Source organism: Amycolatopsis sp. NPDC024027, assembly GCF_040638975.1.
In the GTDB taxonomy this organism is placed as follows: Bacteria; Actinomycetota; Actinomycetes; order Mycobacteriales; family Pseudonocardiaceae; genus Amycolatopsis.
In genome coordinates this window covers 1-56,481 of the sequence record NZ_JBEZYY010000011.1, presented here as the reverse complement: position 1 = coordinate 56,481, position 56,481 = coordinate 1, and the positions used below count along the sequence as shown (strand labels likewise).

Sequence of the window (56,481 nt, the reverse complement as noted above, 5' to 3'; positions counted from 1 at the left end):
GCGCCTCCGAAGGCCTGCGCACGGTGCTCGTCGAGAAGAAGGCCACCGGCGGCCAGGCCGGCACCAGCTCGCGCATCGAGAACTACCTCGGCTTCCCCGACGGTGTCTCGGGCGCGCAGCTGACCGACCGCGCGCGGCGCCAGGCCCAGAAGTTCGGCGCCGAGGTGCTGACCGCCCGCGACGTCGTCGGCCTGGAGGCCCGCGGTTCGCAGCGGGTGATCACCTTCGGCGACGGCAGCGAGATCGCCGCGCACTCGGTGATCCTCGCCAGCGGCGTCAACTACCGCGCCCTGGAGGCCGGCGGCATCGAGGAGCTCACCGGCCGCGGCGTCTACTACGGCTCGGCCGCGACCGAAGCACCCGAGTGCAAGGGCGAGCACGTCTACATCGTCGGCGGCGCCAACTCCGCCGGGCAGGCCGCGGTGTTCTTCTCCCGGCACGCCAGCGACGTCACGATCCTGGTGCGCGGTGCGTCGCTGGAGTCCTCGATGTCGCACTACCTGATCGAGCAGATCGCCGGGATCGAAAACATCCACGTCCGCACGCACACCACCGTCAAGGAGGTGCACGGCGACGGCCACCTCGAGCGGCTCACGCTGTGCGAGAACGGCGTCACCGAGACGGTCGAGTCCGGGCACCTGTTCATCTTCATCGGCGCCGCCCCGCGCACCGACTGGCTCGGCGACGCCATCCACCGCGACGAGCACGGCTTCGTGTGCACCGGGCCGGACCTCCTGAGCGCCGGGCAGCGGCCGGCCGGCTGGTCGCTCGACCGTGATCCGCACTACCTCGAGTCGTCCATCCCGGGCGTGTTCGTGGCCGGTGACGTGCGGTCGCAGTCGGTCAAGCGGGTGGCCTCCGCGGTCGGCGAGGGCGCGATGGCCGTGACGCTGGTACACCGGTACCTGGAGGAACAATGAGCGCACTGCCGCGGGAAGAGCTTCGCGGGCTCTTCCTTTTCGAACACCTTTCCGAGGCGCAGCTCGACTGGGTCGCCGCCAACGCCGTGCTCGAGGAGTACGAGGGCGACTCGACGATCATCAGCGAGGGCGGCGAGGCGACCTGCTTCTACGTCCTGCTCGGCGGCGCCATCCGGATGACGCGCCTGGTCAGCGGCACCGAGGTGGAGACCAACCGATCCGACCAGCGCGGCGCCTACTTCGGCGCAACGCAGTTCTTCGTGCACCAGGACACCGATCACAACTACGGCGCGACGGTGCGCGCGTTGTCCGACGTCACGCTGCTCGCGCTGCCGTCGAAAGAGTTCTCCGTCGAGTTCCGCAGGTGGTTCCCGATGGCGACGCACCTGCTGGAGGGCATGTACCTCGGCTGGCGCAACAGCGACACGGTGATCGGCTCCCGCCGGCGTCTGCTGGCGCTGGGCGAGCTCTCGGCCGGTCTGACGCACGAGCTGAACAACCCGGCCGCGGCCGCCGTCCGGGCGACGTCCGCCCTGCGTGAACGTGTCGCCGGGATGCGGCACAAGCTCGCCTTCCTGGCCAAGAAGGACATCGACCCGGAGCTGCTCTACCAGCTCATCGACGTCCAGGAACGCCTGGTCAAGCAGGTTGTGCAGGCCGAGAAGCTGACCGCGATGCAGCAGGCCGACCGCGAGGACGAGATCGGCGACTGGTTCGACGAACGCGGCATCGACGGCGGCTGGGACCTCGCCGACATCTACGTCCGCGCCGGGCTGACCACGGTCGACCTGGACAACGTCCTCGAGCAGGTCGGCGACACCTTCATCGAAGGCGCCGTCCGCTGGCTCGCCTACGCGCTCGAGACCGAGATGCTGATGGGTGAGATCGAGGACTCCACGACCCGGATCTCCGCGCTGGTCGGCAAGGCCAAGCAGTACTCGCAGATGGACCGGGCGCCGCACCAGTGGGTCGACGTCCACGACGGCCTCGACTCCACGCTCGTGATGCTGTCGGGCAAGATCGGCGGCGGCATCCGCGTCGTCAAGGAGTACGACCGCGGCCTGCCGAAGATCCCGGCGTACCCGGCCGAGCTGAACCAGGTCTGGACGAACATCATCGACAACGCCCTGGGCGCGATGAAGGGCGAGGGCACGTTGACGCTGCGGACGTGGCGCGTCGACGACCAGATCCGCGTCGAGGTCGGCGACACCGGCCCGGGCATCCCGGCGGACATCAAGCCGCGGATCTTCGAGCCGTTCTTCACGACCAAGCCGGTCGGCGAGGGCACCGGGCTGGGCCTGGACATCTCGTGGAAGATCGTCGTCGAACGGCACCAGGGCGACCTGCGCGTCGAATCCGAGCCGGGGAACACCCGGTTCGAGGTCTGCCTGCCGACGGTCGAGCAGGCCTCGCTCTGATGGCTTCCGTCCCGACGGTCACGACCGAACTCGGGGCGCTGGTCGGGCTGGCGGGTGACGGCGTCCGCGTCTGGCGCGGGATCCCGTACGCCCGCCCGCCGGTCGGCGAGCTGCGGTGGAAGGCGCCGCGGCCGCCGTCGCTGTCCGGTGGCGTGCACGTGGCGACCGAGTACGGGCCGCACGCGATGCAGTCGCCGGACCCGATGAACCCGGCCGCCGTGTGCGACGAGGACTGCCTGTACCTCAACGTCTGCACCCCCGAGGGGCCCGCGCCCGACGGCGGCCGGCCGGTGCTGTTCTGGCTGCACGGCGGCGGCTACCGCGTCGGCCACGGCGAGCACCTGGGCGACGGCGAGGAGTTCGCGCGCGCCGGGATCGTCGTGGTCACAATCAACTACCGGCTCGGCTCGCTCGGCTTCCTGCACCTCGCCGGGATCTTCGGCGAGTCCGAAGTGGACGCCGGTGTCTGCGGTTTCCTCGACCAGGTCGAGGCCTTGAAGTGGGTGCGCCGCAACATCTCCGCGTTCGGCGGGGATCCCGCGCGGATCACCGTCTACGGCGTTTCGGCGGGCGCGAAGAGCGTCGGGAACCTGCTGGGCAGCCCGCTGGGTGCCGGGTTGTTCGCGCAGGCCATCAGCAGTTCCGGCGGCGCGGACCACGTGGCGACGCCGGAGGCCGGGACGGCGCTGGCGCGGCGGCTGCTGGACGAGGTGGGCTGCCAGGACATCGCCGCTTTGCGGGCGCTCCCGGCCAAGGAGTTCGTCGAAGCACAGGAACGGATCCTGAGCGGGTTCCAGGCGCTGTGGCTGTGGCGCCCGACGCTGCACCCGCGCGTGCTGCCCGAGGTGCCGATCGGGCCGATCCGGCGGGGGAGCGCGGCGGGGGTTCCGCTGCTGGTCGGCTGCAACAGCAACGAAGGCAGCACGTACGCGATGATGCTCGGCGACGACGTCGCCACCGCTCCGGCTTCCGGTGTGCTCACGAGCATCCTCGGCGACGAAGGTGCGTCACAGCTTCTCGAGACGTACCTTCGGCGCGTTCCCGACCTCAAGGCCGCCCGGATCGCCGCGATGGGCGACGAGCGGTACGGCATCCCGACGCAGCGGCTCGCCGACGCTCAGTCCGCGCACGCTCCCGTTTACCGCTACCGGATCGACATCGCCGCGCCCGGGGTGCCCGAGCAGCTCGACGGCGGCCACGGCACCGAGACCACGATGGCGTGGAAGGTCCCGCTTCCCTTGGCCGCGCAGGGGACCGCCGTGAATCCGGCGCGCGAGCGGGCGGCCCTGCTCATCCACCGCGCCTGGGTGCGGTTCATCCGGGACGGCGTCGCCGACGCGGACGGCCCCGAATGGCCGCCCTACGGCCCCGAACTCCGGCCGGTGCTGGTTTTCCGGGAAGACACCGATCTGGTGCTCGATCCACGGTCCGACGAGCGAAAAGCCTGGGGCGACACGGAATAGGCGTCCGGGACCTGGTTCCCGGTGACCTGAGACCGTTCCTTCACCCGCCGTTCACTTCGAACCGGCTCGCTCCCGCGTCCAATGAGCGAAAGCCCGTCGAGGGGAGTGGATCGGTGAAACGCCGGGTGTCGATCGGACTGGCCGTGGTGCTGGTGCTGGCCGTCGTGGGGGTGATCATCTGGGGCCGCGGCGGCGACAGCGCGGCAGGCTCCACGACGACGGTCCGCGGGGTGATCGGTTCGGAGAAGCAGGCCTTCTTCACCGACCAGCGCGTCGTCGGCGCCTTCGCCCGCCACGGCTTGAAGGTCGAAGTGGACACCGCGGGATCGCGGCAGATCGCGACCACCGTCGACCTCGGGAAGTACGCGTTCGCGTTCCCGTCGTCGTCGCCCGCGGCGCAGAAGATCCAGCGCGACCGCAAGGTGACCACCGTGTACACGCCGTTCCAGTCGCCGATGGCCGTCGCCTCGTTCGAGCCGATCGTTTCCTTGCTGCGGGCCGGTGGGGTCGTGCACAAGGGAGCCGGCGACTACGACGTCCTCGACATCGCGAAGTACCTCGACCTGGCGAAGGCCGGCACGCGCTGGGACCAGCTGCCGGGCAACACCGCCTACCCGGCGCGCAAGAACGTCCTGGTCACCACGACCGACCCGCGCGAGTCGAACTCCGCGGCGATGTACCTGTCGATCGTTTCCTTCGTGGCCAACGGGAACGCCGTCGTCAGCACGCCCGACCAGGAGGCGAAGGTGCTGCCTTCGGTGGCGAAGCTGTTCCTCGTCCAGGGGTACACGCAGAACAGCACCGAAGGGCCGTTCGAGGACTACCTCTCGGCCGGCATGGGCAAGACGCCGCTGGCGCTGATCTACGAGTCGCAGTTCGTCGGCCGCGTGCTGAGCGGCGACGGCTCGATCCGGCCGGACATGCGGATGCTCTACACCGCGCCGACGGTGTACTCGAAGCACACGCTGGTGCCGCTGACCGGTGACGGCGACAAGGTCGGGCAGCTCCTCGCGACCGACCCCGAACTGGGCAAGCTCGCCGCGACCTTCGGCTTCCGCACGACCGACCCGAAGCTGTTCGCCGAGGTCGCCGCGCCGGCCCACCCGCCGGCCGATCTCGTGGACGCCGTCGAGCCGCCGTCGTTCGAAACCCTGGAACGGCTGCTCGACGCCGTCGGGAAGCAGTACTGACATGGACTTCGCGCTCACCCCGCCCGAGCCGGTCACCGCGATTCCTTCCGAGCGCGCCGCCGGGTTGATCACCCTCAGCGAGGACACGCGGTCGGAAGTCGCCGTTCGCGCTTCGGAGTTCGCGTCCCGGCTCGAAGCCCTCGACGTCCGGTCGCCGGAGTTCACCGACCTCCTCGACGAGCTGCTGACCGTCGGCGAGGCCGACATGCGCGCGGCGGCCGGGGTCGCCGGAACGATGCTCGACCGGTCCTTGCGCAGCGCGGCGTCGCCCCAGGACGGGGTGACGACGAGCCTCGCGAGCCTGCGCCGGACGGTCGCCGAGCTGGACCCGGCGAAGCTGCCGCTCACCGGCCGGAAACTGCTGGGGATGTTCCCGGCCGCAGCCGGCGCGAAGCGGGCGCTGGACCGCTACCGCGCGGCGAACGAGCCGGTCAACGCCCTGGTCGTCGACCTGCGCGGCCGCCAGGACGTCCTGCGCCGCGACAACGCCTCGATCAAGGGCGAGCGCGAGCGGCTGTGGAAGGTCATGGGGAAGCTCGCCGAGGCGGCCGCTCTCGCCGAAGCCGTCGACGGCGCGATCGAGGCACAGGCCGGCGTCTTCGACCTGACGGATCCCGCGCGCGCGAACGCGTTGCGCGCGGACGTGCTGTACCCGATCCGGCAACGGCACCAGGACCTGCTGACCCAGCTCGCCGTCAGCGCGCAGGGCTACCTCGCGCTGGACCTGGTGCGCAAGAACAACGACGAGCTGATCCGCGGTGTCGAACGGGCGGTGTCGACGACCGTTGCCGCCCTGCGCGTCGCGTTGCTGGTCAGCGGGGCGCTGGCGAGCCAGCGGGACGTCCTCGACGAGGTCGCGGCCCTGCGGGCGACCACCGACGGGCTGATCCGCGCGAACACCGAGCTGCTGGACCTGCAGTCCGCGGAGATCCGCCGGGCGAGCAGCGACCCGGCCGTCGCGACCGAGACGATCCGGCAGTCCTTCGACCGGATCTACGCCTCGATCGACGCGATCGACGGGTTCCGCGCCGACGCCGTCGCCGCGATGGCCACGACCGTCGAGTCGCTGTCCGGCGAGATCCGCCGCGCCGAAGATCACCTGCGGCGTTCGCACGAGGGGGAAGCATGATCAGGAAGGTGCTGGTGCTCTTTTTGGGCGCCGCGTTGCTGGCGGGGTGTTCCGACTCTTCGTCCGCGCCGCTGGGGGGGGCCCGAGCCGGGGACCTTGCGGATCCTCGCGGGCAGCGAGCTGGCGGACATGCAGCCGGTGCTCGACGAAGCCGCGCAAGCCACCGGCGTGAAGGTGAAGTTCACCTTCACCGGGACCTTGGAAGGCGCCGAAGCGCTGGCGAACGGCAGCGTCGACGGCAAGTACGACGCCGTGTGGTTCTCGTCGAACCGGTATCCCGCCGGCATTCCCGAAGCGGCGAAACGGCTCGGGAACCAGGTCAAGATCATGAGCTCGCCGGTGGTGCTGGGCCTGGCCACGCCGGTGGTGCAGCGGCTGGGCTGGGCCGGCAAGCCGGTCAGCTGGGGCGAGATCGCCGCGCAGGCCGGGAAGAAGGCGTTCAGCTACGGGATGACGGACCCGTCGGCGTCGAACTCCGGGTTCTCGGCGCTGGTCGGGGTCGCGTCGGCGCTGGCGGGCGCGGGCAACGCGATCGACGCCCGGCAGATCGCTTCGGTCACCCCGCAGCTGACGCAGTTCTTCAGCGCCCAAACGCTTTCGGCGGGCTCTTCGGGCTGGTTGTCGGACGCGTACGTCCGGCGCGCGACCGGGCCGGACCCGGTCGACGGGCTGATCAACTACGAGTCCGTGCTGCTGTCCGCGAACGCGTCCGGGAAGCTGCCCCAGCCGCTCACCCTGGTCTACCCGAGCGACGGAGTCGTCACCGCCGACTACCCGCTCACCCTGCTGGCCGACGCCGGTTCCGACGCACGCTCGGCCCACCAGCGGCTCGCGGACCACCTGCGGACGCCCGCGGTGCAGAAGCGGATCATGGAGACCACCCAGCGGCGGCCGGTCGTGGCCGGGGTCGCGCTGGGGACGCAGTTCGCGCAGCGCGACCTCGTCGAGCTGCCGTTCCCGGCGACGCAGCAGGCGGTGGACGCGTTGCTGTCGGCCTACTTCGACAAGCTCCGGCGTCCCTCGCGGACGCTGTACGTGCTCGACACGTCCGGGTCGATGGCGGGCGAGCGGATCGACTCCCTGCGGTCCGCGCTGGTGGGGCTGACCGGCGCGGACACCTCCTTGACCGGCCGGTTCCGGCGGTTCCGGAGCCGGGAGGAGGTGACGATGCTGCCGTTCAACACCGGGCCGGGGGCGCCGCGGACGTTCACCGTGCCGGAGGAGAACCCCGCGGCCGAGCTGGCGAACATCAAGACGTTCGCCGAAGGACTGGTCTCCCGGGGCGGAACGGCGATCTACGACAGCCTTTCCCGGGCGTACCAGGTGCTCGAGCCGCTGACCGCCGCGGATCCGGACCGGTTCACCTCCATCGTGCTGATGACCGACGGCGAGAACGCGAACGGCTCGTCGTTGCCGGACTTCCTGACGTCGCTGGCGTCGCTGCCGCCCGCGGTCAAACAGGTTCCGGTGTTCACGGTCCTGTTCGGCGAAGGCAGCAGCGACGAGCTGACCCAGGTCGCGACGCGGACCGGCGGCAAGGTGTTCGACGCGCGCAACGTCCAGCTGTCCCGGGTGTTCCAGGAGATTCGCGGGTACCAATGATGCTGCGTTGTCTGGGGTCGACCAAGAACCTCGCCGGCTGCGTCGGCGGCCTGCTCGGTGTCGGGCTGTACCTGACCGGGGTGGTCGGGTGGTTCTGGCCGTTCGTCGTGGTCGCGCTCTACACCGCCGGGGCCTTACTGGCGCCGGGGGAGAGGGTGCGGCTGGTGCCTGATGCGTCCGCCGGGTTGCGAGAGTCGCTGGACGCGCTCGCGGCCACGGTTTCCGCGCAGGCGTCCCGGCTGCCGGCGTCCTCTGTGGACACTGTGCACCGGATCGCCGAGGTGCTGCGCGACCTGCTTTCCCGGCCTGAGCGGCTCTCGGGTGATCCTGAGCTGCAGCACGCCGTCGTCCGGCTCGCGGGCACGGATTTGCCGCTGTCGCTGGAAACCTACCTCAACCTCCCGCGGTGGTTCGCGGCGCGGCGCACCGGCGCGGGCTCGGAATTGGTGACCCAGCTGGGTTTGCTGGAGGCGGAAGCGCACCGGGTGGCCGAGCGGTTCTACGCGACGGAGGTCGACCGGCAGGCCGATCACACGCGGTACCTGCGGGATCGGGAAACCTGAACCCCTGTGGGTGATGATGTTCGAACGCGCGTTCGAGTAGCGTGGTCGATGTCTCACCGGGAAGGGGAAATCATGAACGCGCACCGAGGTTCGGCAGAGTCAGTGTCATCGCGGCGGTGGTCAGCCAGCTCAGCAGGTCCGGCAGGGGAATGCGGGAAAGGCGTTCCGGCCATTCCTCCGCCACTGTGTGCAGCACGAGCTCGTCGTGCCGCGGCTCCACCTTCGTCAGTTTCAAGCCGGGCGGGAGTTCGGGCAAGGGAAGCACGATGGGCTGGAAGCGGCGTGGCGGCTTCAGCTGTCGCTGTCCGATGTGGAGGGTCTGCGGCACGAGCAGCACGCCGTCGTCCGCCACCTGCGGGCGGAGGGTCAGGTGTCCCCAGTGTGGCCGCTTGGCCCAGTGGATCCGCAGCAGGCCGCCGTCGGCCGGAGTGGCGACGATCCCGGGGCGGGCTTTCGCCACCCGGTCCCGCAGCACGTCGGCGGAGACGGCGATCGCCAGCTGCACCCGCGCGGGTTTGGCGGCCGGCGTGGGCAGCGAGCGGAGGCGGACGTCTTCGGCGAGCACGGTGACGCGGCGGAGCGGGATGCTTCCGGCCGCGCCACCGTCGCCGGCTTGGGCGTCTTCGGTGTCTTCGGCGTCCGGTTCCGGCCAATCGACGTCCTCGGCGACGATCCGGACGTCGCCGAGGCGTCCGGTGGCCAGCCGGAGGCTGTCGGCCGGGTAATCGAGCTCGGCAAGGGTTAGGCCGACTTCGCGGCCATCCACCTTCGCGGTCAGCCGGCGGCCGACGAGCTGTTCGGTGACGGTGCGCGCCAAGGCGGCCGGCGTGACCGGGACGTTCGGGAGCAGTGAACGCCCGGCCGCGGCCAGCCCGGGCCACGGCGACCAGCCGTCGAACCACCTGCCGTCGCTCATCCGTCCAGTGTCGCCCACGGACACGGACGGCGGCGACGGCGGGTGGTTCCCGGGTGGTCCAGCGGATCGCCTCCGGTCACCGGCCCGCGAAGCGGGCGATGATGCCGGTGATGACGAGCCAGAACACCGCGGCAAGGCCGAAGTCCAGGATCACGGCCAGGCTGGGGCTGTCGACCGGGAACAGACCGGGCCAGAACAACGCGAGAGGCACCGCCAGTGACTTGATGAACTGGAAGAAGGCATTGCCGGCGTTCGCACCGGCGAGCACCATGATCATGTAGAGAACTTCGATCCCCGCGAAGATCGCGCCGATCGCCGTGATGACCCGCACGGCCGTGTTCCGTCTGGTGGTGGTTCGCCAAGGAGACATGTCGCGAAAATTCCCTGATCAGGGGACCGATCAAACGCTCCAAGGCCCAGATTGCGCCGTTTGGCCGCTTCTGTTGCTCTCCGTCAGCGCTTCGGCGCAGGTGGTGAGGGGTTCGAGCCCGGTCTCGGCCCGCTTGTCCTTTTCGGTGTCCGGCTCAGGGAGCGGTGGTCACCAGTCTCGCTCAGCACGGAACGCTGCCGGCCGTGCTGAACCAGCCGGCCACGATCGGGCACCGCCGGTCGCGGCCCCCGCAAGCCCAGGCAGCACATGGCCTACCTGGTGGCGTGGCGATGCGGCGTGCTTGCCGCAGAAGCGGCGTCCGGTCGGAGCGCCCTGATCGAGCTGGCCCTTTTCTGCGCCGATTTGCCAGTGAGGCCACTCGCCTCAGCAACCGCATCAAGGAGAGCTGCTCACCGGCATTCATCCGCTCCGGAGTGGGCTATCGGGCCGCGGATCAGCCACCTCACTGTGCTGGAGGTCGTCTCGCGCTGCGGCGGCCGCACCGGAGTCCTGGCCGGCCGTGTCGTCGGCCCCTACCCGCGCCGCCCCGCCGCCTCGCCGAGCAGCCGGGCGACGGCCCAGTCCTGCACAGCGAGCCCGACGGACTTGAACACCGTCCGCCCGCCGACCGTCGGCGGCGTACGCAGGGCCGGACCCAGCTCGATCAGCTCACCACGGTCGAGGAGCCCGCTCTCCACCGCGTGGATCACCTCGCCCGCCTCCTCGAGGGCGGCGTCGATCTGATCCACCACCACGCACCCAGCGGTGGCGAGCAACTCGGCGGGAAGCTCCCGCATGGACGGCAGGTACGACCCGATCGCGTTGACGTGAACGCGTTCCGGCAAGTCGTCGACACCGAAGAGAGGAGTACGAGACGAAGTAGCGCAACAGACGATCTCCGCGTCGGACACCGCGTCCGGGGCACTCGAAGCCACCCGCACCGCCACCTCCGGGAACTCGGCGCACAACCGGTCCGCGAACGCCTGCGCACGCAACCGGTCACGGCCGAACACCGCCACGCGACGCACCGGCCGCACCGCCGCCACGGCACGCACCTGGTCGGCGGCCTGGGCACCGGTGCCGAGCAACGCCAGCCGGCTCGCCGAAGGCGGGGCGAGCAGGTCCGTGGCGACGCCGGAAACCGCGCCGGTGCGCAGGGTGGTGATCTCGACAGCGTCGGCGACCACCTGGCCGTCGGCGGTGTTCCACACCAGCGTGCCCAGGATCATCGGCGTCCGGCCGGGGACCAGGTTGAGGGTCTTCACGACCGTCGTCGACGTCGGGGTGTGGCAGGCGGTCATCACGAGCGTCGTGGCTCCGGCGAAGGACAGCCGTTGCGGCACCACGAAACGGCCGGCGGCGAGGTCGAGGAACGCCTCGCGGACCGCTTCGACGGCGGCCGGCATCGGCACGGCCCTCCGGACGTCGTCGGCGTCGAGCATGCGTGGCCCCTCCGGCATCGGGTCTGCCGCTAGCCTGGCGGCATGTCCGAGGCCACGCAAGATCCCGTCGAGGAGCAGCGGTTCTTCCGCGACGACTGGTACGGGGAGGAGATCACCGGGCGGCACTACGTGCGGTGCGAGTTCCACGAGGCCGACTTCTCCGAGGCGGTCACGCGGAACTCGGTGTTCACCGACTGCGTGTTCGGCAACGTGCGCTTCAACGCGTCGCGGCACACGGACTCGGCGTTCACCGGCTGCGCCTTCAAGCGGTGCAACTTCTTCGACGCCGAATTCACCGGGTGCAAGCTCGTCGGCGCCACGTTCACCGAGTGCGAGCTGCGGCCGTTGCGGGTCACCGGCGGGGACTGGTCGTTCGCCGGCTTGGCGGGCGCCGACCTGCGGACAGTCACCTTCCAGGGGGTCCGGATGCGGGAAGCCGACCTCACCGGGGCGGACTGCGCCGGCGCGGTGTTCGCCGACGTCGACCTGTCCGGGGCGATGCTGCACGCCGTCAAGCTGCCGAAAGCCGAGCTGCGGGGCAGTGACCTCTCGGCGCTCGATCCGCTGAACGCCGAGCTGGCCGGGGCGATCGTGTCACCCGAACAGGCTGCGGTGCTCGTCACGTCGCTGGGTCTGCGCGTCCGGGCGTAGGCTCGGCGCGATCGGGAAGGGAGAGCCGCATGGGTGTCGTGACACCGGGGTTCCAGGGCCGTGCGCGCAGCGGCAACCCGCGGCTGCCGCCCGGGCAGTACCTGGCCGAGGACTTCCCCGTGCTGTCGGCGGGCCCGACCCCGCGCGTGCCCACCGAAACGTGGGAGTTCACCGTCACCACCGAGACGGGGGAGAAGCACACCTGGAACTGGGCCGAGCTGATGGCCCTGCCCAGCGAGAAGCCCACAGTGGACATCCACTGCGTCACCCAGTGGTCCAAATTGGACACGCGCTGGCGCGGGGTCTCGATCGACACGCTGGTCGGCGGGCTCGACACCGAAGCCGACTACGTGATGGTGCACGCCTACGGCGGGTACACGACGAACCTGCCGCTGGCCGACCTGCTCGACGGCCAGGCCTGGATCGCCTACGAGTACGGCGGCAAGCCGCTGACCCCCGAGCACGGCGGCCCGGCGCGGCTGCTCGTGCCGCACCTGTACCTCTGGAAGTCCGCGAAGTGGGTGCGCGGGCTGGAGCTGAAGACCCGGGACGAGCCGGGCTTCTGGGAGAACGTCGGCTACCACGACTACGGGGATCCATGGCGCGAACAGCGGTATCAGGGCGACTAGCCTGGCGGGTCGCCCGCCTGGCCGGCTTCCGCGACGAAACACCGACGGCGCGCACGCTCGTCTTCGACCTGCCCGGCTGGCCGGGTCACCTGGCGGGCCAGCACGTCGACGTCCGGCTCACGGCCGCGGACGGCTATCGCGCGCAGCGCAGCTATTCCCTTGCCGCGCCGGCGGACGGCGACCGCGTGGAGCTGACGGTGCAGCGCGTCGCCGGCGGCGAGGTGTCCGAGCACCTCACCGGCCCGTACGCGATCGGCGACCCGATCGAGATCCGCGGCCCGGTCGGCGGCTGGTTCGCCTGGCGCCCGACCGACCCGGCCCCGGTGCTGCTGATCGCGGGCGGCTCGGGCATCGTCCCGCTGATGGCGATGGTCCGGGCCCGCCGCGCGGCGGGTGTCCGCACGCCGTTCAAGCTGATCTACTCGCTGCGCACCCCGGCCGAGCTGTACTACGCGGACGAGCTGCGCACGCCGGTGGCGGGCGTGGACGTGACGTACGTGTTCACCCGCGAGCTGCCCGAAGGCCGCTCCGGCATCCCCCGCCGCATCGACGTGGCGACGATCAACACGGCGGGCTGGCCGGCCGAGTTCGGCGCGTCGTGCTTCGTCTGCGGCCCGACGGGCTTCGTGGAAACGGTGGCGGACATCCTGGTCGCCCTCGGCCACGACCCGCACCGCATCCGCACCGAACGCTTCGGCCCCAGCCGCGATTGACCCGCCGAGCCCGGCCCGCCGAGCCCGACCCGCCGAGCCCGACCCGCCGAGCCCGACCCGCCGAGCCCGACCCGCCGCGCCGCCGATTCGCCCAACAGGCATCCGATGATTAGGTGATCGCGTGCCCCGCTGAGCGGGAAATTGTCGACATCGCGCTCAAGAGATCCTATGTTTCGTCCATGCTGACCAAGTGGGGCTCGACGCGGCGCCGCACCGTGGTGACCGTCCTCCTGAGTGCGGGCGCACTGCTCGCCACGACCGGGCCGGTGGCCGCGGCCGGTCCCGATGCCGCCGGCCGGGACGTCTACGTCTCGCCCGGCGGGTCCGATCAGGCCTCCGGGACCGCCGGCCAGCCCGTCCGGACCCTCGACCGGGCCCGCGACCTCGTGCGGCAACGCGCCCCGCACCTCACCCGGGACCTCACCGTCCACCTCGCGCCCGGCGTTTTCCGGCTGGCCGCACCCCTGCGGCTCGACGCGCGGGACTCCGGCGGCAACGGGCACCGGGTCATCTGGCAGGGCAGCGGCGACACCGAGCTGAACGGCGGCGTGCGAGTCACCGGCTGGCGGCCCGTGCCGGGCCGTCCGGGCCTGTTCGCCGCGCCCGCGCCCGCCGGGCTGGACAACACCCGCCAGCTCTACGTCGACGGCGTCCGCGAGCAACGCGCCCGCGGCCCCCTGCCGGTGACCGTCAAGGCCACCGCCACCGGCTACACCGCCGGCGCGGACACCCTCGCCCACTGGCGCAACCCGAAGGACGTCGAGTTCGTGTACACCTCGGGTGAGGCGCTCTGGAACGTCCAGCGCGACGGCCTCGGCCAGTGGACCGAACCGCGCTGTCCCCTCGCCGCCGCCGAGGGCACGACGATCACCATGGCCAACCCGTGCTGGGACAACTCGACGAAACGCGTGCTGTTCCCGGACATCCCCGGCCGCAGCGTCAACATGGTCGGCCCGGCCGACCTCACCAACGGGCGGCACCCCACTTACGCCGAAAACGCCTTCGAACTGCTCGACACGCCGGGCGAGTGGTACCTCGACCGGTCCACCCACGTCGTCTACTACCTGCCGAGGCCCGGCCAGGACCTGCGTCGCGCGGACGTCGAAATGCCGGTGCTGGAGAAGCTCCTCGACGCGAAAGGCACCGCCGCCGCGCCGATCCACGACATCGCCTTCCGCGGCTTGCGCTACTCCTACGCGACCTGGCTGACGCCTTCGTCGCCCGAAGGGTTCTCGGAAATCCAGGCGGGGTACACGATCACGGGTGCCGACGGCTGGGCCGTCCAGGGTCTCTGCCAGTTCGTGGCCGGCGGTACCTGCCCGTACGCCTCGTGGACGCGGGAACCCGCCAACGTCTCCGTCTCGCACGGCCGGCGCGTCGAATTCGCCGACAGCGTGTTCGCCCACCTCGGCGGGGCCGGGCTGGACCTCATCGACGGCACCAAGGAATCCCAGGTGCGCGGCGACGTCTTCACCGACATCTCCGGCAACGGCGTGCAGGTCGGCGGCGTCGACAAACCGGTCACCGACACCGACGCCGACGTCGTGCGGGACGTCCAGGTCACCGACAACCACCTCTACGGCCTGCCGCGCGAATTCCACGGCGGCGTGCCGATCGTCAACGGCTACACCGTGCGGAACACCATCTCCCACAACCAGATCGACCACGTCGGCTACTCGGCGATCTCCGTCGGCTGGGGCGGCTGGCCGGACAAGATCAAGCGGGCCGCGACGCCGAACCTGTCGCACGACAACGTCGTTTCGGACAACCTGATCTTCGACTACATGCAGATGCTCGACGACGGCGGTGGCGTCTACACCCAGGGCATCACCGGCACCTCCCTCGACGACGGCGAGAAGGTCACCGGCAACGTCATCCACGGCCAGTGGGGGCTCGGCAAGGCCGTCTACACCGACAACGGCAACACCTACGAGACCGTCCGCGGCAACGTCCTCTACGGCACGGCGTACTTCAACGTCGGCACGGTGCACGTCGACTACCGCGACGACCTCGGCAACAACGACCCGACGCTGATCGAGGGCAACTACTGGGAGCAGGGCGACCGCGACAAGGTCGACAAGGGCGCGATCACCCGCGGCAACCAGATCCTCGCCCGCCCGGCGGACGCCCCGCCCGCGATCGTCGCGAACGCGGGCCTGGAACCGGCCTACCGCGGCTTGCTTTCCCGTCCGGTCGGCGGGCGCGCCCCGGCCGAAGCACCGTCACGGGTCGGCACGTTCGCCGTCGCGGGCAAGCTGTACGCGACCTGGAACCCGACGTTCGCTTTCAACAACGCACCGGTCACGGACTACGTGGTGACGGCCTCGGGCGGCGGCCGCACGCACTCGGCAACGGTGACGGCGGCCGACTTCGCGAAGCGCGCGTACGCCGAAGTGCCGGGGTTGACGGACGGGACGCCGTACACGGTGACAGTCGCGGCGCGCAACGCGTTCGGCACGAGCGAGCCGTCGCTGCCGTCGGCTCCGGTCACCCCCGGCTTGAACCCCGTTGCGCTGCCGGACATCCCGACGAGCGCACGGGCATTGCCGAGCGCAACGGCGGCCTCGATCCGCTGGAACCCCCCGGCCGCGGCGGGCGACACCCCGGTCCTGGGCTACGTGATCACGGTGTCCGACGGCCGCACGATCCGGGTCCAGGGCCGCGACGCCCTGGTCACCCAGCCGACGGTCAAGGGCATGACCAGGGTGGTGGACGGCCTGCACCCGGCAACGGCCTACACGTTCACGGTCGCGGCGGTCACGGCAACGGGAACGGGCCCGGCAGCCACATTCACCGCCACGACGGCGGCTGCCTGAGCCGTCGGGCCTCGTTGTCCACAGTCCGGCCATGATGTGGACAACGAGGCCCGGTCACCGTCTTTCCCGGCTTTTCGTCGCACCCCGCCGATAGACTGGACCAGGGACGTCCCCCCGGAGAGGGTGGGGGCTGCGGAGAAGTCCGGCCGGCTCGCTACTTCACCCGCCACGGCGCGCACCGGGACGGCTCGGATGGCACACCATCGAAGTCCTGCCCGACCCAGCAGATCTCGGCCGCGGCACAGATTTCCGGATCACTCGCGATCGCACTACCGGCACCGCATCCTGGGACATGGCCGCTCTCGGCAACCACGCCATCAGCGCCCTACACCGCCGGCCGCACCAGCATCGCCCAAGGACTCTACCGCTTGGCCCGCGACGCCACCCGTCCCTCCGCGGAATCACCCATCCAGCACAACCGACTTCGCCGGAACCCTGCCGGCAAAACAGGGGCTGCGCTGGAGCCGGCTATGTCGCGTCCGGGCGGGAGAGCAGTTCCCGCAGCGTCGCCAGTAGTACCCGCTGGTCCGCCGCCCGAGTTTAGGCGGATGCGGGCCATGTGGTGTTTCACCGTCTTGCCCGAGACGAACAGCCTGCCTGCTTGTACGCCAGCCCTTCCACGACTCGCGCTCGCTCAGCGCCGCCAAGTCCGCCCCCGCTCCCGCCGCCGGTTCCGACGAGGTCCGGGTGGGTGCTGACCGGCGCCGGGTGGGTGCTGACCACCGTCGTCGTCGCCGGGCTCGCCGACTCCCTCGACCGCGGCTATGTCGCGTCCGGGCGGGAGAGCAGCTCCCGCAGCGTCGCCAGTAGCTCCCGCCGGTCCGCCGCCCCCAGCTTCCCGCGGATGCGGGCCATGTGGTGCTCCACCGTCTTGCCCGAGATGAACAGCTTGCTGCCCGCCTGCTTGTACGTCAGCCCCTCCACCACCAAGCGGGCCACCTCCAGCTCGCGCTCGCTCAGCGCCGCCAGGCCCGCCCCCGCCGCCGGTTCCGACGAGGTCCCCGGTTCGCGGCGGGCCGCCGTTCCCTGGAACTGGCGGGCCGCCTCCAACAGCTGGACCATCGCCTTGCGGTCGGACGTGCGGATCGCCGCCTGGCCCGCCAGGCGGGCCGCGTCCCAGCGGAGGCCCAGGTCGTGCAGCTCGGCCGCCGCCGCGGTGATGGCGTCCGGGGCGAACGTTCCGCCCAAGACCGCCAGCCAGCCCTGGGCCGCCGTGGCCAGGGCGCGGGGGTGGCGGCCGCAGTGGGCGTGGGTGGTCAACGTCGCCAGGTGGGCCTTGACCGCGTCCGCGTCCTCCAGCGTGATTGCCGCGTGCAGCTCGTGCCAGACCAGGGAAACCGTCCACAGTGGAGGCTCGCCGAGCCGGGCCAGCAGGCCGTGGGCGCGTTCGAACTGGCCGGAAAGCTTGGCGAACGCGCCGGTGCGGGCCGCGGCGATCGCCAGCTCGCCCAGCGGCAGCAACGTGAACAGGTCCGTCTGCTGCCGCATCGATGCCTGGTACGCCCGGTTCCAGGACCGCTGCAGCCCGACGAGGTCACTGGCGCGCCGGGCCAGGCCGAGCTCCAGCGTCGCGAAGAACAGCTCGTCCCGCGCCTCCAGGGGCCGGCCCGCGACGGCGTCACGGTGTTCCGCGGCCGTCGCGAGGTCGCCCGCCGTCATCGCGACCCAGCCCAGCAGCAACCGGTGCCGCACGGCCAGGAGGTCGCCGCCGGCCCCGCCGGCCAGCGCCCGGCTCAGCACCGACTCCGCCAGCGCCAGCTCGCCCGTGTGCAGGGCGACGAGCGCGGCCAGCGCGGCCGGGCTGTCCGGCAGCAGCATGCCGCCCAGGGCCGGCTCCAGCATCGTGGCCGCGCCGAGCAGGGTCGACAACGTCTCCGTCGCGCAGCCGGACACCGAATCCACGATGCCGCGGGCCATCCGGGTGGCCGCGCCGGCGAACAGCGTCGGCGCGACGCCCGGGGCGGGGGAGTCGAGCAGGCGCCGGGCCCCTTCGATGTCCCCGGTCCCGACCAGGGCCGTCGCCGAGAACGCGTCGGCGCGCCCCGCCCAGTGGTACAGCTCGGCGCTGCGGGCCAGTTCGCCGCGGTGGGCCAGCACGGTCGCCGCGATCTCCGCGCCCGCCGCGCGGGTTTCCGCGTCGGCGGCGCCGAGCATCCCGTCGCCGAGCCGCAGTGCGGTGTCGAGGTCGCCGGACAACGCGGCCGCGCGCGCCCAGCCCGCCGTGACGGCGGGAGAGCGGTCGCCCGCTTCGGCGGCGGCTTCGAACAGCTGCGTCGCCAGCCGGGCGTCGGACGGCAGTGCCTCGCCCGCCGCCGCGGCGAACGCGGCCGCCGCGGACGCACCGGAACTGCCCGTACCGAGCAGGGACAAGGCCAGGTCGAGCACCGGGAGGCCGTTCGCCAGCTGCAGTTCGACCAGCCGCTGCACCGTCGTCAGCCGGCGCGCGGGCGGCCCGAAGTCGCGGACGGCGGCCGCGGCCAGTGGCAGCAGCGTGTCGTCCGGGGCGAGCAGGCCGGTCGCGCGGGCGCCCTCGACGATGGCGGGCAGCTGATCGGGACGGCGGTCGAGCAGGGCGCACAACAGGTCGAGGTTGCGCCCGGCGCCGGCTTCGGCCGCGATCAGGTAGCGGAGCACGTCGTCGTCGAGCTCGTCGAGTTCGGGCCGGAACTCCTCCAGCCGCCCGAGCAGTGCGCGTTCGGCCAGCCGCGGCACCCCGCCGCTGCGGGCGTGCAGCTCGGCCGCGGCCGACGGGTCGGCGGGCGAACCCGTCACCGCGGACATCAGCCGTGCCACGTCTTCGACACCGAGCGGGCCGAGCTGCAGCAGCGTCCAGCCGGACGCCACCGCGGCCGGCCGGTGCGCCACGACGATCGGGCCGTCCGCGCCGGCGAGCAGGTCCTCGAGCTGGTCGTGGCCGAGCCGGTCGGCGTCGTCGACCAGTACGGCGTCGACGCCGGCCGCCCGGTAGCGGCGGTCGAGCGCGGCGAGCAGCACGCTCTTGCCGTAGCCGCCCGGGGCGACGACGGCGAGCCGCAGCGGGGCGGCCGGCTCGGCGGTGACGCGGTCGAGCAGCTGCCGCGCCGCCGGGTGCACGGGAACCGTGTGCGGCGGGGGGACCTGCGTGAGCAGATTGTTCAACAGTGACCTTCACCGGAGGGGACGCAGTGGGTGGGGGTGGGAGTACCGGCGGGGCCGGCGGTGGCTTCGCGGGCGGTGACGGTGATCACGACGGCCGAAACGGCCGCGGCGAGCAGCAGGACCGCGGCGGCGAGCGGGCGCCGCCGGCGGAACAGGTTCATCGGGCCGGTGCGCTCGGGCAGTTCGAACGGCGTGATCTCGATCGGCGGCCGGGGCGGCCGCTCGCCGAGCTCACCGAGCGTGTCCACCTTGGGGAGCAACGTGGTCTCGACGGCGGGGGGTTCCTGCGGGGTCCCCCGGCGGTCGGCGCGCAGCGTCGCGAGGGCGGCCGCGCCGAGCGCGGCGGTCGCCGGCGGAACCGGTCCCGCGAACACCGGGCACGGCGGCCGGGCCGGCAGCGCGTGCGGCGGGACGTCGCCGCAGAACACCACGCCGGCCAATCCCTTGGGGGAGGTCGAGGCCGCTCCGGCAAGCGCGAACAGCGTGCTCAACGCGGCCGCCGGGGCCACGCCTTCCGCACCTTGGCCGAGCTGCCAGCCAGTCGCGCCGCTCGCCGTCGCCAGCGTCACGTTCACGCCGTCGGTGCTGTATTCGCAGACCCCGGCCACCTGGGCGCCGGGACCGGGGAGGGGCAGGTGCGCGCCGAGCGCGGCGATCGAGCCGGGGACCAGCGTCACCGCGGTGAACCCGGCGTCGGCCAAGGCTCGGCGCAGCACGTCACGGCGGTAGCCGCCCCAGTCGCCGGGGTGGGTCAGCACCAGGTGCTGCGCGGGGCCGCCGTACAGGTTCGCGGCGTGCTCGGCGATCCCTTCGACGAGCACGGTCGTGAGCGTCTCGGGCGGGAACGGCTCGCCTTCGACGAGCATCGGCACGTCGTCGCCGATCCGCCGGTGGAAGCCGGTGAGCAGCCGGGACGGGACCTGGGCGCCCGCCTCGGCGGCGGCGTCGCCGGTGAGCAGGTAGCCCTCGTCGTCGAGGAACAGCGCGGACGCCGCGGCGGGGAACCTCGTCCCCAGCCACAGGGGTTCGGGCTCCCCCCACCCGGGGCCCTGCCGGTGGCAGGTCGCGGCGTGGGTCCGGCCCTGGGCCACATCGATGCCGAGGACGTAGGGCAACGGCGCTTTCCTCCTCACCTCGCGGCGGCCGATCGGGGGCAGGCAATCCCCCTAGGGTCCGGGGCATCCTCACCCAAACGGGTTAGTCAGGCAAGGGTCTGGAGGGATTTAACCCAACTGAGCGCGTCTCGGATGACCCCCTAACTCCCTAACGATGACATATCGATCCCCTATCGGCTGACCGAGCCGCGACTCGGAGTGATCCCCGATGTGCGCTGGGGGACGGTCTCCCTACCTTGATGACGGAGCACCGGTCCCTGCGGCCCGTGCCGTCCCCCGAACCACCGGATCTGGAGAAACCCATGGACTCCGTGCAGACCCTGCACGATTTCGCCCTGAACCTGCTCAACGACCCGACCGCGCTGGCGGCCTTCGGGACGGACCCGCAGGGCGTCCTCGCCGCCGCCGGTCTCGGCGACGTGAGCGCCGCCGACGTGCACGAGGTCATCCCGCTGGTGCTCGACTACGTGCCGGTCGACAGCCTCCCGGCCGTGGGCGGCCTCCCCGTCGTCGGCGGCCTGTCGCCGGTCGGCACCGACGCCACCGGTATCCAGGGCGCGATCGACCAGCTCACCGCCCTCACCGCGGGCCTCGGCCTGCCGGCCACCCCGGCCCTGCCGGTCGTGGGCGACCTCGGTGTCGGGGAGCTCCCGGTCGTGGGCGAGCTGCCCGTCGTCCCGGGTGTCGGCTCGCTCCCGGGCGTGAACGACATCACCAACGCCGCCAACGTGACCGCGCTGGCCGGCAACGTGACCAGCGTCATCGTCGGTGGCGACCTGGCCGACGGCCTGGACTCGCAGGCGCTGGCCAACCTGACCGCCCTCCCGGCGCACCTGACCGACGCCAACACCGTCGCGCCGCTGGCCACGCTGGCCGAGCAGCCGGTCGTCGGTGGCGTGGGCACCGTCCACACGATCGGCAGCGAGGTGCTCGGCACCGCGTCGACCCCGGTCAACGAGGCCGTCTCGCACGTCGGCGACGTCAGCGGTGACCTGACCCACACCGTCAACTCGGTCGTGGGCAACGTCGGCGACTTCTCCGGCATCCTCAAGGGCGCCGGCGACCTCGACGTCAAGCACGTCACCGGCCAGGTCACCGGTGCCGTCCACGGCCTCGGTGACGTCACCAACACCGTCACCTCGGCCACCGGCATCAACGTCGACCACAACGTCGTCGGCCAGGTCGGCGAGCTCGCCAGCGGCAACGGCACGGCCGTCCACGACGTGGTGTCCGACGTCGCCGACGTCAGCCACAACGCCCTGGGCAACCTGCACCTGGGCGACATCGCCTCCGGCAACGACATCCACCTCGGGCACTGATCCCCGAACCGGTCACCGGTGCCCGTCCCGCGGTCTGGGTGCAGCCGCGGGACGGGCACCCGGTGTGCGTACGGGGAGTGAACCGGGGACACTCGACCATCGTGACCGCACCGGCTTGGCTCGAAGTGCTCAACGAGACGCTGGACGCGTGCCGCACGCACGGCCGCGCCGATCTCGCCGAGCGCCTGCGCAGACGCCGGGACGCCCCCACCGGGCAGACCCGGCTCGGCGTGCTCGGCTTTCCCAAACAGGGCAAGGGTTACCTGCTCAACGCCGTGCTGAACGCGCCGGTGTGCGCGGTCGGCGACGCCGCGACCCCCGCCGTCCCCACGGAAATCGCCTACGCCCCCGAACCCGCCGCGACCCTGGTCGGCCGGTCCCGCGAACGGATCCCCGTCGCGGTCGAACGGCTCACCGGCGAGCTCGGCGCCCGGCCCGCCGGCACGCTCAGCCGCGTCGAGGTCGGCGTGCCGCGCGAACTCCTCTCGGCCGGTCTCGTGCTGGTCGACACCCCGCCGGTCGGCGACCCGCGGTCACCGCGCACGGCCGCGGCGCTGGACTTCCTCGCCGAAGCCGACGCGGTGATCCTCGTTTCCGACGCGACCGCCCCGCTGAGCGCCGCCGAACTCGCGCTCGCGCGGCACGTGCGCACCTGGTGCCCGCACGTCGTGCTGGCGCTGACGAAGATCGACGCGTGCCCCGGGTGGCGGGCGGTCGCCGAACGCGACCGCGCCATGCTCGGCGAGGCCGGGGTCGACGCGCTCGTCCTGCCCGTTTCGGCCGTCGTGCGCCAAGCGGCCGCGAAGGCCGGCGACGCGGAACTCAACGCCCGCTCGGGTTTCCCGGAGCTGCTGGCCTGGATCGCCGAGCAGGCCGCGCGCCCGCACGAGCAGTCCCGCGCGCTGCTGGCTGCCGTCGGTGTCCGCGCCGCCGCCGCCGAACTGGTGGAGTCGCTGCGCGACCGCATCGACGCCGTGGGGCAGGACGCCGGGCTCGGCCAGGCCGCGCTGCTGCAGCGGGCCCAGCGCCGCGCCGACGACCTGCGCCGGCAGAACACCCGGTGGCAGAACCTGCTCTCCGACGAAATCACCGACCTGCTCTCCGACGCCGAGTACGACCTGCGCGAGCGGACCCGCAAGATCGTCACCACCATCGACCGGACCTTCGACGAGGGCGATCCGGCGAAGGTGTGGGACGAATTCGCGCCCTGGCTGGACAACGCGCTGGCCGAAGCCGTCGACGTCAACTACACGTGGCTGGCCGACCGGGCGGAGTGGATCGCCCAGGCGGTCGCGGCGTGCTTCGGCGCCCAGTACGACCGCGCGCTGCCGGACCTGCGGCTCGACGGCTCCGGCGTGGAGTACCTCGACGACGTCGGGCGGCCGAAGATCGAGAAGTTCAAGATCGGCCAGCAGGCCTTCACCGGCCTGCGCGGGTCGTACGGCGGGGTGCTGATGTTCGGCCTGGTCACCAGCCTCGCCGGGCTGCCGCTGATCAACCCGGTCTCGATCGGGGCCGGCGCGGCGTTCGCCGCCAAGACGATCAAGGACGAAGGCGGGATGCGGCTGCAGCGGCGGCAAGCCGTGGCCAAGCAGGCGGCGCAGCGGCACGTCGACGACGTCTTCCTGCGGTTCAGCAAGGAATGCCGGGACGCCATCCGCGTCGTCCAGCGGCGGCTGCGCGACCACTTCACCGGCCTGGCCGAAGAACTCGCCGACGAGCTGACGCACGAGCGGGAGACGATCCTGGCCGGCACCGCCGAGCGCGAGCGGCGGACCGGCCACATCCGCCGGGAAATCGACCGGCTCGCCGCGCTGCACCAGCGCGCGGGCGAACTCGGCACGATCGCCGGACGGCAGCAGCGGCGGGAGCTTTCGGCGTGACCCAGGACGTCCGCGACCTGCTGCACGCCGCGGCCGGGCTCTACCGGGACGACCCGCGGGCTTCGGCGCTGCTGCACGACTGTCTCAACCGGCTGGAGCAGCCGCTGCGCGTCGCGTTCACCGGGGCGCCTTCGTCGGGGAAGACGACGCTCGCCGCCGCGCTGGGCGAGTGGCCGACGCGCGCGCTGCGCGACCTCGTGCTGCTGGACGACCCCGGCCCGGCCGACGACGTCCCGGACGCGACGGTCCGGCTGGTCCGCCACCTCGAACCGGACGAGCTCGCGGCGGCGCACGCGCCGGGTGGCTCGGTGTTCGCCCGGCAGAGCGCGGTGAACTCGGTGCTGGTGCTGTCGCGGGCCGACGAGGTCGGCGCGGGCCGGATCGACGCGCTGCTCACCGCGAAGCAGCTGGCGCGCCGCGCGTGGCGGGAAGACCCGCTGTGCACGGGGTTCCTGGGCGTGATCGCCGTCGCCGGGCAGCTCGCCTACGGCGGCCGGTCATTGCGCGACGACGAGTTCGACCTGCTGGCGGCCTTCGCCGCGGTGCCGCGCGAAGAGCTGGAACGGCACGTGCTGTCGGTGGATTCGTTCACCGATCCGGCGTTCCCCGGCCCGATCCCGGTCGAGACGCGGCGGTCCCTGGTGGTGCGGTTCGGGATGTTCGGCGTCCGGCTGGCGCTCACGCTGATCCGCACCGGCTGCGACGACCGCGTCAAGCTCTCGGCGGAACTGGTGCGCCGCAGTGGGTTGGGCGAGCTGCGGGACACCCTGGCCGGGTGTTTCGTGGCGCGGGCCGAGGCACTGCGGGCGCGGACGGCGATCATCCGGCTGGAGGCGCTGCTGGCGGCGCAGCCCCGTCCGGGCGGGGATCGCCTGGTGTCCCGGGTGGAGCGCTTCGCCGCGGCCGCGCACGACTTCCGCGAGCTGCGCCTGATCGCCGACATCCGCGGCGGCCGGACGGCGCTGTCCGGGGAACCCGCGGAGGAAGCGGTCCGGTTGCTGGGCGCCCAGGGCACGGCCCCCGCGGACCGCCTCGGGCTGGAGCCGGACGCCGATCCGAACGAGATCTACGACGCCGGGCTGGATGCGCTGCGGCGCTGGCGGCACGAGGCCGAACGTCCGGACCGCCCGCATGCCGAGCGGACCGCGGCGCACGTGGTGGTGCGCTCCGCCGAGGGGCTGCTCGCGCTGTTCGCCTAGAGCCTGTTTCGATGTGCTGACCAGCGAGCTTCTGGTCGGTGTTGTGGGTGCGGCGTGTCTTGGAGGAGATAGACGAGGTCTCCGGTAGACCGATCAACGACCAAGCTGATCAAGAACACCGGAGACCTCGTGCCGAGCCTAGCGGCGACGGGGCGAGCCGATCTGACCGACGCGCAGTGGGCGATCCTGGAACCGCTGCTGCCCGTCGGCAAGAAGCCCGGCGCCGCCCGCCACTGTGGAGTAAACGCCAGCTCCTGGACGGCATCCGCTGGCGGGTTCGTGTCGGTTCGCCGTGGCGTGACGTCGCACCCGTGTATGGCTGCGGCAAACCGTCTATGGCTTGTTCCGGCGCTGGCAGCGCGCCGGTGTGTGGGCGCTGATCCTGGCGGCGTTGCAGACCCGGGCCGACGCCGCCGGGCTGATCACCTGGGAGGTGAGCGTGGATTCCACGATCAACCGGGCGCACCAGCACGCCGCAGGCGCCCGCATCGAGGGCGACCTGCAGAAAGAACCGCCTGGCGGTACCGGCGAGCCCGAACCGGCCGACCACGCGCTGGGCCGGTCGCGGGGCGGCTGGACGACCAAGCTGCATTTGGCCACCGAGCAAGGCCAGAAACCACTGTCGATGCTGGTGACCGCCGGTCAACCTGGTGATTCGCCGCAGTTCGAGGCGGTGCTGGCCAGGGCCTGGGTCGCCCGGATTGGTGGTGGGCGAGCCCGGACCCGGCCGGACCGTGTCCTGGCGGACAAGGCCTACAGTTCCCGCGCCAACCGGGCTTATCTGCGGCGGCGTGGGATCGCGTGCACGATTCCCCAGCCCTCTGATCAGGTCTGGCATCGCCGCAACCGCGGCCGGGCCGGTGGCCGGCCACCGGCATTCGACCCAGAGATCTACAAGCAACGGCACGCGGTGGTGTGCGGCATCAACCGGCTCAAACGCAACCGAGGCGTCGCCACGCGCTTCGACAAACTCGCGGTTCGCTACGAGGCAACCGTGCACATCGCGGCGATCAACGAGTGGCTACGGCATTGAAACAGGCTCTAGAGGACGGCGGTCACCTCGACCTCGACCAGGTGCTCCGGGACGTCCAGGGCCGCGACGCCGATGAGGGTGGCGGGCGGCTTGGCCGTGGTCCCGATCTTGGCGCTGCCGCGGGCGATGCCGTCGAGCAGGGCGGGCATCTTCTCGGGCTTCCAGTCGACGGCGTAGACGGTCAGTTTCGCCACGTCGTCGAACGATCCGCCGGCCGCGGCCAGCGCGGCGGCGACGTTGACGTAGGCCTGCTCGACCTGGTCGGCGAGGTCGGGGCCGGTCTCCCAGGCGACCTGCCCGGCGACGAAGACGAGCTTCGTCCCCTCGGCGACGGCGACCTGGTGGTAGACGTCGATCTCGGGCAGTTCGGGGGGATTCACCATGGTGACGGTCATCTTTTCCTCCGTGCTCTCTTGTGGTTACTCAGGAACCATAGGAGAGTGTGCAAGGATGCGGAAGAAGGCACTTTTCGGTGACGGGGGAACCAGATGGTGACCAAGCAGGACACGGACCTTTCCCGCGCGGATTCCCTGGCGCGCGAGATCTTCTCGGACGTCGCCAACAAGTGGGCGTTCCTGATCATCGAGACCCTCGGTGAGCGCACGCTGCGGTTCAGTGAGCTGCGCAACGAGGTCGAGGGCATCAGCCACAAGATGCTGACGCAGAACCTGCGCATGCTGGAGCGCAACGGGCTGATCGTGCGCGAGGTGTACCCCACCGTCCCGCCGCGCGTCGAGTACACCCTGACCGAGCCCGGCCAGGGCCTGCGCGCGACGGTCGACAGCATGTGCGGCTGGACCCAGCGGTTCATCGAGGACATCGAATCCGCCCGGCGCAGCTTCGACGGCTGACGGCGTCACGAAAACACCGACCGGCGGGCCGGTTCGCGACCGGTTGTCCGGTGTTGACGGCCGCCGGGCCGCGGCGCACCATAGAGCGGTCTATGGTCCAGTGCCGGCCCGAAGGGGACTCCCATGTCCGAAGACGTCCGCCCGCGGGTCCGGTTGTTCGGCGAGCTCCTGGCGCACTGGGCGCGGGAACGTCCGGGGGACACCGCGTTGATCTTCGCGGACCGGTCGTGGACCTGGGCGGAGTTCGACGAGCGGGTCCGGCGGCTGTCCGGGGCCCTCGCCGCGGCCGGGATCGCGCACGGCGACCGGGTGGCGTTCGTCGACAAGAACCACCCCGCCTGCCTGGAGACCACCTTCGCCGCGGCCGGGCTCGGGGCCGCCAATGCCGTCGTCAACTGGCGGCTTTCCGGCGACGAACTGGCCTACGTGCTCAAGGACGCGGGTGCGAAGGTGGTCTTCGTCGGCGCCGAACTGCGGCCCGCGCTCGAGGCGATCCGCGACCGGCTGCCCGCCCTGGAGCGCGTGATCGTCGTAGGCGGGGACGCCGACGAGTACGAGGCCTTCCTGACCTCCGCCGAGCCGCACGCCGGGCCCGGTGCCGGCCCCGTCGACACCGACGACGGCGTGCTGGTCATGTACACCAGTGGCACCACCGGCTTCCCGAAGGGCGCGGTGCTGACCCACCGCAGCGTCCTCGCGCACGGCCTCGCCGCCGGGACCGCGTTCCCGATCGGCCCGGGTGAGGTCAACCTGGTCGCGATGCCGCTGTTCCACGTCGGCGGCAGCTGTTACGCGGTTTCGGGGTTCCTCTACGGCGAGCCGTCCTACCTGACGCGCGAGCCGGACGCGGCATCGCTGTTCGCCGCGCTGCGGGCCGGGATCACGCACGCCTTCCTGGTGCCCGCCGTCGTGGCCGGGATCGCGCAGGCCGGCGAGGCCGCGCTCCAGGCGTTCTCCCGGCTGAAGTACCTCTGCTACGGCGCTTCGCCGATGCCGCTCCCGCTGCTGCGCACGGTGCTCGCCGCCTGGCCGGACGTCAAGTTCGCCCAGGTCTACGGCATGACCGAGCTGTCCGGCGCGGTCACCGCCCTGGACCCGGACGCGCACCGGGACGCCACCCGTCCGGAGCGGCTGGCCTCGGCGGGCACCGCACTGTCCGGAGTGGACATCCGGATCGTCGACCCGGTCACGGCGGAGGACGCCGATGTCGGCGAGGTGTGGGTGCGCACCGAGCAGCGGATGGCGGGCTACCTCGGCAAGCCCGAGGCCACCGCCGAGACCATTGTGGACGGCTGGGTCCGCACCGGCGACGTCGGGCGCCTCGACGACGGCGGGTTCCTGTTCCTCGAGGACCGCGTCAAGGACATGATCATCACCGGCGGCGAGAACGTCTACTCGCCCGAAGTGGAGCGCGTCGTGGCGGAATTCCCCGGCGTCGCCGAGGTGGCCGTGATCGGCGTGCCGGACGAGAAGTGGGGCGAGCAGGTCAAGGCCGTCGTCGCCGGCGACCAGCTCGACGCCGAGAAGATCGTGGAGTTCTGCCGCGAGCGGCTGGCCCACTACAAGTGCCCGCGCAGCGTCGACGTCGTGGAGGCGTTGCCGCGCAACGCCACCGGCAAGATCCTCAAGCGTTCGCTGCGCGAGCCCTACTGGCGGGACCGGGACCGGAACGTGTGATGCCGCCGGTCACGCGCCGCGGGTACTTCGAGGCCGCGCTGGAGGTGCTGGCGGAGCACGGGTTCGCCGAGCTGAACGTCGGCGTGCTGTGCCGCGGCCTCGGCGTCACGAGCGGGTCGTTCTACCACCACTTCGGCGGCTGGCCGGGGTTCGTGGCGCAGCTGCTGGAGCACTGGGAGAACCGCCAGGTGCGCATCCTGCGCGAGGGCGGCTTCGGCACCGGCGGCCCGGCGGCCGACTTCGCCGCGCTGATGGACCTCACCCTCGGGCTGCCCCACGAGGCGGAAGCCGCGATCCGCGCGTGGGCGAAGAACGACGAAACCGTGCGCGCGGCGCAGAAGCGCGTCGACGACGCCCGGCTGCGCACGGTCGGCAAGGCGGTCGAGGGCATCGTCGGCGACCGGAGACTGGCCCGCACGCTGACGTCGCTCGGGATGGCGCTGCTGGTGGGGCACCAGCAGCTGGCGTCGGCGGGGGAGCACGGCGAGCTGACCGAGCTGCTCGCGGAGTACACGCGGCTGGTGTACTCCCGCGCGGGTTAGGCGTTGCCGGGACCGGGCTTCGACGGCTCTGCCGCGAAGGTGGTTGGAGCCGCCCCCGGCATGGTGCGGCCACAGCGCAGCTGCGCGTCGGCTGGTTCGGGCCGGAAGGTGGTTTGCCGAGCCTGCGATGATTTCCCAGGTCTCTTCGCCTTGTGTGAGCGGCAGGGGTCAGTAGCCGACGAACTTTTTCTTGATCCAGGCCCCGGCGCGGACACGCAGGTCCTTCGGGGCCAGGCTCGGGTCCCTGGCCTTGGTCGCCATCCAGAACTGCTTGGCGCGCTCGGCGGTCTTGTAGACGTCGCGCACGTAGGCGCGGAACGCCCGGATCCGGTCAGCCGGGTCGGTCGAGTCGGCCTTGGCGCCCAGGTACTTCACGCGAGTGCTCTTGAGCAACTGCCCCAGGCCGAACGCGCTGGACGTCGGGGCCCCGGTGCGGGTCGTCCATGTCGTCGCGCTGCACCGAGGCGACCAGCCGGGCGACCGCCGCGTTGCCCGCTGCGGTCTGGAGGGTGTGCAGAGGGTGTTCACGCTTGCTCCCGTGGACCGGCTCGGGCTCGTGGCCGTCGACCGACGGGGTGGTCGTGCGTGTGGCACGGTTCATCATCCCAGTCGCGCACGAGCGACTGAATGGGGGAATGTCCGTTCGGGCGAACACAAGTGCTGTGCTCGCCGGCCTTTCCGTCAGCCGGCCAAGGGGGTCCCCATCGGATCCTGCCCGGTCGACCTTCGTGGTCAACGCACTAGGCGTTGCCGAGCACCCGGGTCACGGTGATCTCGATGACGACCCGCTGCGGGTTCGGCTTGGGTTGCCGGTAGCGGGCGGCGTACCGGTTTTCCGCGTCCCGCACCGATTCCGGGTCGTCGCGCAGCACCGCTCGTCCCTCCAAAGTGGACCAACGCGGGCCGTCGAGCTGGCAGACCGCGACCGGGATGCCGTCCGTGCCCGCGGCGCGCACCAGCCGGGCCTTGACCGAGGGGGCGAAGGTGATCACGCGGGCGAGGCCGGCGTCGAAGTCGACGGTCACGCCGACCGCGACGACGTGCGGAGTGCCGTCCGGGCGGACCGTGGTCAGCGTGGCCAGGTGGCGCTCGGTCCAGAACGCGCGGAAGTCCGGCCCGCGGCCGTCGAGGTCGATCTTCATGACGTCCACGCTAGTCCGTCCGGGTGGGCGGGGCGCCGAGGGACCCACTCACGGTGATAGTAAGGAAAGTTTCCTAACCCTCTTGACCTGGTCTTGAAGCTTCTGTCAGGCTTCGATCGCCTTCGCCGCAGCCAACGATGTCCCTACGGAGGAGCCATGAAGAGAGTCATCCGGGCGGCGGTGGTTTCGGCCGCGCTCACCGCCGGGCTGGTGAGCGTGCCGGCGGCTGCGTCCGCGGCCGGCACGCCGTACGTGCCGGGAACGCTGCGCCCGTCCGTCTCGCAGGCCACGCAGGATGCCGCGCTCCAGAAGTACTACGACTTCTGGAAGAAGAACTTCCTGACGACCAAGTGCGGCACCGGCACCTACGCCGTGCTGTCCAAGGACGCCGACCACTCCTTCGTCGCCGAGGGCGAGGGGTACGGCATGACGATCTCGGCGATGATGGCGGACAAGGACCCGCAGGCGCGCTCGATCGTCGACGGGATCCTGAAGTTCGTGAAGGCGCACCCGTCGGTCAACAACAAGGACCTGCACGCGGCCGAGCAGGATTCGAACTGCAAGAGCGTCAACGGCAGCGACTCCGCCACCGACGGCGACCTCGAAATCGCCTACGGTCTGTTGATCGCGGACAAGAAATGGGGCAGCGGCGGCTCGGTCGACTACAAGGCCGAAGCCGTCCGGATTATCAACGCGATCAAAGAAGAGCGAGGTCAACGGCGCCACGAAGTTCACCCTGCTCGGCGACTGGGGCAACGACGCGGAGTACAAGAACAGTTCCCGCTCGTCGGACTGGATGCCGGGCCACCTGCGCGCGTTCGCCACGGCGACCGGTGACAGCTTCTGGACTTCGGTCCGCACTCGCTCGGAGACGGCGGTGAGCCAGCTGCAGTCGTCGTACGCGCCGAACACCGGGCTGCTGCCGGACTTCGTGGTGAACACGAACTCGACGCCGAAGCCGGCGCCGTCGAACTTCCTCGAGGGACCGTACGACGGCAAGTACAGCTGGAACGCCTGCCGCGACCCGTGGCGCCTCGGCGCGGACGCGATCACGGCGTCCGGGAGCGCGGCGGTGGCGCAGGTCCGCAAGATGAACACGTGGATCAAGTCGGCCACGGGTGGTGACCCGGCGAAGATCCAGAGCGGCTATTCGCTGTCGGGTTCGAAGACGGAAAACGGCCGGCACCCGTGCTTCACGGCGCCGTTCGCGGTGGCCGCGATGACGGACCCGGGCAGCCAGGCCTGGCTGGACAAGCTGTGGACGGCGGTCTCGTCGTGGTCCCCGGACTCGACGGACTACTACGGGACGGGCATCACGATCCAGGTCCTGCTCATCCTGAGCGGCAACTACGTGGCCGCGTAGGTCTCCGGTCGTCCCGCGCCCGGTTGTTTCGGGGGCGGGACGACCGGCTCGTGGGTGAGACTGGCGGCATGACCGGTCACCCGCGCAGTGTCGACGAGCTGACCAGCCCGGTGCGCGGATTCGCCGGATTTGACCGGCACCGAGTGGTGCTTGAGCCGCGCGGAGTGGCTCAGAAACTGTCGGTCCCTTGCGTTATCGTGGAAATCGGGGCTGCTCAGTTCGAGTACGGTCGGCCGCGCTCAGCTCGGTTCGCGGACCGGCAGCCCGGCGGCCCGGTAGATCTCGTCGATCACGGTCATCGTCTCGACCGCGTCGGCCGCCGAGGTCTTCACCGGTGCGTCTTCGAGGACTGCCGCCGCGAACGCCTCCAGCTGGTATGCATACGTCGACTTCCGCGGGAACTTTTCCGTGCGGCGCGACTCACCGATGCGGACCGTCAGGCGGTGGTAAGCCTGCGGCATCAGCGGGTTGATCACCGACAGCGACCCCCGCGAACCCACGACCTTCGCGCTGATCTTCAGCACTGAGGACGACCACATCGAACACTCCACCCGCCCGGTGTGCCCGGACGGGTACGCCAGCTCCGCCGTCATCGCCCGGTCCACCCGAGGTGACCGCAGCTTCGCCGAGGCCGAAACCACCGACGGCGTCTCGCCACCGAAGACGCGCGCCATGTGGACGGCGTAGCAGCCCGCGTCCATCGTGGCCCCGCCGGCCAGGCCGTAGTCGTAGCGGATGTCCGAGAACTTCGGCAGCGGGAAGCACAACGCCGTCTCGACGCGCTGCAGAGAGCCCAGTTCGCCCGACGCCACGATCTCCTCCACCCGCAGTGCCAGCGGGTGGTAGCGGTAGTGGAACGCCTCCATCACGACGCGGTCCGAAGCGGCTGCCGCCTCAGCGATCTCCCGGGCTTCCGCCGCGTTGGCGGTGAACGGCTTCTCGCACAAGACGTGCTTCCCGGCCGCCAAGGCGGCGAGTGTCCAGCGTCCGTGGAGGCCGTTCGGCAGCGGGTTGTAGACGGCGTCGATGTCCGGATCCGCCAGCAACTCGTCGTACCCGGCGAAGATCCGGGGGATGCCGTGCCTGGTCGCAAACGCTTGCGCGCGGTCGCGTGACCGGGCTGCCACCGCGGTGACCGACACCGGTGAAACCGAAGACGCGGGCTTGATCAGGGCCGCCGGGGCGATGCGAGCCGCCCCCAGGATGCCGATCCGCAGGCTCATGGGCGCGAAGTTAGCACCGAACCGGATTTCAACAGGTGGTTGACCTCTTCAACAGCGAGTTGTAGCGTTCCGGCCAGTCGAACAGTGGAGGTCCGCTATGTCCCGTTCTCGTGCCGTGCAGGCGGTGTTGCTCGCGAGTGTCGCCGTGCTGGTGACGGCTTGTGGTGGCGGTCCGGACGGTGCGGGCGGGACGTCGCAGGCCGCCGGTGCGCCCGCGTCCGGCATCCCGGACACCGCCGCGATCGTCCAGGGCGTGCAGAAGGACGCCCAGCTCAACGCGGGTTTGCCGGACACCGTCAAGCAGGCCGGCCTGCACCTGGCCTCGAACCTGCAGTCCGCGCCCAACAACTTCTACGCCGCCGACGGCAAGACCCCGATCGGCTACGAGGTCGACCTCGCCAAGGCGATCGCCGCCAAGCTCGGCGTCGCCGTCACCCACCAGGACATGGCGTTCGGCTCGCTGATCACCAGCCTCCAGTCCGGCCGCATCGACCTGACCATGGCCGGCATGAACGACACCAAGGCCCGCCAGGCCCAGATCGACTTCGTCGACTACTTCACCTCGGGCATCACGATCATGATCCGCAAGGGCAACCCGGACGGCATCACCGGCCCGGACAACCTCTGCGGCAAGAACGTCGCGGTCGTGCAGGGCACCAGCCACCAGAAGTTCGCCGAGGCGCAGAGCGCCAAGTGCACGCAGGCCGGCAAGCCCGCGGTCACCGTCACCGCGACCGACAGCGACAACCAGAACCAGAACCAGCTGCGCACCGGCCGCGTCGCCGCGATCCTCAACGACCTCCCGAGCGCCGTCTACATCTCGCGCACCGCGGGCGACGGCAAGTTCTTCGAGGTCGTCCCGGGCGAGCCCATCGAAGGCGGGCCGTACGGCATCGGCGTCAACAAGCAGAACACGCCGCTGCGGGACGCCGTGCAGAAGGCGCTGCAGGCCCTGATCGCCGACGGCACCTACGGCAAGATCCTGCAGGCCTGGGGCGTCGAGCAGGGCGCGATCAAGGAGGCCGCGGTCAATGGCGGCTCCTGAACCGCTGCCGATCGTCCGGTTGCGCCACTGGGGCCGGTGGGTCGCCGCCGCGATCATCCTCGCGCTGCTCGTGCTGCTGGGCATCGCGCTGGGCAACGCGCAGATCGCGTGGAACCAGGTCCCGGACTTCGTCTTCTACAAGGTGATGGCGACCGGCCTCCTCAACACCGTCGTGCTGGCCGTGCTGTCCCAGGCCGTCGCGATCGTGCTCGGCATCGTCATCGCGCTGCTGCGCCGCAGCGCCAACCCGGTCGCCCGGTGGTTCGCCGCCGGGTACATCTGGATCTTCCGCGGCCTGCCCGTGCTGCTGCAGATCCTCCTTTGGTACAACCTGGCGCTGGTCTTCCCGGTCATCGACATCCCGTTCCTCGTCCACGAGCAGACGAACGTGCTGATCAGCGCGTTCAGCGCCGCGTTCCTCGGCCTGGCGCTGAACGAGAGCGCGTACATGGCCGAGATCGTCCGCGCCGGGCTGAACAGCGTCGACAGCGGACAGACCGAGGCGGCCAAGTCGATCGGTATGACACCGGCCGCGACCCTGCGCCGGGTCGTGCTGCCGCAGGCCATGCGCGTGATCATCCCGCCCACCGGCAACGACTTCATCAACATGCTCAAGGGCACGTCGATGGCGTCGGTGATCGGCGTGACCGAGCTGATCCACGCGGCCAACAACATCTCGTCCAACAACCTGCTGGTGATGGAGACGCTGCTGGCCGCGGCCGTCTGGTACATGGTCGTGGTGACCGTCGCCGGCGTCGGCCAGCACTACCTGGAACGCGCGTTCGGGCAGGCCGATCGCGGGCCGCTCGCCCGGGCCGGCAAGGCGTTGCGCGGCGTGCCGCTGGTGAGGAGTGCCCGTGTCTGAGCCACTGCTGCGCGCCGTCGGGGTCCGGAAGTCCTACGGCCACACCGAAGTCCTCGGCGGCATCGACCTGGAAGTCCACAAGGGACAGGTCGTCTGCCTGCTGGGCCCGTCCGGCGCCGGGAAGAGCACGTTCCTGCGCTGCATCAACCACCTCGAGACCATCGACGCCGGCCAGATCTGGGTCGACGGCGAGCCCATCGGCTTCCGCCAGCGTGGCGGCAAGCTGTACGAACTGCGCGAACGCGACGTCGCCCGGCAGCGCCGTGACATCGGTATGGTGTTCCAGCGGTTCAACCTCTTCGCGCACCGGACGGCACTGGAGAACGTCGTCGAGGGCCCGATCCGGGTGCTGGGCGTGAAACCGGACGAGGCCCGCAAGGAGGGGCTGGCGCTGCTCGACCGAGTCGGCCTCGCCCACCGCGCGAACGCGTACCCGGCGCAGCTGTCCGGCGGGCAGCAGCAGCGCGTCGCGATCGCCCGGTCGCTGGCGATGAAACCGAAGCTGATGCTGTTCGACGAGCCGACGTCGGCGCTGGACCCGGAGCTGGTCGGCGAGGTCCTCGAGGTGATGAGTACGTTGGCGGGGGAGGGGATGACGATGGTCGTCGTGACGCACGAGATGAGCTTCGCCGCGGAGGCCGCCGACGAGGTGGTGTTCCTGGCCGACGGCGCCGTCGTCGAGACCGGGCCGCCTTCGGAGGTCCTGAGCGCGCCGAAGCACGACCGCACGCGGCAATTCCTGGCGAGGATCCTCGCGTGAGGAGGATTTCGCCCCGGTACCTGCTCCAGTTCGACGAGCCCGCCGGCTACCTCGACTTCGCCCGCTTCGGCCCGCCGTCGCACGCGGTGCTCGACACCACGGCCGCCCTGCTCGACCAGGCCACCACGGCCGGGCCGTCCACAGTGGACGAGCTGATGCGGCAGGAGGTGCGGGCCAAGGCCGCCGCCGCGCGGCTGTCCGGCTCGGACACCGACCACGCGGTCCTGCTGCCGAACACCAGCCTCGGGCTGTTCCAGGCCGCGTTCCACAGCACCGGCGAGGTGCTCGTGTCGGCCGCGGAGTTCCCGGCCAACACGTATCCGTGGGCGCGTGCCGAACAGGCGGGCCGCCTGACGCTGCGGCGCCTGACCGGCGGGTACGTGACGCCCGAGCGCGTCGCCGAGGCGTTGACGCCGGAGATCACGACGGTCAGCGTCAGCGCGGTCGACTTCCGCACCGGCTTCCGCGCCGACCTCGCCGGCCTGCGCGACGTCGTCGGCGACCGCCTCCTGGTCGTCGACGGCATCCAGGGCTTCGGCGTGATCGAGGCGCCGTGGGAGGTCGCCGACGTCCTGGTCGTCGGCGGCCAGAAGTGGCTGCGCGCGGGCTGGGGGACCGGCTTCGCGGTGTTGTCCGACCGCGCGCTGGAGCGGATGGACCCGGTGCTGTCGGGCTGGACCGGAGCGCGCGATCCGGGCCTGTTCGACGACGAGATCCACCCGCCGGACGGTACCGCCCAGTCGTGGTCGATCTCCAACCTCAGCCCGATCACCTCCGGCGCGTTCGCCGAGGCCCTCGAGCTGGTCGAAGAGGCCGGCGTCGGCCCCATCGCGGCGCGGATCGCCGAGCGGCTGGGGGAGTTCGAAGAGGTGCTCGCCTCCTGCGGCGCCGAGGTCGTGTCGGCCGTGGACCGGCGCGCGGGCATCCTCGCGTTCACCCTGCCCGGCCACCCCGCCGAGCAGGTCGGGGCCGCGCTGGCCAACGCCGGGATCGCGGCGACCGTGCGTCCCGAGCACGTCCGGCTCTCGCCGCACGCCTCGACCCCGGCGGCGGCCGCGGACCTGCTCCGGGAAGCGCTGGAGACCCTGACGCGGCCTCGCGAACCGATGGTCGTCCCGGCCCCGGGCGCGACGACGCACGAGGTGCTCACCGCCCTGGTGCCGGCCATTCCGGGGCTCGCGGCGATGCTCGGGCCGGGCAACGAAGTCCTGCTTCACGACCTGAGCCGGCTGCCGGATTCGATCATCGCCATCGCCGGCGACCTCACCGGCCGCAACGTCGGCGGCCCGATGACCGACCTGCTGCTCGGCCTGGTCCGCCGCGGCACCACCCAGGACCTGACGAACTACCGCACGCACGGCCCGGACGGCCGGCCGATCCGCTCCTCGACGCTGTTTCTGCGCGACGCCGACGGGGTCGCGGTCGGCTGCCTGTGCGTCAACAGCGTCGAGGAGGCCGCGTCCCCCGGCGGCAACGGCGAGCCGGAGACTTTCCCACCGGACGTCGACAGCCTGCAGCGGTTCCTCGTGGACCGGGCGGTGACCAAGGCGGGGATCCCGGTGGACCTCATGAAGAAGCGGCACAAGGCGGCCGTGGTGCGGGAGCTCGACGAAGCCGGTTATTTCCTCATCAAGGACGCGGTCGACCACCTGGCCGGGCGCCTCGACGTCACCCGGTACACGATCTACAACTACCTCAACGAGATCCGGGCCTGACGCTGCCCGATCGGACCTTGCCACCTGCGCTTTCCGGGCGGACCATGGCCCGCATGACCGAATCGGACACGCGGGCCCTGGTTCGGCTCGAAGCGGACGGCGAGGCGGACGCCGAGGAGTTCGACCTGCTGGCCCGCCGGCTGCGTGCCGAGCTGGACGAACTGGACGTCGACGTGCTGACGGTCCCGGGCGAGCTCCCACCGGGCGCGAAGGGCGCCGACCCGGTGACGATCGGCTCGCTGATGGTGGCGTTCAGCGCGGCCGGCGGCGTGTTCCCCGGGCTCGTCGAGACGCTGCGCGAGTGGCTGGGCCGCCAGGCGGGCCGCCACAAGATCAAGGTGACGATCGACGGCGACACGGTCGAGCTGGAGCGGGCGACGACGGCCGAGCGCCAGCAGCTGATCGACGCCTTCGTCCGCCGCCATGGCTAGCCGCCACGCGCTGCTGATCGCGACCGAGACGTACGCCGACCCGGCCCTGCGGCGGCTGACCGCACCCGGCGGCGACGCGCGGGAGCTGGCGGCGGTGCTGAGCGACCCGGCGATCGCGGGGTTCGAGGTGACGACCCTGGTCGACCAGCCCCACCACGTGGTGGGCGAGGCGATCGGCGAGTTCTACCGCGGCCGGCGCCGCGACGAGCTGACCTTGCTGTACTTCACCGGCCACGGCGTCAAGGACGACGACGGCAGCCTGTACCTGGCGATGGCCAACACCCGCCGGGACAGCCTGATGTTCACGGCGCTGGCGGCGGAGCTGGTCGACCGGGCGATGGCGGGGTGCCCGTCCCGGCAGAAGGTGCTGGTGCTGGACTGCTGTTACAGCGGCGCGTTTCCGGCGGGAAAGCTGGCGAAGGCGAGCACGGACGTGCACACGCTGGAGCGGTTCCAGGGCCGCGGCCGCGCGGTGCTCACGGCGTCGGACGCGACGCAGTACTCCTTCGAAGGCGACGCGGTGGTGGGGTCGGCGGCCCGCTCGGTGTTCACCCGCCACCTGGTGGCGGGCCTGCGCGACGGAAGCGCGGACCTGGACGGCGACGGCGACGTGACGGTGGACGAGCTGTACAGCTACGTCCACGAGCGCGTGGTGGCGGAGATGCCGAGGCAGCGGCCGAAGCACCAGTCCGATGTGGAGGGACGCATCGTGCTGGCGCGCAATCCGCGGTGGGCGCTGCCGGAGTACGTGAAGCACGGCTTGGCGAGCCCGATCGCTTCGGACCGGATGAACGCGCTGGAGGGGTTGAAGCGGCTGAACCGGGTGGGCAACGACGTCGTGCGTGCGCGGACGACGGACGAGATCCGGCGGCTGGTGGAGGACGACAGCCGCACGGTCTCGGCCGCGGCGCGGGAATGGGTGGCCGAGGGCGAAGGGCCGGTCGAGCCGGTCGCGGCCGAGCCGGCGACGGAGGAGGTCGCCCCGCCGAAGCCGGCGGCTCCGGCGGGGTCGGGAACCGCGGGACTGGCTGCTCCGGCGGGGGCGGGAACCGCGGGACTGGCTGCTCCGGCGGGGGCGGGAACCGCGGGACCGGCTGCGCCGGCCCGGCCGGGAACCGGTCGATCACCGTCGGCGATCCCGGCCGGGCAGCGGCCGGCCCAGCCGAAATCCGCACGCCCCGCCGGACCATTGCCGGCGACTCCGCTGAACGAATCCGAGCGGGCGCTGCGCCGCCGGAACGCCGCGTTCTACTTCGGCTCGGCCGCGTTGACCCTCGCCTTGGTGGCCGGGGTGGTCGCGGCGGGCGTCCCGGCCTGGCTGGCTACCATGCTCGTCGTGGTCTTCGCGGTCTTCGTCGGAATGGGGTTGGCCGGCCTGCGCGGTCAGTCCAAGTAGGACTCCACGGCATCCGCGGCGAAGGAAACCCCGCCATGGCCACGGATCTCCGCCTTCAACTCCGCCAGCCGCGAAGCCACCGAAGCCACCGAAGCCGACGAAGACACCTCCTCGACCGCCTCGCGCAGCGATGAAGCCGTCACCGAATCGGCGGGCAGATGCCGCCCCACCCCGAGTGCCGCCAGCTGGGCGGCGTTGCCGAACTGGTCCGCCGCCTGCGGAATCGCCACCGTCGGGACGCCGAACCACAGCGCTTCCGTCGCCCCGCCCATCCCGGCGTGCGTGATGAACGCCGACGCCGCTTCGAGCACCGCCAGTTGCGGGACGCTCTCGTGCACCTCCACCGAGGACGGCAGCGGCCCGATTGAAGCGGGCGGGACGTGCTTCCCCAGCGAGATCACGACGTGCCAATCCGAAGCGAACGCCGAAACGCACGCCTGGTACACCGGAAGCTGGTCGTTGAACGCCGTCCCGAACGACACCAGCAGTACCCGCCGGCCCGACGCCGGCGGCGTCCACGACCGGTCGGCCAGCCGCGCCGGATCCAGGCAGGGCCCGACGAACCGGACGTGCGGACCCACCCGGTCGGCTTCAGGCTGCATCGCGCGCGGGATCAGCGACAGGACCCGCGCCGGGTGCCCCAGCCACGCCCAGGGATCGGCCTGAACGCCGTGGGACGCAAGCCACCGCGACAACGTGGCCGCGTAGTCCACACCGGACGGTGACGTCTTGATCGGCTCCATCACCGAAGCCATGTCCTCGTCGTAGCCCTCCCACGCCACCAGCGTGGGCGACAGCTGGACGGCGGGCACGCCGTAGCGCGCTCCCAGCAGTGGCGCACCCAGCCCGCCGATGTCGTACAGCACCAGGTCCGGCCGGTCGGTGTCGAACCGGGCCGTCAGCAGCGGGTGGACGGCGATGGCTTCGTCGAGGAAGACGCGCATCGCGTCGGCCGGGTCGTCCGGCCACACCGCCGCCTCGCCGAGCGGGAAGGTCGTCGGGTGCTCGACGACCTCGGCGCCCGTCGGCGCGACCAGCGGAGCCAGTGGCGCGCCGACGACGTAGGACACCCGGTGCCCGCGGCGGACCAGCTCACTGATCAGGCCCAGCGACGGGTAGATGTGGCTCGGCGCGGTGCAGCCGACCATGACGATGTGTTTGCGCAGCATGGTGCTCCTTCAAGACGAAGAAAGAACAGACGGCGCGCAGGTGAAGGGACCCTCCCGGTCGGCGGGGAGTCCGGCGGTCACGCCGTCTCAGGCGAGGCGGAGCCGGATGAAGAAGATCATGAAACCGACCGTACGGGATTCCGGATCGACCGCGCCACCCGATTTCCACCTTTCGTAGGGCATTCGCGGTCATGCCGTCCCCGCGGGCCCCGGCCGGGACTAGGGTTCTCCCGCCCGAAGACGCAGGGGAAAGGGAGAAAACAGTGAGACGTGCCGTAATCGCCGCGGTGGCCGCCGCCGCGGCGGCGTCCGCGCTCGTGGCCGCCCCGGCCGCGACCGCCGCGCCCGCCGCCCCGGCGGCGATCGCCTGGGGACCGTGCACCGATCCCACGCTGGTCGCCGCCGGCGCCGAATGCGGGTACCTCGGCGTGCCGCTCGACTACCGCAAGCCGGCCGGGGAGCAGGTCCAGCTCGCCGTCAGCCGCGTCAAGCACAAGGCGCCCGACGCGCAGTACCAGGGCGTCATGCTGACGAACCCCGGTGGCCCCGGCGGTTCCGGCCTGCTGCTGGCCACCCGCGGCCCGCGCGTGCCCAACCACGCCGGTGACGCCTACGACTGGATCGGCTTCGACCCGCGCGGCGTCGGCGCCAGCAAGCCCGCGCTGAGCTGCGACCCGAACTACATGGACTACAACCGGCCGCAGTACGTGCCGTTCACCCCACAGCTGGAGCGGACCTGGCTCGACCGGTCCAAGGGGTACGCCGAAGCCTGCGCGAAGAACAACTCGCGCGCGTTGCTGGAGAACATGAAGACGACCGACACGGTCAAGGACATGGACTCCATCCGCCAGGCGCTCGGCCAGAAGCAGCTGAACTTCTACGGCTACTCCTACGGCACCTACCTCGGCCAGGTGTACGGCTCGCTGTACCCGCAGAACGTCCGCCGGATGGTGCTCGATTCGACGGTCGACCCGCGCGAAGTCTGGTACGGCGCCAACCTCAACCAGGACGTCGCCTTCGACAAGAACATCCTCATCTGGTTCGGCTGGGTCGCCCAGCACGACGACGTCTACCACCTCGGCAAGACCCAGGCCGCCGTGCAGCGGGTCGTCAACGAGCAGCTGCTCAAGACGTCCTTCAACCCGGCCGGCGGCGTGATCGGGCCGGACGAGATCATCGACGTCATCCAGCAGGCCGGCTACTACCAGCTGCGCTGGACGCTGCTGGGCGACGCGCTGTCCCGGTTCGTCAACAAGGGTGACTGGCAGAACTGGAAGACGCTCTTCGAGGCCTTCGGCGGCCGCGGCGACGACAACGGCTACGCGGTGTACCTCGCCGTGCAGTGCACCGACGTCCAGTGGCCGCAGAGCTGGAACCAGTGGAAGCGCGACAACTGGCAGACCTTCGCCAAGGCGCCGTACTTCACCTGGCAGAACGCGTGGTTCAACGCGCCCTGCCTGTACTGGCCGGCGAAGGCCGGGAAGCCGGCCAAGGTCGACGGCCGGGGCGTCCAGAGCGTCCTGATGATCGACGAGACGCTCGACGCGGCGACGCCGTTCGAGGGCAGCCTCGAGGTCCGCAGCCGGTTCCCGGGTGCTTCGCTGATCTCGGAGCCGGGCGGTACCAGCCACGCGATCACCCCGCGCGGCAACGCCTGCGTCGACAACAAGATCGCGGACTACCTGGCGACGGGCGCGCTCCCGGCCCGCAAGCCGGGCCGCACGGCCGACGTCGAGTGCGCGCCGCTGCCGCAGCCGACGCCGCCGGCGCCGACGGCCGCCAAGGCCGACGTCGCGGCGACGCAGGGCATGGTGGCCGGGCGATTTGCCGGCTGACCTGCGTAAACCCTGAGAAGCGGGGTGCTGGGCACACTGCCCGGCACCCCGCTTCTTTATGGGCTCCGCGTGCTTTCCGACGCCGGGGGCTTTGAGTCCGCGTGGACTTTGTGTTACAAAGTGCGTATCAACTCTGCGATTCAAAGTCCAGGAAAGGAGGACGCCATGACTGGGGGACCGGCGTTCGCACTGCACGGCCTCACCAAGCGGTTCGGGCAGGTCACGGCGGTCGGCGGGGTGTCCGTCGAGGTCGCGCGCGGCGAGGTCGTCGCGCTGCTCGGGCCGAACGGCGCGGGCAAGTCGACCACCGTCGACATGCTGCTCGGCCTGACCAAGCCGGACGCGGGGGAGGTCACCGTCGCCGGTGGCAGCCCGCGCGAAGCCGTCGACCGGGGGCTCGTCGGCGCGATGATGCAGAACGGCGCGCTGCTGCCGGACGCCACGGTCGGCGAGATCGTGGGCCTGATCGTCTCGACGCACGAGAAGCCGCTGCCCGCCGAAGAGGTGATCGCCCGGGCGGGCCTCGAAAAGCTCGTCAAACGCCGCTGCGGCAAGCTGTCCGGCGGCGAACGGCAGCGCGTCCGGTTCGCGCTCGCGCTGGCCGGCGACCCGCAGCTGCTCGTGCTCGACGAGCCGACCGCGGCGATGGACGTCGACGGCAGGCGTGCGTTCTGGGCGGCCATCCGCGAGTTCGCCGCCGGCGGCCGGACCGTGCTGTTCGCGACCCACTACCTCGCCGAGGCCGAGGACTACGCCGACCGGGTCGTTCTGATGCGCCACGGCGTCGTCGTCGCCGACGGCCCGGTCGCCGAGGTCCGGGCCGCGGTGTCCGGCCGGGTGCTCAAGGCCGCCGTCCCGGGCGCCACCGAGGCCGAACTGGCGCACCTGCCGGGCGTCACCGGCGTCCAGCTGCGCGGCGGCCGCGCCGAGCTGGCCTGCGCCGACTCCGACACCGCGATCCGCGCCCTGCTCGCGGCGCACCCGGCCGCGTCCGACATCGAAATCACCGCGCTCGGCCTCGAAGAGGCCTTCCTGGCGCTGACCGCCGAGGAGGTCGCCGCGTGAACACGACATACCTGAGCCTGGAGATCAAGCGGATCGTCCGCAGCCCGCAGTTCACCATCTTCACCATCGGCATGCCGGTCGCGATGTACCTGCTCTTCGGGGCGATCTTCGGCGACTACGTCCTCGACAGCGGCTTGCACTCGAGCACCCAGACGATGATCGGCATGGCCGCGTACGGCGCCAGCGGCGGTGCGTTGTTCACCGGCACCCGGGTTGCGCAGGAACGCACGGACGGCTGGCAGCGCCAGCTCCGCCTGACGCCGATGCGCGGCCCCGGCTACCTGGCCGTCAAGGTCGCTTCGGCGATGGCAGTCGCCCTCCCGGTGCTGCTGGCGATCTTCTTCGTCGGCTTCCTGCGCGGCGAGCCGCTCACCATGGCCGAGTGGGGCAGGCAGCTGGTCTTCCTGTGGGCCGCCACCCTCCCGTTCGCCGTCCTGGGCCTGGCGATCGGCCTGTTCGGGAAGGGCGACACGGTCGGCGCGGTCACCGGCGCCCTGATGATGCCGCTCGGCATGCTCGGCGGCCTGTGGATCCCGCTGGAGATCCTGCCCGGCTGGATGGCGACGGTGGCGCACTTCGTGCCCACCTACTGGCTGCGCCGGGTCGGCATCGACCCGTTGACGCACGCTTCCGGGACGTGGGTCGCGGTGCTCGTGCTGGCGGGCTGGCTGGTCGTGCCCGCACTGGTCGTGGTGCGCCGGTTCCGGCTGGACACGGCCCGGCTCTGATTGCGTGTTAGCTTCCGTGCAGCGTTGAGGGGTCTGCACGGGAGGAGGGCGAACCAGGTGGAAGACGAGCCGATGTCGGCCGAGGAGTCGCTGAACCTGATCGCCCAGCAGCACCGGCGGACGCGCCGGGAACTGGGCGGGGGCCCGGCGCGGATGCTCGCGGCCTGGGCCCTCGCCTGGATCGTCGGCTGGGGCTTCACGTACGTCACGACGCTGCCCGGCGTGGGGGTGCCGGGCTGGGTCGCCGGCGGTCTCGTCGTCCCGCTGCTGTTCCTCGGCGCCGTCGCCTACACGACGTTCACCAGCATCCGCACCGGCCGCGGGATCCGCGGGCCGTCCCGCACGGTCGGGGCGATGTACGGCTACGGCTGGGCGCTCGGCTCGATCGGGCTGATGGTCGTCGACATCCGGATCACGAGTTTCCAGGCGCTGTCCACGGACCAGGTCTCGCTGCTGTGGACCGGCACGTGGCTGCTGCTGACCGGCGTGATGTACCTGGCGGGCGGCATGGTGTGGCAGGACAAGCTCATGTACGGCCTCGGCGCGTGGATGATCGTGTCGGCCGCGCTGAGCGTGCTGGTCGGGTACCCGGCGAACTTCCTCGTGCTCACCGTCTGCGGGGGCGGCGGGTTCCTGCTCGGCGCGATCGTCTACTTCGTCCGCGAGAAGACCGGCCGATGAGCGAACTGCCGCAGCTCGACCCGGTCATCCACGCCCAGGCGCGGCTGCGGGTCACGGTCGCGCTGGCCGGGCTGCGCTCGGGCGACCAGATCACCTTCCCGCGGCTGCAGCAGCTCCTGGACATGACGGCGGGCAACCTCTCGACGCACCTGCGCAAGCTCGAGGACGCCGAGTACGTCGAGATCACCAAGGCCTACGAGCACCGCACGCCGGTCACCCTGGTCCGGCTGACCGCGGCCGGCCGGGCGGCGTTCGAGAGCTACACCAAGGCGCTGCACCAGCTGCTGGACGCCACCGGCGGGGACTGACGTGGGCCGCTGGGTGATCCACCTCGACCTGGACGCCTTCTACGCGTCGGCCGAGCAGCTCACCCGCCCGACGCTGGCCGGGCGCCCGGTGCTCGTCGGCGGGCTCGGGCCCCGCGGCGTCGTCGCCGGCGCGAGCTACGAATCGCGGGCGTTCGGCATCAAGTCGGCGATGCCGATGGCCCAGGCGCGGCGGCTGCTGCCGGCGAACGGCGTGATCGTGCCGCCGCGGTTCCGCGTCTACGAGCGGCTCAGCCAGGAGGTCTTCGCCGTCGTCACCGAGGTGGCGCCGGTGCTGGAGAAGATCTCTCTCGACGAAGCCTTCGCCGAACCGCCGTCGCTGCTCGGCGCGTCCTTCGACGCGGTGACGGAGTTCTGCGCCGCGCTGCGGGCCCGCATCCGGGCGGAAACCGGCCTGGTGGCGTCGATCGGCGCGGGCAACGGCAAGCAGATCGCGAAGATCGCCTCCGACGAGGCCAAACCGGACGGGCTGCTGGTGGTGCCGCAGGGGACCGAACGGGAGTTCCTCGCCCCGCTGCCGGTGCGCGCGCTGTGGGGCATCGGCCCGGTCGCCGAGGGCAAGCTGCGGTTCATCGGCGTCCAGACGCTCGGGCAGCTGGCGGCACTGTCCGAACAGGACGCCGTGGCCACGCTCGGCGGCGTGGTCGGCCGCGACCTGCGGCGGCTCGCGACCGGCGCCGACGACCGCCCGGTGGCCGGCCGCGCCGAGACCAAGCAGGTCAGCGCCGAGACGACGTTCGACACCGACATCAAGGACTTGCCGACGTTGCGGGCGGAGGTCCGCCGGATCGCGGTGGGCGCGCACCAGCGGCTGGTCAAGGCCGGCCGGGTGGCCCGGACGGTGGTGATCAAGCTGCGGCACACGGACATGCACACGGTGACCCGTTCGGAGACGATCTCCGCGCCCACGGACGACCTGGCCGAGCTGGCGGGGACGGCGGAGCGGCTCCTGATCGACCCGGCGGAATTCGGCGGCATCCGGCTGGCGGGCGTCGCCTACAGCGGCCTGTCGGTGCCCCACCAGGACGCGTTGTTCACCCTGGCCGCGCCCTCGGCGCCGTCGACGGTGGTGTCCACCGCCCCGGCGACGGCCGCCGCACCGCCGTCGGAGTGGCGCCAGGGCGACGATGTGGTCCACGAGGAGTTCGGCACGGGCTGGGTCCAGGGCGCGGGCCACGGCCGGGTGACGGTCCGCTTCGAGCACCGGTCATCGGGACCCGGCACCGCGCGGACCTTCCTCCAGTCCGACCCGGCCCTGACCCGCGGCGACCCCGGCGACTGCCTACGCTGAAGTGCCACATTATTGGGGCGTTTGGCCCTAGGCAGCTGAGCAGCCTTGCAGCTTCGCCACTTGCTGGCCCGCCAGCAGGAACGCACCCACACCGTAGGCCGCGGTGTCGGTCGCGTGAGCTGTCGCCGGGCGGTCGCCGACCGGCTGGACGTAACCCACCTTGCCGTCGGCCTGCAGGGACTTTGTCGACAGCGCCGTCCACGCCTTATCGACCACCGGGCGGAAGCGGGCCGCGTCGAGGACGCCCGCGTTGACGCCCCAGCCGATGCCGAACGTGAAGAATGCCGTGCCGCTGGACTCCGGGCCGCCGTGGTCCCACGGGTTCAGCAGGTCCGAGTTCCAGAAGCCGTCACGCCGCTGGACCAAAGCCAGCGTGGCCGCCATCTTCTTGAACACGCGCAGGTATTCCGGCCGCCGCGGGTCGTCCGTCGGCAGCACCTGGAGCACCTTCGTCAACGCCGCCAGGGCCCAGCCGTTGCCGCGCGACCAGAACACGCCCGACCCCTTGAACCGCGCGTCGCGGTACCACAAGCCGGTGAACTCGTTGAACAGCTTGTGCTCGGTGTACGAGAAGAGCGTTTGCATCGTGTCCAAATAGGACGGATCGTGGTCGATCAGGCTCATCCGGGCGAACGACGGCATCGCCATGTTCAGCGCGTCGACGTAGTTCCAGTAATCGCGGTGGCCCGCCTGCACGGAAGCCACCTCGGCCTTGATCCGGGTGCGGATCGAGTCGAGCGGGATCTCCGGGTGGAAGTACGTGTACAGGTCCAGGTACGCCTCGCCGGCGGCCTGGTTGTCCGGGAAGAACGGCCGCTTCGGGTCTTCCGGGAGCAGGTACTTGTTGGCCTGCGCCCAGGGGTACGTCTTGTGGTTGGACTGGCCGGTGGTCCGGACCAGGGCCAGGTTGCCGACGTGGAACGTCGCGTTCTGCCAGTCCGGCGCGTCGAGGTTCGTCCCGTTGGCGACCCAGTAGTTGCCCGCGGCCACCATTTCGTCGGAAACGGTGCAGGTCGCGGCGGTCGCCACCGGGGCGGTGAAGAGACTGCCCGCCAACGCCGTGGCCGCGAGCACGCCGAAACCGCGAATTCCCGGGAAACGCATGAAAGCATTCTCCTCAGCACGTCATGGCGGCGGTCGATCCGCAGCGAGTGAAGCGCGTCCCGGTAGCCGTGTCAAGGTACCGATCAGCGGTACGCCGCAACGGTTTCCAGCAATCGGCGGCACGCGGATTCGGCGCCGTCGGCGTTCTTCGCCAGCACCAGCGTCAGCACCCGGGAATGCGCCACGAGCTCCATCGGCTCGCCGTGCGCCTTCAGCGCGGCGACCACGGGCACCTGCAGCTGCGCGATCAGCGTGTTCCCCGACGCCCGGAGCAGTGCGGCGTGGAACCGCGAATCGGCGTCCCGGAACGCTTCGCCGTCGCCGCGCTCGACCGCGTCGGCCATCTGGGCGTAGGCCGAGGCCATCGCCGAAAGCTCGTCGGGACGCCGGTGCCGGGCCGCGATCCGCGCCGCCTGCGGTTCGATGGCCAGCCGCAGTTCCAGCAGCTCGCGCAGGTGCTCGCGGCCGCCGGGACCGCCGACGCGCCAGGCGATGACGTCCGGGTCGATCGCGTCCCACGCCTCGGGCGGCAGCGTCCAGGTCCCGACCCGCGGGCGCGCGGTGACCATGCCCTTGGACTCGAGCACGCGCAACGCTTCGCGCACCACCGTGCGGGACGCGGAGAACCGGCGGCCGAGCTCCTCGGGGACGAGCGGCTGCCCGTCCCCGAGGACGCCTTCGACGATCAGCCGGCCGAGTTCGTCGACGATGCGTGCATGGAGGTTCCGCACCGCTACTCGGGCAGGCCGACGCGCCGCTCCCCGCTGCGCAGCTGCTGCAGCACGACCGCGATCACCAGCAGGGCACCGTGGGCGACGTTCTGCCAGAACGGGTTGATGCCCAGCCCGGACATGCCGTTGTCGAGCACGCCCAGGATGACCACCGCGAGCACGGTCGAAATGATCGACCCGCGCCCGCCCTTGAGCATCGTGCCGCCGAGCGCGGCGCCGGTGACGGCCTGCAGCTCCAGTCCCTCGGACCCGGACGTCGGCTGGCCGGACCCGGTGCGGGCGGTGATCAGCACGCCCGCGATCGCCGCGACCACGCCGACGAGGGCGTACACGCCGATGATGTACCGGTTGATGTTGATGCCGGCCAGCCGCGCGGCGGTGTCGTTGCCGCCGATGGCGTAGACGTTGCGGCCGATGTCGGTGTACTTGAGCAGGAAGTGCAGCAGCGCCGCGACGATCAGGAACACCCACACCAGCGACGGCAGGCCCGCGATCGCCCCCTTGGCCAGGAAGATGAACAGGTCGTCGCCGCCGGTGTAGCCCTGTGCCTTGCCGTTCGAGATGACCTGTGCGATGCCCTTGTAGGTGGCGAGCATGGCCAGCGTCGCGACCACCGGGTTGACCCGGCCGAAGATGATGATCATGCCGTTGACCAGGCCGCACAGGATGCCGACGCCGACCGCGGCGAGGATGCCGACCTCGGCGTTGCCGGTCGAGGTGAACACCATCGCCGAGATGACCGAGGCGAGCCCGGCCATCGAGCCGACCGAGATGTCCAGCGCGCCCAGGATGATCACCAGGGTCTGCACCAGCGCGAGCAGTCCCATGATGGTGATCGCGCTGCCGATCAGCAGCAGGTTGTTGGTGCGGAAGAAGTTCTCGTTCAGCACGCTCAGCAGGATCACCAGCGCGATCAGCGTGATGATCAGGCTCGAGTTCTGCACGCCGATGCCGGTCAAGACCCGGCGTGCGGTGCTCGGTTGCGCCGGGGCGGCGGGGGCCGAGGTTTCCTTCGTGGGGGTGCTCATGCGCCGATCTCCTGGGCTTCGTCCACGGCTGGTTCGGTTTCGGGGATGGCGAGGGTCAGCACGGCTTCCTCGGTCGCGTCTTCGCGGCTGATCTCGCCCGCGAGCCGCCCGGCCCGCATGACGAGGATGCGGTCGGCCAGCGTCAGCACCTCCGGAAGGTCGGAAGAGATGACCAGGAGCGCGATGCCTTCGGCGGCGAGGCCGTCGATGATCCGGTAGATCTCGGCCTTCGCGCCGACGTCGACCCCGCGCGTCGGCTCGTCGAGGATCAGCAGCTTCGGCCGTCGCGCGAGCCATCGCGCGAGGACGGCCTTCTGCTGGTTGCCGCCGGAAAGCTTGCGGACTTCCTGCTCCATCGACGGCGTCCGCACGCGAAGCTCGCGTACGTACTCCTCGACGAGCGCGCGTTCCTTCGCCCGCTTCACGACCCGGAAGCGGCGAAGCCGGTCCAGGACGGCGATGGAGACGTTGTCGCGTACGGACCGCTGCATGAGCAACGCGTCCGTCTTGCGCTCTTCGGGCGCGAACCCGATGCCCGCTTTGACCGCGTCACCCGGGTTGTGCGCGCGCAGCCGTTTGCCGGCGAGCTCCACGGTCCCGGACCGGATCGGCAGGTCGCCGACGATCGCGCGGGCCAGCTCGGAGCGTCCGGCGCCGACCAGCCCGGCCAGGCAGACGACCTCGCCCGCGCGGACCTGCAACGAGATGCCGGTGACGTCGTCGGTCGTGACGTCGGCCAGCTTCAGGACCACGTCGCCGGTGTCCTGGGTGACGCGGCGTTCCAGCGCCGACAGGTCGCGGCCGATCATCATCCGGACCAGGCCGGCCTCGTCGGTCTCCGCGGCCTGCTGGACGCCGACGAGCTTCCCGTCGCGCAGCACCGCGACGCGGTCGGCGAGCTGGAAGATCTCCTTCATCCGGTGCGAGACGTAGACGACCGCGACGCCGCTGTCGCGCAGCCGCCCGATCAGCCGGAACAGCGCCTCGACTTCGTGTTCCGACAGCGACGACGTCGGTTCGTCGAACGCGATCACCTTCGGCGGGGTGGCCGCGGTGAGGACCCGGAGGATCTCGACGATCTGCCGCTGCGCGGCCGACAGGGCGACTCCGAGCGTCGCCGGGTCGAGCACGCCTTCGAAGCCGTACTCGGCGAGCGCGTCCTGGGTGGCCTTGGTGAGCGTGCGGCGGCTGAACACCCGGGCCTTCGCGGGCAGTTCGCCGACGAAGACGTTCTCCGCCACGGAAACGTGCGGGATGATCTCGGGTTCCTGGTAGATCACGCGCACCCCGGCGGCCATCGCCGCGCGCGGGGTGTCGAACGTGACCTCGGTGCCGTCCAGGAGCAGCCGGCCCTCGTCCGGGCCCTGGTCACCGGACAGCACGCGCAGGAGCGTCGACTTGCCGGCGCCGTTCTCGCCCATCAGGGCCAGGACTTCGCCGGAGCGGAACTCCAGCGAGACGTCGTCGAGGGCGGTGACACCGGAAAAGCGCTTGCCGATGCCCTCGACGGCGAGTGCGGGAGGAGAGGCGGACATGTGCGGCCCTTCGGCGGAGGAGGCCCGCGGGCGGTGCGGCCGGCACCGCCCGCGGGACAGCGGTCAGGTGCAGTTGACGCCGGCCTGCTTGTAGTTGTCCTTGTTGACGATCGTGGTCTTGGCGATCGTCTCCGCGGGCAGCTCCTTGCCGTTCTTCACCTTGTCGACCAGCACCTGGATCGCCGAGCGGCCGACCTCGGCGCCGGAGATGTAGAGCGCGGCCTTGTTGCCGGTGTCCTTGCTCGCGGCCCAGTCCTTGCAGGTGAGGTACGCACCGAGCCCGACGCCGATGATGTTGTTCGCCTGGACGCCGGAGTTGGCCAGCGCGGTCACGACGCCGGTTTCGTTTTCGTCGTTGCAGCCCCACACGACCCAGTGCTTGACGCCCGGGTTGGAGCCGATCACCGCGCCGGAGCGGTTCTGCGCGTCGACGGGGGAGTTGTCGGTGCCGACGTCGATGACCTGGACGTCGGCACCCGCGGCCTTGGCGAACGCGGACTTCGCGGCGTTGACGCGGTCGGTGCAGACGGTCAGATCCTGCTTGTACGCGCTGATGATCTTGGTGTCGGCGGCGGCCCAGCCCGCGGCCTTGAACAGCTTCCCGGCCTCGGTGCCGACCGAGTCGCCCATCTGGCTGCCGTTGAAGCCGACGAACGGGGCCTTGGCGCCGGTGCCGTCCTTGATGACGTCGTCGGAGGCGATGAGCGGGATGCCCGCGCTCTTGGCCTTGTCGATCACCTGCGGGCCGATCGCCTGGTCCGGGACGACGATGGCGACGCCGTTGGCGCCCTGCGCGACCGCGGCGTCCAGTTCGGTGATCGCCTTGTTGGCGTCCTGGCCGAGGTTGACGACCTTGAGCTCGACGCCGAGCTCCTTGGCCTTCTCCTGCGCGCCCTGCGCCTGCTCGACGAAGTACTGCTGGTCGCCCTGTTTCTGCAGGTAGTACAGGGTGACCTTGCCGTTCGTGGGCGCCTGCTGCTGTGGTGCCGCGGTGTCTTTGCCCGAAGAGCAGGAGGCCAGCAGAGCGCCGGAAATCAAACAACAACCAACAACGCTCCAGGTACGAAACCTGTGCGGGTATGTGGACATCGAGTGCTCCCATGAGGGCCGAGGTCGGGTGGGTCGGGTGTAGTTCGCGAAGTGACTCGTATTACAAAACACCCGTTCGAGGAGCGTCAAGGCGCAGTTAGCGGAGTGAGACCTACTCTAGGTAGTTTCTTGATCACCCACACGGGGATGATTTATCGTATTTTTTCCGTCCTGGGCTGCGCGTTGTCCGGTTTTGTCTCGTAGCGATGTTCTGATCGGTGTTGTCGACTGTGGTGGAAGTTTCACGCGACCAGGCAGGCCGTCTCTGCCGGATTCGCCCGGCTGGCAGGATGGCCGGACCACGTTAGGGGGACCGATGACGAAGCACCGCGTCGCCGCGCTCGCCGGGATCGCTCTCCTGGCCGCGGCCTGCAGCGGCCCGCCGCCGCAGCAGGGGCCGGCACCGACGCCCTTTCCCGAGACGGCCGCTTCTTCCGCGGGAGCCGCCGCCCCCGAGGGCTCGTTCAGCGTCGTCGCCACCGGGGACGTCCTGATCCATCCGGCGCTGACCGAACAGGCCCAGGCCGACGGCGGCGGGAAGATCGACTACCGGCCGCTGCTGGCCGGGATCAAGCCGCTGATCTCCGGCGCCGACCTCGGGATCTGCCACCTCGAGACGCCGCTGGCGCCGGAGGGCGGGCCGTACAGCGGGTACCCGTCGTTCAGTGCGCCGCCGGAGATCGCCGACGCGATCAAGGACACCGGCTACGACACCTGCTCGACGTCGTCCAACCACACGATCGACCAGGGCGCCGAGGGCGTCACCCGGACCCTGGACAAGCTCGACGACGTCGGCGTCAAGCACACCGGCTCGGCGCGGTCGGCCGCCGAGGCCGCGAAGCCGCTGATCCTCGACGTCCACGGCGTCAAGGTCGCCCAGGTGTCGTACGCGTTCGGCTTCAACGGCATCAAGGTGCCCGCCGGGAAACCGTGGCTGGCCAACCAGATCGACGTCGACGACGTCCTGGCGGCGGCTCGGAAGGCTCGCGAGGCCGGGGCGCAGGTCGTGATCGCGAGCCTGCACTGGGGTGTCGAGTACCAGCACGAGCCGACGGCCGAACAGCGGTCGCAGGCCAAGAAGATCCTGGCGTCGGACGACGTCGACCTGATCGTCGGCCACCACGCCCACGTGGTCCAGCCGTTCGAGAAGATCGGCGGCAAGTGGGTGGCCTACGGGCTCGGCAACAGCGTCGCCCGCCACTCCGAACCCAAGGGCGACACGGAAGAAGGCGCGGCGGCCCGCTTCCGCTTCGTCCGCGACGGCGACCGCTGGAAGGTCGACAAGGCCGAGTACGTCCCGACCCTGATCCGGCTGGAAGCCCCCATCCGCCTGATCGACTTGTCGACATCCCCGCCGTCTCCCCAGGTCACCAAGGCCCTCCAGGACACGGACAAGAACATCCTGAGCCTCGGCGCCGCCAAGTCCGGCCTCACCCGCCCCGGCAAGTAACTGGGGTTGCCCCGTGGGGCCGGACACCTTGATTCCAGACAGTGGTCTGGAGGGAGGATGTCCTGGTGTCGCGCAGGTCGAAGTATCCGGAGCAGTTCCGTCGCGATGCGATCGAGTTGGTCAACTCGAGTGACCGTCCGTTGCGGCAGATCGCCCGCGAACTCGGGGTCAACCACGAGACCCTGCGCTCGTGGGTCAACACCGCCAAGCAGGCCGCGGAGGCCGGGCCGCCGGCGGAGGATCCGGGTGAGGACCTGGAGCTGCAACGGTTGCGGAAAAGGGTCGCTGAGCTGGAGAAAGAGAAGGAGATCCTGCGCAAAGCGGCCGCCTATTTTGCGCGCGAGATGGATCGATGATCTACCGCTACCGGTTCATCTCCGAACACCGCGCCACCTACGGCGTGAAGCGGTTGTGCCAGGTCCTCGGGCTGCGCCGGCAGGGCTTCCACGAATGGGTCGCCACCGAAACAGCCCGGGCCGCGCGGGCGGAGGCCGAGCAAGAACTGGTCACCCTGATCGCCACGATCCATGCCGAGCATCGAGGTGCTTACGGAGTGCCGCGGGTGACCGCGGAGCTGCACCGGCGCGGCCACCTCGTGAACCATAAGCGGGTGGAGCGGCTGATGCGCGAACACGGGCTGGCCGGGATCACCCGCCGCAAACGCCGAGCTTTGACCCGACCGGCCGCCGGGCCGGTCACCCCAGTCAGTGTCCTGATCCGGCGGGACTTCACCGCCACCGCACCCGGCACGCGCCTGGTCGGGGACATCACCTGCCTGCCCACCTTCGAAGGCTGGCTCTACCTGGCCACCGTCATCGACCTGCACACCCGCGAAATCGTCGGCCACGCCATGGCCGACCATATGCGCACCGACCTGGTCTGCGACGCCATCGACCTCGCCGCCGCTCGCGGCCTCATCGAAGACGACGCGGTGTTCCACTCCGACCGCGGCGTCCAGTACACCTCCGGCCAGTTCCGCACCGCCCTCACCGAACACCGGATCCGGCCGTCTGTTGGGCGGGTCGGGTCCTGCTACGACAACGCCGTCGCCGAAGCCTTCTTCGCCACCCTCAAGACCGAAATCGGGGTCTCGATCTGGCGGACCCGGACCCAAGCCCGCCACGACGTGTTCACCTACCTGCGCTACTACAACCACAAACGGCTGCACTCCACCATCGGCCAAAACACCCCAGCCGAAGCCCGAACCAGCTACGTTCAAACCCCAGCTGCCTAAAACCCCGTGTCCGCCTCACCGGGGCAACTCCATAACTGTGATCAGCAGGTCGACACGCGTGATTGAGAAGCCGGCACGCGTGATTGAAGAGTCGACACGGCCGCACCGGCTGGCCCGCGGTGTGTCGACCCTCCAATCACGTGAGTTGGCGTTCTGATCACGCGAGTTGGCGCTTCCATCACGGGGTTCAGTGGGTTCGGGTGGTGATGAGGCGGGCCAGGGAGGCGAGTTCGGCGGTGGCGCGGGAGGGCGGGCCGGCCGCGGTGAGGTCGCGCAAGGCCTTGGCCAGCAACGCCTCCGCCTGGGCCTGGCTCCACTGGCGGCCGCCCGCGGCCTCGACGAGGGAAGCCGCGCGGGCCAGCGTGGCCTGGTCCAGGGGCTCGGGCCGGGTGTAGAGCTTGGCGAGGTCCGCGCCGGCGGGCGTGCCCGAACACAGGGCCGTCACCACCGGTAGTGACTTCTTGCGGTTCTGGAGGTCCGAGTACACCGGCTTGCCGGTGACGACCGGGTCGCCCCAGATGCCGAGCAGGTCGTCGACGTGCTGGAACGCCAGGCCCACCGCTCGGCCGAACGCACCGAAGCGATCCGCGCCGGGCGTTCCGAAGGCCGCCCCGAGCGTGCAGGCCGCGCCCAGCAGGGCCGCCGTCTTGCCCTCCGCCATCCGGACGCATTCGCCGGGGGTGACGTCGTCGCGTTGCTCGAAGTCCAGGTCCGCGGCCTGTCCCTCGAGCAGGGCCAGCGTCGCCGCCGACAGCACCTTCGCGTTCGCCGCCCCGCTCGGGGCCAGCACCTCGAACGCCAGGCTCAGCAACGCGTCCCCGGCCAGCACCGCCGGCCCGGTGCCGAACACCGTCCACGCCGTCGCGCGGTGCCGCCGGGTGGTGTCGCCGTCCATGACGTCGTCGTGCAGCAGCGAGAAGTTGTGCACCAGCTCGACCGCGACGGCGGCGGGCACGGCGTCGGCCGCCTCCCCGCCCGCGGCTTCCGCGCACAGCAGCACCAACGCCGGCCGCAGCGCCTTGCCGCCGTCGGCGGCGGCCGGCCGCCCGTCGGCGTCCTGCCAGCCGAAGTGGTAGGCGGCGATCCGCCGCATCGTCTCCGGCAGCCGCTCGGCGGCCGCCCGCAGCGCCGGGTCGACGAGCCCCTTGCTCCACGCGAGGACGTCGGCGAGCGGACGGGCCGCGGTGCGCGTGTTCATGGTCGTCATCAGCGACCGACCTGGACGTCGTCGAGGGCGCCGAGAGCGTCGGGGACGAGGACGGCGGCGGAGTGGTAGGCGCTGACGAGGTAGGAGGTGATGGCGTGGTCGCTGGTGTTCATCTGGCGGACGTTGAGCCCGGGTTGGTATTCGTCCGGGAGCGACTTGGGGCGGAGGCCGATGACGCCGGCGTCGTCTTCGCCGGTGCGCATGGCGAGGATCGAGGTGGTGCCGGTGGCGGTGATGGGGATTTTGTCGCAGGGCAGGATCGGGACGCCGCGCCAGGCGGTGACGGGTTTGCCGTCGAGGAGGATGGTGTCGGGGTAGATGCGGCGGCTGGTGCATTCGCGGCCGAAGGCGGCGATGGCTTGGGGGTGGGCGAGGAAGAGGCGGGTTTTGCGGCGTCGGCAGAGGAGGTCGTCGAGGTCGAGGGGGGTGGGTGGGCCGGTGCGGGTGGGGATGCGTTGTTTGAGGTCGGTGTTGTGCAGGAGCCCGAAGTCGGTGTTGTTGATCAGTTCGTGTTCTTGCCGTTCCCGCAACGCTTCCACAGTCAGCCGTAGCTGTTGTTCGAGCTGGTTCATCGGCTGGTTGTAGAGGTCGGTGACGCGGTTGTGGACGCGCAACACCGTTTGGGCGACGGCGAGGTCGTATTCGCGGGGGGAGGGGTCGTAGTCGACGTAGGTGCCGGGCAGCAGGGGTTCGCCGTCGTGTCCGGCGGCGAGGTCGATCGCGGCTTCGCCTTTGGCGTTCTGCGGCTTCCGTGGCTGTGACAGCGCTTCGGCGACGTGGGTGCGGAGGGATTCGGTGCGGCCGTTGAGGCGGGCGTAGGTGGCGGCGGGCAGGACGAGGGCGGTGACGCGGGTGGCGGCGCGGGCGGTGTAGGTCCAGGCGCCGGGGTCGGGGCCGAGGAGTTCTTCGCCGAAGTGGTCGCCGTCGGTGGCGGTGCCCAGATGCAGTTCGTCGCCGTACGGCCCGGTGCCGTGCCGGGTGATTTTGCCGTGGGCGAGGAGGAACAGTGTGTCCAGCGGTGCGCCGGCCTCGAAGAGGGTGGCGCCGGGTTCGTATTCGCGTTGCTCGAACGCGTCCGCCAACGCCCCCAACGCTGTTTCGTCGCCGAACCCGCGGAGCAGGGCGAGTTCGGTCAGCTCGGCGGGGACGACCTGGACGCGGGCGCCGGTGGTGTAGAAGGAGAGTTTGCCGTCGCCGAGGGTGTAGGTGAGGCGCCGGTTGACGCGGTAGGAGCCCGCGGGGACTTCGACCCAGGGGAGCTGGGAGAGCAGCCAGCGGGTGGTGATGCCGCGCATCTGCGGCAGCGTTTTGGTGGTGGTGGTCAGCGTCCGTGCCGCACGGACACTCAGCGACAGCTGCACCGACGCCGTTTCCTCGGTGACGGTCACGGTGTTTCCCGGCCGATCTCGGCGCTTTCCAGCACGGCGAGGGCGTCGGGGACGAGGACGGCGGCGGAGTAGTAGGCGGAGACGAGGTAGGAGATGATGGC

General features: G+C 71.0%; 51 protein-coding genes and 2 pseudogenes (1 of these 53 only partly in view). 35 read left to right on the top strand and 18 right to left on the bottom strand.

The features are described from left to right. From AB0F52_RS25910 to AB0F52_RS25880, 7 genes and pseudogenes are all read left to right on the top strand, one after another. On the top strand, positions 1-920 hold the 3' portion of the coding sequence (locus tag AB0F52_RS25910; RefSeq protein ID WP_360176060.1) for an FAD-dependent oxidoreductase. The gene continues 733 nt to the left of window position 1, outside the view; the window shows 920 of its 1,653 coding nt (coding positions 734-1,653); the start codon falls outside the window, past its left edge; its stop codon occupies positions 918-920. Continuing rightward, on the top strand, positions 917-2,338 hold the full coding sequence (locus tag AB0F52_RS25905) for an ATP-binding protein (protein ID WP_360176058.1): 1,422 nt from the start codon (positions 917-919) through the stop codon (positions 2,336-2,338). The genes AB0F52_RS25910 and AB0F52_RS25905 overlap by 4 nt, the downstream gene beginning before the upstream one ends. Beyond that, positions 2,338-3,801: a carboxylesterase family protein gene (locus AB0F52_RS25900; RefSeq protein ID WP_360176055.1), complete on the top strand. Its 1,464-nt coding sequence runs from the start codon at positions 2,338-2,340 to the stop codon at positions 3,799-3,801. The genes AB0F52_RS25905 and AB0F52_RS25900 overlap by 1 nt, the downstream gene beginning before the upstream one ends. A 113-nt stretch (positions 3,802-3,914) precedes the next feature. Further along, a complete protein-coding gene (locus tag AB0F52_RS25895; RefSeq protein ID WP_360176052.1) occupies positions 3,915-4,991 on the top strand; it encodes a hypothetical protein in 1,077 nt (358 codons plus the stop codon). Position 4,992: 1 nt separating this feature from the next. Next, entirely contained in the window at positions 4,993-6,120 is a 1,128-nt protein-coding gene (locus AB0F52_RS25890; RefSeq protein ID WP_360176049.1) for a toxic anion resistance protein, read from the top strand. Next, a pseudogene (locus AB0F52_RS25885) lies at positions 6,120-7,722 on the top strand (VWA domain-containing protein). The gene AB0F52_RS25890 and the pseudogene AB0F52_RS25885 overlap by 1 nt, the downstream one beginning before the upstream one ends. Continuing rightward, positions 7,719-8,285, top strand: coding sequence for a hypothetical protein (locus AB0F52_RS25880; RefSeq protein WP_360176046.1), 567 nt, complete (start codon positions 7,719-7,721; stop codon positions 8,283-8,285). The pseudogene AB0F52_RS25885 and the gene AB0F52_RS25880 overlap by 4 nt, the downstream one beginning before the upstream one ends. Positions 8,286-8,355: 70 nt before the next feature. Here AB0F52_RS25880 and AB0F52_RS25875 read toward each other — a convergent pair whose 3' ends face one another. The 3 genes from AB0F52_RS25875 to AB0F52_RS25865 form a co-directional block, all read right to left on the bottom strand. Beyond that, complete coding sequence (locus AB0F52_RS25875; protein ID WP_360176043.1) at positions 8,356-9,201, bottom strand: hypothetical protein; 846 nt, start codon at positions 9,199-9,201, stop codon at positions 8,356-8,358. A gap of 76 nt (positions 9,202-9,277) precedes the next feature. Next, a complete protein-coding gene (locus tag AB0F52_RS25870) occupies positions 9,278-9,532 on the bottom strand; it encodes a hypothetical protein (protein WP_360176040.1) in 255 nt (84 codons plus the stop codon). 572 nt (positions 9,533-10,104) lie between these two features. Then, on the bottom strand, positions 10,105-11,013 hold the full coding sequence (locus AB0F52_RS25865; protein ID WP_360176037.1) for an ornithine cyclodeaminase family protein: 909 nt from the start codon (positions 11,011-11,013) through the stop codon (positions 10,105-10,107). Positions 11,014-11,055: 42 nt separating this feature from the next. On the opposite strand from AB0F52_RS25865, the gene AB0F52_RS25860 reads away from it, so the two are divergent. The 4 genes from AB0F52_RS25860 to AB0F52_RS25845 all read left to right on the top strand — a co-directional run bounded on the left by AB0F52_RS25860 (position 11,056) and on the right by AB0F52_RS25845 (position 15,822). Continuing rightward, on the top strand, positions 11,056-11,664 hold the full coding sequence (locus AB0F52_RS25860) for a pentapeptide repeat-containing protein (protein WP_360176034.1): 609 nt from the start codon (positions 11,056-11,058) through the stop codon (positions 11,662-11,664). Positions 11,665-11,693: 29 nt separating this feature from the next. Beyond that, entirely contained in the window at positions 11,694-12,293 is a 600-nt protein-coding gene (locus AB0F52_RS25855; RefSeq protein WP_360176031.1) for a sulfite oxidase-like oxidoreductase, read from the top strand. Beyond that, on the top strand, positions 12,263-13,006 hold the full coding sequence (locus AB0F52_RS25850) for a ferredoxin reductase (RefSeq protein WP_360176029.1): 744 nt from the start codon (positions 12,263-12,265) through the stop codon (positions 13,004-13,006). The genes AB0F52_RS25855 and AB0F52_RS25850 overlap by 31 nt, the downstream gene beginning before the upstream one ends. Positions 13,007-13,185: 179 nt before the next feature. Beyond that, on the top strand, positions 13,186-15,822 hold the full coding sequence (locus AB0F52_RS25845) for a fibronectin type III domain-containing protein (RefSeq protein WP_360176026.1): 2,637 nt from the start codon (positions 13,186-13,188) through the stop codon (positions 15,820-15,822). A gap of 762 nt (positions 15,823-16,584) precedes the next feature. Here the strand turns inward: AB0F52_RS25845 and AB0F52_RS25840 are convergent. Together AB0F52_RS25840 and AB0F52_RS25835 are read right to left on the bottom strand one after the other, a co-directional pair. After that, positions 16,585-18,960, bottom strand: a complete 2,376-nt coding sequence (locus AB0F52_RS25840; protein WP_360176023.1) for a helix-turn-helix transcriptional regulator — start codon at positions 18,958-18,960, stop codon at positions 16,585-16,587. Beyond that, positions 18,957-20,075 (bottom strand): molecular chaperone DnaK, encoded by a 1,119-nt coding sequence (locus AB0F52_RS25835; protein WP_360176020.1) that lies wholly within the window; start codon positions 20,073-20,075, stop codon positions 18,957-18,959. Before AB0F52_RS25835 ends, AB0F52_RS25840 begins: the two co-directional genes overlap by 4 nt. Before the next feature lie 302 nt (positions 20,076-20,377). Here AB0F52_RS25835 and AB0F52_RS25830 point away from each other — a divergent pair, with 302 nt between their 5' ends. The 4 genes and pseudogenes from AB0F52_RS25830 to AB0F52_RS25815 all read left to right on the top strand — a co-directional run bounded on the left by AB0F52_RS25830 (position 20,378) and on the right by AB0F52_RS25815 (position 25,509). Further along, complete coding sequence (locus AB0F52_RS25830) at positions 20,378-21,394, top strand: IniB N-terminal domain-containing protein (RefSeq protein ID WP_360176017.1); 1,017 nt, start codon at positions 20,378-20,380, stop codon at positions 21,392-21,394. 101 nt (positions 21,395-21,495) lie between these two features. Then, positions 21,496-23,277, top strand: a complete 1,782-nt coding sequence (locus tag AB0F52_RS25825; protein ID WP_360176014.1) for an isoniazid inducible protein IniA — start codon at positions 21,496-21,498, stop codon at positions 23,275-23,277. Next, positions 23,274-24,476, top strand: coding sequence for a GTPase (locus AB0F52_RS25820; protein ID WP_360176011.1), 1,203 nt, complete (start codon positions 23,274-23,276; stop codon positions 24,474-24,476). Before AB0F52_RS25825 ends, AB0F52_RS25820 begins: the two co-directional genes overlap by 4 nt. Positions 24,477-24,605: 129 nt before the next feature. Next, a pseudogene (locus AB0F52_RS25815) lies at positions 24,606-25,509 on the top strand (IS5 family transposase). A gap of 8 nt (positions 25,510-25,517) precedes the next feature. Here the strand turns inward: AB0F52_RS25815 and AB0F52_RS25810 are convergent. Continuing rightward, positions 25,518-25,904 carry a RidA family protein gene (locus tag AB0F52_RS25810; RefSeq protein WP_103335598.1) on the bottom strand — a complete coding sequence of 129 codons (387 nt, stop codon included), beginning with the start codon at positions 25,902-25,904 and terminating at the stop codon, positions 25,518-25,520. A gap of 93 nt (positions 25,905-25,997) precedes the next feature. Between AB0F52_RS25810 and AB0F52_RS25805 the strand changes: the two genes are divergently transcribed. The 3 genes from AB0F52_RS25805 (at position 25,998) to AB0F52_RS25795 (ending at position 28,579) form a co-directional block, all read left to right on the top strand. Then, entirely contained in the window at positions 25,998-26,360 is a 363-nt protein-coding gene (locus AB0F52_RS25805) for a helix-turn-helix domain-containing protein (protein ID WP_360176008.1), read from the top strand. Between the two features lie 123 nt (positions 26,361-26,483). Further along, the gene (locus AB0F52_RS25800) at positions 26,484-28,037 is read left to right on the top strand and encodes a long-chain fatty acid--CoA ligase (protein ID WP_360176005.1); all 1,554 of its coding nucleotides are present in this window, start codon (positions 26,484-26,486) and stop codon (positions 28,035-28,037) included. Next, positions 28,037-28,579 carry a TetR/AcrR family transcriptional regulator gene (locus AB0F52_RS25795; protein WP_360176002.1) on the top strand — a complete coding sequence of 181 codons (543 nt, stop codon included), beginning with the start codon at positions 28,037-28,039 and terminating at the stop codon, positions 28,577-28,579. Before AB0F52_RS25800 ends, AB0F52_RS25795 begins: the two co-directional genes overlap by 1 nt. Positions 28,580-28,747: 168 nt before the next feature. On the opposite strand, the gene AB0F52_RS25790 is transcribed toward AB0F52_RS25795, so the two are convergent. Together AB0F52_RS25790 and AB0F52_RS25785 are read right to left on the bottom strand one after the other, a co-directional pair. Further along, entirely contained in the window at positions 28,748-28,954 is a 207-nt protein-coding gene (locus tag AB0F52_RS25790) for a hypothetical protein (RefSeq protein ID WP_360175999.1), read from the bottom strand. A gap of 365 nt (positions 28,955-29,319) precedes the next feature. Beyond that, positions 29,320-29,721 carry a PPOX class F420-dependent oxidoreductase gene (locus AB0F52_RS25785; RefSeq protein WP_360175996.1) on the bottom strand — a complete coding sequence of 134 codons (402 nt, stop codon included), beginning with the start codon at positions 29,719-29,721 and terminating at the stop codon, positions 29,320-29,322. A gap of 156 nt (positions 29,722-29,877) precedes the next feature. Between AB0F52_RS25785 and AB0F52_RS25780 the strand changes: the two genes are divergently transcribed. Both AB0F52_RS25780 and AB0F52_RS25775 read left to right on the top strand, forming a co-directional pair. After that, positions 29,878-30,558 (top strand): glycosyl hydrolase family 8, encoded by a 681-nt coding sequence (locus tag AB0F52_RS25780; protein ID WP_360175993.1) that lies wholly within the window; start codon positions 29,878-29,880, stop codon positions 30,556-30,558. Further along, the gene (locus AB0F52_RS25775) at positions 30,518-31,084 is read left to right on the top strand and encodes a glycosyl hydrolase family 8 (protein WP_360175990.1); all 567 of its coding nucleotides are present in this window, start codon (positions 30,518-30,520) and stop codon (positions 31,082-31,084) included. The genes AB0F52_RS25780 and AB0F52_RS25775 overlap by 41 nt, the downstream gene beginning before the upstream one ends. Before the next feature lie 239 nt (positions 31,085-31,323). Here AB0F52_RS25775 and AB0F52_RS25770 read toward each other — a convergent pair whose 3' ends face one another. Beyond that, positions 31,324-32,307 (bottom strand): Gfo/Idh/MocA family oxidoreductase, encoded by a 984-nt coding sequence (locus tag AB0F52_RS25770; RefSeq protein ID WP_360175987.1) that lies wholly within the window; start codon positions 32,305-32,307, stop codon positions 31,324-31,326. 97 nt (positions 32,308-32,404) lie between these two features. Between AB0F52_RS25770 and AB0F52_RS25765 the strand changes: the two genes are divergently transcribed. Genes AB0F52_RS25765 through AB0F52_RS25740 form a run of 6 tightly spaced genes read left to right on the top strand, consistent with a single transcriptional unit; the run spans position 32,405 to position 38,519 of the window. Continuing rightward, positions 32,405-33,352, top strand: a complete 948-nt coding sequence (locus AB0F52_RS25765; protein ID WP_360175984.1) for an ABC transporter substrate-binding protein — start codon at positions 32,405-32,407, stop codon at positions 33,350-33,352. Further along, entirely contained in the window at positions 33,339-34,217 is an 879-nt protein-coding gene (locus AB0F52_RS25760; protein ID WP_360175981.1) for an amino acid ABC transporter permease, read from the top strand. Before AB0F52_RS25765 ends, AB0F52_RS25760 begins: the two co-directional genes overlap by 14 nt. After that, a complete protein-coding gene (locus AB0F52_RS25755; RefSeq protein ID WP_360175978.1) occupies positions 34,210-34,977 on the top strand; it encodes an amino acid ABC transporter ATP-binding protein in 768 nt (255 codons plus the stop codon). The genes AB0F52_RS25760 and AB0F52_RS25755 overlap by 8 nt, the downstream gene beginning before the upstream one ends. Next, the gene (locus AB0F52_RS25750) at positions 34,974-36,692 is read left to right on the top strand and encodes an aminotransferase class V-fold PLP-dependent enzyme (RefSeq protein ID WP_360175975.1); all 1,719 of its coding nucleotides are present in this window, start codon (positions 34,974-34,976) and stop codon (positions 36,690-36,692) included. The genes AB0F52_RS25755 and AB0F52_RS25750 overlap by 4 nt, the downstream gene beginning before the upstream one ends. Positions 36,693-36,745: 53 nt before the next feature. Beyond that, entirely contained in the window at positions 36,746-37,123 is a 378-nt protein-coding gene (locus AB0F52_RS25745; protein WP_360175972.1) for a hypothetical protein, read from the top strand. Further along, a complete protein-coding gene (locus AB0F52_RS25740) occupies positions 37,116-38,519 on the top strand; it encodes a caspase family protein (protein WP_360175969.1) in 1,404 nt (467 codons plus the stop codon). Before AB0F52_RS25745 ends, AB0F52_RS25740 begins: the two co-directional genes overlap by 8 nt. Here the strand turns inward: AB0F52_RS25740 and AB0F52_RS25735 are convergent. Continuing rightward, on the bottom strand, positions 38,507-39,688 hold the full coding sequence (locus tag AB0F52_RS25735; RefSeq protein ID WP_360175966.1) for a macrolide family glycosyltransferase: 1,182 nt from the start codon (positions 39,686-39,688) through the stop codon (positions 38,507-38,509). The two genes, AB0F52_RS25740 and AB0F52_RS25735, sit on opposite strands and share 13 nt — an antisense overlap. A 263-nt stretch (positions 39,689-39,951) precedes the next feature. Here AB0F52_RS25735 and AB0F52_RS25730 point away from each other — a divergent pair, with 263 nt between their 5' ends. The 6 genes from AB0F52_RS25730 to AB0F52_RS25705 all read left to right on the top strand — a co-directional run bounded on the left by AB0F52_RS25730 (position 39,952) and on the right by AB0F52_RS25705 (position 45,614). Beyond that, the gene (locus AB0F52_RS25730; protein ID WP_360175963.1) at positions 39,952-41,523 is read left to right on the top strand and encodes an alpha/beta hydrolase; all 1,572 of its coding nucleotides are present in this window, start codon (positions 39,952-39,954) and stop codon (positions 41,521-41,523) included. 165 nt (positions 41,524-41,688) lie between these two features. Beyond that, complete coding sequence (locus AB0F52_RS25725) at positions 41,689-42,588, top strand: ABC transporter ATP-binding protein (RefSeq protein ID WP_360175960.1); 900 nt, start codon at positions 41,689-41,691, stop codon at positions 42,586-42,588. Next, on the top strand, positions 42,585-43,316 hold the full coding sequence (locus AB0F52_RS25720; RefSeq protein ID WP_360175957.1) for an ABC transporter permease: 732 nt from the start codon (positions 42,585-42,587) through the stop codon (positions 43,314-43,316). Before AB0F52_RS25725 ends, AB0F52_RS25720 begins: the two co-directional genes overlap by 4 nt. Before the next feature lie 57 nt (positions 43,317-43,373). Beyond that, positions 43,374-43,997: a hypothetical protein gene (locus tag AB0F52_RS25715; protein ID WP_360175954.1), complete on the top strand. Its 624-nt coding sequence runs from the start codon at positions 43,374-43,376 to the stop codon at positions 43,995-43,997. Beyond that, positions 43,994-44,305, top strand: a complete 312-nt coding sequence (locus AB0F52_RS25710) for a transcriptional regulator (protein ID WP_103335624.1) — start codon at positions 43,994-43,996, stop codon at positions 44,303-44,305. The genes AB0F52_RS25715 and AB0F52_RS25710 overlap by 4 nt, the downstream gene beginning before the upstream one ends. 1 nt (position 44,306) lies before the next feature. Next, a complete protein-coding gene (locus tag AB0F52_RS25705; RefSeq protein WP_360175950.1) occupies positions 44,307-45,614 on the top strand; it encodes a DNA polymerase IV in 1,308 nt (435 codons plus the stop codon). A gap of 27 nt (positions 45,615-45,641) precedes the next feature. Here AB0F52_RS25705 and AB0F52_RS25700 read toward each other — a convergent pair whose 3' ends face one another. From AB0F52_RS25700 to AB0F52_RS25680, 5 genes are all read right to left on the bottom strand, one after another. Continuing rightward, positions 45,642-46,718 (bottom strand): glycoside hydrolase family 88 protein, encoded by a 1,077-nt coding sequence (locus AB0F52_RS25700; protein WP_360175947.1) that lies wholly within the window; start codon positions 46,716-46,718, stop codon positions 45,642-45,644. An 83-nt stretch (positions 46,719-46,801) separates the two neighbouring features. Beyond that, positions 46,802-47,449, bottom strand: coding sequence for an FCD domain-containing protein (locus AB0F52_RS25695; protein ID WP_103335629.1), 648 nt, complete (start codon positions 47,447-47,449; stop codon positions 46,802-46,804). A 2-nt stretch (positions 47,450-47,451) separates the two neighbouring features. After that, positions 47,452-48,477, bottom strand: a complete 1,026-nt coding sequence (locus AB0F52_RS25690) for an ABC transporter permease (protein ID WP_360175943.1) — start codon at positions 48,475-48,477, stop codon at positions 47,452-47,454. Continuing rightward, positions 48,474-50,012 (bottom strand): sugar ABC transporter ATP-binding protein, encoded by a 1,539-nt coding sequence (locus tag AB0F52_RS25685; RefSeq protein WP_360175940.1) that lies wholly within the window; start codon positions 50,010-50,012, stop codon positions 48,474-48,476. Before AB0F52_RS25685 ends, AB0F52_RS25690 begins: the two co-directional genes overlap by 4 nt. Before the next feature lie 63 nt (positions 50,013-50,075). Further along, the gene (locus AB0F52_RS25680; RefSeq protein ID WP_360175937.1) at positions 50,076-51,050 is read right to left on the bottom strand and encodes a substrate-binding domain-containing protein; all 975 of its coding nucleotides are present in this window, start codon (positions 51,048-51,050) and stop codon (positions 50,076-50,078) included. 367 nt (positions 51,051-51,417) lie between these two features. Here AB0F52_RS25680 and AB0F52_RS25675 point away from each other — a divergent pair, with 367 nt between their 5' ends. The 3 genes from AB0F52_RS25675 (at position 51,418) to AB0F52_RS25665 (ending at position 53,785) form a co-directional block, all read left to right on the top strand. Next, the gene (locus AB0F52_RS25675) at positions 51,418-52,551 is read left to right on the top strand and encodes a CapA family protein (protein ID WP_360175934.1); all 1,134 of its coding nucleotides are present in this window, start codon (positions 51,418-51,420) and stop codon (positions 52,549-52,551) included. A 65-nt stretch (positions 52,552-52,616) separates the two neighbouring features. Continuing rightward, positions 52,617-52,907: a transposase gene (locus tag AB0F52_RS25670; protein ID WP_360175931.1), complete on the top strand. Its 291-nt coding sequence runs from the start codon at positions 52,617-52,619 to the stop codon at positions 52,905-52,907. After that, entirely contained in the window at positions 52,904-53,785 is an 882-nt protein-coding gene (locus tag AB0F52_RS25665) for an IS3 family transposase (protein WP_360175928.1), read from the top strand. Before AB0F52_RS25670 ends, AB0F52_RS25665 begins: the two co-directional genes overlap by 4 nt. Before the next feature lie 187 nt (positions 53,786-53,972). Here the strand turns inward: AB0F52_RS25665 and AB0F52_RS25660 are convergent, their stop codons facing one another. The 3 genes from AB0F52_RS25660 to AB0F52_RS25650 all read right to left on the bottom strand — a co-directional run. Beyond that, positions 53,973-54,992: a family 2 encapsulin nanocompartment cargo protein polyprenyl transferase gene (locus AB0F52_RS25660; RefSeq protein WP_360175925.1), complete on the bottom strand. Its 1,020-nt coding sequence runs from the start codon at positions 54,990-54,992 to the stop codon at positions 53,973-53,975. After that, positions 54,992-56,380, bottom strand: coding sequence for a family 2B encapsulin nanocompartment shell protein (locus AB0F52_RS25655; protein WP_360175922.1), 1,389 nt, complete (start codon positions 56,378-56,380; stop codon positions 54,992-54,994). The genes AB0F52_RS25660 and AB0F52_RS25655 overlap by 1 nt, the downstream gene beginning before the upstream one ends. Beyond that, on the bottom strand, positions 56,377-56,481 hold a 105-nt coding region (locus tag AB0F52_RS25650), incomplete at its 5' end, for a hypothetical protein (protein ID WP_360176713.1). The genes AB0F52_RS25655 and AB0F52_RS25650, both read right to left, overlap by 4 nt.

Excerpts from the sequence above, each read along its gene's own strand:
- AB0F52_RS25805 (WP_360176008.1), top strand. The coding sequence starts at position 25,998 with ATGGTGACCAAGCAGGACACGGACCTTTCCCGCGCGGATTCCCTGGCG.
- AB0F52_RS25725 (WP_360175960.1), top strand. The coding sequence starts at position 41,689 with ATGACTGGGGGACCGGCGTTCGCACTGCACGGCCTCACCAAGCGGTTC.
- AB0F52_RS25770 (WP_360175987.1), bottom strand. The coding sequence starts at position 32,307 with ATGAGCCTGCGGATCGGCATCCTGGGGGCGGCTCGCATCGCCCCGGCG.
- AB0F52_RS25785 (WP_360175996.1), bottom strand. The coding sequence starts at position 29,721 with ATGAAGATCGACCTCGACGGCCGCGGGCCGGACTTCCGCGCGTTCTGG.
- AB0F52_RS25855 (WP_360176031.1), top strand. The coding sequence starts at position 11,694 with ATGGGTGTCGTGACACCGGGGTTCCAGGGCCGTGCGCGCAGCGGCAAC.
- AB0F52_RS25810 (WP_103335598.1), bottom strand. The coding sequence starts at position 25,904 with ATGACCGTCACCATGGTGAATCCCCCCGAACTGCCCGAGATCGACGTC.
- AB0F52_RS25860 (WP_360176034.1), top strand. The coding sequence starts at position 11,056 with ATGTCCGAGGCCACGCAAGATCCCGTCGAGGAGCAGCGGTTCTTCCGC.
- AB0F52_RS25800 (WP_360176005.1), top strand. The coding sequence starts at position 26,484 with ATGTCCGAAGACGTCCGCCCGCGGGTCCGGTTGTTCGGCGAGCTCCTG.
- AB0F52_RS25905 (WP_360176058.1), top strand. The coding sequence starts at position 917 with ATGAGCGCACTGCCGCGGGAAGAGCTTCGCGGGCTCTTCCTTTTCGAA.
- AB0F52_RS25710 (WP_103335624.1), top strand. The coding sequence starts at position 43,994 with ATGAGCGAACTGCCGCAGCTCGACCCGGTCATCCACGCCCAGGCGCGG.
- AB0F52_RS25765 (WP_360175984.1), top strand. The coding sequence starts at position 32,405 with ATGTCCCGTTCTCGTGCCGTGCAGGCGGTGTTGCTCGCGAGTGTCGCC.
- AB0F52_RS25845 (WP_360176026.1), top strand. The coding sequence starts at position 13,186 with ATGCTGACCAAGTGGGGCTCGACGCGGCGCCGCACCGTGGTGACCGTC.
- AB0F52_RS25690 (WP_360175943.1), bottom strand. The coding sequence starts at position 48,477 with ATGAGCACCCCCACGAAGGAAACCTCGGCCCCCGCCGCCCCGGCGCAA.
- AB0F52_RS25665 (WP_360175928.1), top strand. The coding sequence starts at position 52,904 with ATGATCTACCGCTACCGGTTCATCTCCGAACACCGCGCCACCTACGGC.
- AB0F52_RS25830 (WP_360176017.1), top strand. The coding sequence starts at position 20,378 with ATGGACTCCGTGCAGACCCTGCACGATTTCGCCCTGAACCTGCTCAAC.
- AB0F52_RS25775 (WP_360175990.1), top strand. The coding sequence starts at position 30,518 with ATGCCGGGCCACCTGCGCGCGTTCGCCACGGCGACCGGTGACAGCTTC.
- AB0F52_RS25700 (WP_360175947.1), bottom strand. The coding sequence starts at position 46,718 with ATGCGTTTCCCGGGAATTCGCGGTTTCGGCGTGCTCGCGGCCACGGCG.
- AB0F52_RS25745 (WP_360175972.1), top strand. The coding sequence starts at position 36,746 with ATGACCGAATCGGACACGCGGGCCCTGGTTCGGCTCGAAGCGGACGGC.
- AB0F52_RS25875 (WP_360176043.1), bottom strand. The coding sequence starts at position 9,201 with ATGAGCGACGGCAGGTGGTTCGACGGCTGGTCGCCGTGGCCCGGGCTG.
- AB0F52_RS25740 (WP_360175969.1), top strand. The coding sequence starts at position 37,116 with ATGGCTAGCCGCCACGCGCTGCTGATCGCGACCGAGACGTACGCCGAC.
- AB0F52_RS25780 (WP_360175993.1), top strand. The coding sequence starts at position 29,878 with ATGAAGAGAGTCATCCGGGCGGCGGTGGTTTCGGCCGCGCTCACCGCC.
- AB0F52_RS25880 (WP_360176046.1), top strand. The coding sequence starts at position 7,719 with ATGATGCTGCGTTGTCTGGGGTCGACCAAGAACCTCGCCGGCTGCGTC.
- AB0F52_RS25660 (WP_360175925.1), bottom strand. The coding sequence starts at position 54,992 with ATGACGACCATGAACACGCGCACCGCGGCCCGTCCGCTCGCCGACGTC.
- AB0F52_RS25685 (WP_360175940.1), bottom strand. The coding sequence starts at position 50,012 with ATGTCCGCCTCTCCTCCCGCACTCGCCGTCGAGGGCATCGGCAAGCGC.
- AB0F52_RS25760 (WP_360175981.1), top strand. The coding sequence starts at position 33,339 with ATGGCGGCTCCTGAACCGCTGCCGATCGTCCGGTTGCGCCACTGGGGC.
- AB0F52_RS25865 (WP_360176037.1), bottom strand. The coding sequence starts at position 11,013 with ATGCTCGACGCCGACGACGTCCGGAGGGCCGTGCCGATGCCGGCCGCC.
- AB0F52_RS25795 (WP_360176002.1), top strand. The coding sequence starts at position 28,037 with ATGCCGCCGGTCACGCGCCGCGGGTACTTCGAGGCCGCGCTGGAGGTG.
- AB0F52_RS25735 (WP_360175966.1), bottom strand. The coding sequence starts at position 39,688 with ATGCTGCGCAAACACATCGTCATGGTCGGCTGCACCGCGCCGAGCCAC.
- AB0F52_RS25675 (WP_360175934.1), top strand. The coding sequence starts at position 51,418 with ATGACGAAGCACCGCGTCGCCGCGCTCGCCGGGATCGCTCTCCTGGCC.
- AB0F52_RS25900 (WP_360176055.1), top strand. The coding sequence starts at position 2,338 with ATGGCTTCCGTCCCGACGGTCACGACCGAACTCGGGGCGCTGGTCGGG.
- AB0F52_RS25890 (WP_360176049.1), top strand. The coding sequence starts at position 4,993 with ATGGACTTCGCGCTCACCCCGCCCGAGCCGGTCACCGCGATTCCTTCC.
- AB0F52_RS25850 (WP_360176029.1), top strand. The coding sequence starts at position 12,263 with ATGGCGCGAACAGCGGTATCAGGGCGACTAGCCTGGCGGGTCGCCCGC.